The sequence below is a fragment of the Micromonospora sp. CPCC 205554 genome, from assembly GCF_036902745.1.
Taxonomy (GTDB): domain Bacteria; phylum Actinomycetota; class Actinomycetes; order Mycobacteriales; family Micromonosporaceae; genus Micromonospora; species Micromonospora tulbaghiae.
Genome location: NZ_JBAKHP010000035.1, coordinates 1 through 54915, shown reverse-complemented (window position 1 = coordinate 54915; position 54915 = coordinate 1). Strand labels below are relative to the sequence as shown.

The following is a 54915-nucleotide window of genomic DNA, read 5'->3' as shown; positions in this document are numbered from 1 at the left end:
CGGATACCGGTCCAAGGTGGGGTGTTTCGCGGCAGAATGCCTGCTGGGAGGTGTTGTCGAGGGGCGCCCACGAGCACGCAGTGCAACGAATTCGCATCGACGCCGCAACGAACGGGCAACGGTGTCCCTCCGGGGTCGCCGGCAAGCCCGATCAGTGCCGGAACTGCCCCCGGCCGGTGCGGGCCGGGCGGTATCTGCCAGGTACGCTGGCTGCGCTCGCCCGATTGTTGGGCCGGCACCCAACTGCGTACACAGTCAGGAGTGCCCAGTGCCTCGCGTCGTCGTCGACGTCATGCTCAAGCCCGAGATCCTCGATCCGCAGGGCCAGGCCGTCGCAAACGCGCTGCCCCGCCTCGGCGTCAGTGACGTCGCCTCGGTTCGGATCGGCAGGCGGATCGAGATCGAGTTCACCGGCGAACCGGACCTGGACCGGGCCCGGGAGATCGCCGACAAACTGCTGGCCAACCCGGTCATCGAGGACTTCACCGTCCGCGTGGTCACCGCCGACGAGACCGCGGGCGCGCAGTCGTGACCGCCCGGGTCGGTGTGGTCACCTTCCCCGGCTCCCTCGACGACGGGGACGCGGCCCGGGCCGTACGGATCGCCGGTGCCGAGGCGGTCCGGCTCTGGCACGGCGACCCGGACCTGCACGGGGTGGACGCGGTCGTCCTGCCCGGTGGCTTCTCCTACGGCGACTACCTGCGCTGCGGCGCCATCGCCCGGTTCGCCCCGGTGATGGAGACGATCGTCCAGGCCGCGCGTGGTGGCCTGCCGGTGCTCGGCATCTGCAACGGCTTCCAGATCCTCTGCGAGGCGCACCTGCTGCCCGGCGCGCTCACCCGCAACCAGCACCTGCACTTCCGCAACCGGGACCAGGTCCTGCGGATCGAGAGCACCGGCACCGCCTGGACGAACGCGTTCCAGCCGGGCCAGGAGGTGCTCATCCCGGTCAAGAACGGCGAGGGCTGCTACGTCGCCGACCCCGCGACGCTCGATCGGCTGGAGGGCGAGGGCCGCGTCGTCGCCCGCTACGTCGGCGGCAACCCCAACGGATCGCAGCGCGACATCGCCGCGATCACCAACGAGGCCGGCAACGTCGTCGGCATCATGCCGCACCCCGAGCACGCGGTGGAGGCGCTCACCGGCCCCTCCCTGGACGGCCTCGGCTTCTTCACCTCGGTGCTCAAGCATCTGGTGGGAGCGCCGGCGTGATGGTGGCCGGGAACATCGGTCGGCCCACCCGCCGCACCGGCGGCGAGCGCAGCAAGGAGACGTCATGACCACCCATCCGGACCCGGCCCTGCGCGAGCCGCAGGGCGTGGTGCCGCAGGCCGGCCCGACCGACGACTGGGCGCTGGGCGTGGACACCGTTCCCCGGGCCGCCGACTCGCCGGAGGAGCTTCAGCCGTACGCCGAGCTGGGCCTCCGCGACGACGAGTACGACCGGATCCGGCACATCCTCGGCCGCCGGCCCACCCAGGCCGAGCTGGCCATGTACTCGATCATGTGGAGCGAGCACTGCTCCTACAAGTCGAGCAAGGTGCACCTGCGCCAGTTCGGCGAGAAGGCGCCGCCGAGTGACCGGCTGCTCGCCGGCATCGGGGAGAACGCCGGCGTGGTCCGGGTCTCCGACGAACTGGCGGTGACCTTCAAGGTCGAGTCGCACAACCACCCCAGCTTCGTCGAGCCGTACCAGGGCGCGGCGACCGGCGTCGGCGGCATCGTCCGCGACATCCTCGCCATGGGCGCCCGCCCGGTCGCCGTGATGGACCCGCTGCGCTTCGGCGCGGCCGACCACCCGGACACCGCCCGCGTGCTGCCCGGCGTGGTCGCCGGCGTCGGCGGCTACGGCAACTGCCTCGGCCTGCCCAACATCGGCGGCGAGGTCGTCTTCGACCCCTGCTACCAGGGCAACCCCCTGGTCAACGCGCTCTGCCTGGGCGTGCTGCCGGTCGACCGGCTGCAGAAGAAGGACGCCACCGGCCCCGGCAACATCGTGGTGCTGATGGGCGCCAAGACCGGCCGCGACGGCATCGGCGGCGTGTCGGTGCTCGCCAGCGCCACCTTCGACGAGGGCAGCGAGCAGCGCCGCCCGTCCGTGCAGGTGGGCGACCCCTTCATGGAGAAGCTGCTCATCGAGGCGTGCCTGGAGCTGTACGACGCCGAACTGGTCGTCGGCATCCAGGACCTCGGCGGCGCCGGCCTGACCTGCGCGCTCACCGAGACCGCCGCCTCCGCCGGCACCGGCATGCGGGTCTGGCTGGAGCGGGTGCCGCTGCGCGAGCCGTCGATGGAGCCGCACGAGATCCTGGCCAGCGAGTCCCAGGAGCGGATGCTGCTCGTCGTCTCGCCGGACAAGCTCGACGCGGTGCTCAAGACCGCCGAGAAGTGGGGCGTCTGGGCCACCGCCATCGGCGAGGTCACCGCGCCGTCGGCGGACGGCCAGCCGGGCCGGCTGGTCATCACCTGGCGCGACCAGCTCGTGGTGGACGTGCCGCCGGGCTCGCTCGTCGACGACGGCCCGGTGTACGCCCGGCCGATGCGCGAGCCGGCCGACCTGATCCTGCTCCAGGCCGACCGCGCCGAGACGCTGCCCCGGCCGAGCACCCCGGAGGCGCTCCGGGAGACCGTGCTGCGCATGATCGCGTCGCCGAACCTGGCCGACAAGACCTGGGTCACCGAGCAGTACGACAGGTACGTGCTCGGCAACACCGTGCTCGCCCAGCCGGAGGACTCCGGCGTGATCCGGATCGACGAGCGCAGCGGCCTCGGTGTCGCGCTCTCCGTCGACGGCAACGGCCGGTACGCCCGCCTCGACCCTTACCACGGGACGAAGCTGGCGCTGGCCGAGGCGTACCGGAACGTGGCGGTGACCGGCGCGAAGCCGATCGCGGTGACCAACTGCCTGAACTTCGGCTCGCCGGAGGACCCGGGCGTCATGTGGCAGTTCGCCGAGGCCGTGCGCGGCCTGGCGGACGGCTGCCTGGAGCTGGGCATCCCGGTGACCGGCGGCAACGTCAGCTTCTACAACCAGACCGGCGCCGCGGCCATCCACCCGACCCCGGTGGTCGGCGTGCTCGGCGTGCTGGACGACGTCGCCGACCGGGTGCCGATGGGCTTCGTGCCGCGCCCGGCCGGCGACCACGACCAGTTGTTCCTGCTGGGCGAGACGCACGTCGAGCTGTCCGGCTCGGAGTGGGCGTGGGTGACCCACGAGCACCTGGGCGGCATCCCGCCGCAGGTCGACCTGGCCCGTGAGCGGCAGCTCGCCGAGCTGCTGGCCGAGGCGGCCCGGGTCGGGCACCTCAGCTCCGCGCACGACCTGTCCGACGGCGGCCTGGCGCAGAGCCTGGTCGAGTCGGCCCTGCGCCGCGGCGTGGGCGCCCGGGTCGTGGTGCCGGAGCACTTCGCCGGTGGCTCGATGCCGTTCGTCTTCCTGTTCAGCGAGTCCGCCGGCCGCGTGCTGGTGTCGGTGCCGCGCGGCCACGAGAAGGCGTTCACCGCCCTGTGCGCCGAGCGCGGCGTGCCGTGGGAGTTCATCGGCGTCACCGACCCGGCCTCCGGCGCGCTGGAGGTGCACGGCCAGTTCCGGATCGGTCTGGACGAGCTGCGCGAGGCGCACACCGGTACGCTCCCACGCCTGTTCGGTGCGGCCGAGGCGGCCCGGGTGGAGGTGGAGGCGACCCGTACCGGGACGACCACGGTGCTTCCGGCCACGGCCGAGCAGCCGGTCGGCGTGGACCCGGCCGCTGTCGACGCCGAGCCGATCGCCAAGGCCGGCCGGGACACCCAGCCGGCCGACGCCGAGGCGTCCGCACCCGCCGCCGCGGCGGAGCCCGAGGCGCCCGCTGCGGCGTCCGACGAGGCCGAGCCGGCCGACGGTACGGCGACAGTCGACGGAACCCCGGCCCAGGACGAGTCGGCGCCCGCCGACGGGTCCGACGGTCCGGCTCCCGGTGAGCCGGCGCCGGGTCAGCGCTGAGGCGCTGGCCTTGGCCGTCTTCGCCCAACCCGGCTCCGGTGCCCGGTTCGACTGGGGACTGACCGGGGCGGCGGAACTCGGCCGGGTCTGTGCCGCCCTGGTGGTGGTGGACGTGCTGTCGTTCACCACCGCCGTGGAGGTGGCGGTGAGCCAGGGCATGCGGGTGCACCCGTTCCCGTGGGGTGAGCAGGCCGCCGACTACGCCCGCCGGGTGGGGGCCGTGGCCGCTGTGGGCCGCCGGAAGATGACGGCGGAGCACCCGTGGTCGCTGTCCCCGGCGGCGCTGCGGGCCGCGCCGGTCGTCGCCGACCTGGTGCTGCCGTCACCGAACGGCTCGGCGATCAGCGCCGCCGCCAGCGCCACCGGAGTGCCGGTGGTCGCGGCGTGCCTGCGTAACGCACCCGCCGTCGGGCGCTGGCTCCGGGCCGAGGGGTACGGCTCGAAGGACGCGCCGGTGGGCGTGGTGGCGGCCGGGGAGCGCTGGCCCGACGGGTCACTCCGGCCGTGCGTGGAGGACCAGCTCGGTGCGGCCTGCGTGCTCGACGCGCTCGCCGGGGTGCCCGGCGGGCTCTCGGTGGAGGCCGCGATGGCGCTCGCCGCGCTGGCGAGCACGCCGGACGTGCCGGCGGCGGTCCGGGGATGCGTCTCCGGGCGGGAACTCGCCGAGGGCGGCTTCGCCGAGGACGTCACGGTCGCGACCGAGGTCGGCGTCTCCGACGTGGTGCCGGTGCTCCGCCAGGGCTACTTCGCCCCCGCCTGAGCACCGCCTCCGATCCCGTCCTGCGGGGCTTCGCTGACGACTGTGGCCGCCCGCTGTTCGCGGGCGGCCACAGTTCTCACGTCTGGTGCCTGTCAGTCGTCCAGCCAGTCGAGGCGTCGTCCGCCCTGGTCCGCCTGCCCGTCCGGGCGGGCGCGACCCGCCTGCGCCGGGTCGTTGGGGTAGCCGTTGTCGTAGCCACCCCCGCGCTGCTGCGGCGGCTCCTGGCCGTAACCGCCCTGCTGGCCGTAACCACCCTGGGGGGCCTGACCGTAGCCGTCGCCGTACCCGCCGCCCTGCTGGCCGTAGCCGCCGCCCTGCTGGTGACCGCCGTCGTAACCGCCACCGGCGTTGCCGTAGCCACCGGCCGGCGCCTCGCCGTAACCGCCCGGCTGACGACCACCGTCGTACCCGCCGGTCGCGCCGCTGTCGTACCCGCCGGCGCCCTTGTCGTAGCCACCCGCTGGCGCGTCGCCGTATCCGCCCTGCTGGCGGGTGCTGTCGTAGCCGCCGGCCGGGGCATCGCCGTAGCCACCTGCAGGGGCGTCGCCGTAGCCACCTGCTGGGGCGTCGCCGTAGCCGCCGGTCGGCGCGTCGCCGTAGCCGCCGCCCGCCGCGCGGCCGCCGCCGTAGGCCGGGGCGTCGCCGTACCCGCCGGTCGGGTTGTCGCCGTAGCCACCGCCCGCGGCGTTGCCGTAGGCACCGGTGGGCTCGCCGTATCCGCCCTGCTGACGGCCGTTGTCGTACCCGCCGGTCGCGCTGTTGTCGTAACCGCCCGACGCGGTGCCGTAGCCACCGGCCGCGCCGTAACCGTCGCTCTGCTCCGGGCCACGGCCGTACGAGGCCGAGCCGGGCTGGTCGTAGCCGCGGTCCTGCTCCGGCTGGTAGGTGCTGGTCGGGTACGGGTCGGCCGCCGGCGCGTACTGCGTGCTGTCACCGGTGTAGCGGCCGGTGGGCTCGTCGAAGCGCTCGTTGCCGTAGCCGGCGCCCTGGGCCGCGTAACCGGCCGCGCCCGCCGCCGCACCTGCCGCGTAGTCCGGGCTGCCGTAGCCGGCACCGGAGGAGGGGCCGTTGCCGTAGCCGCCGCCCGAGGAGGGCGCGTTGCCGTAGCCGCCCGCGCCGCCGTAGCCGCCCTGGCCCGGTGCGTCGTCGCCGTAGCCGTAGCCGCCCTGGCCGCCGCCGGCACCGTACGCCGGGCCGGGCGGGGCGCCGTACGGGTCCGGCGGAACGTCGTCCACGACCGGCCGCTGGAGCATGGTGGGGGCGTCGCTGATCGAGGGTCCGCCGACCATCGTCGCGGCCGGCCCGGCGCCCATGCCGTTCACCACCCGGGTCTGGTCGTCGGTGCCGTGGTAGGCGCCCCGGGCGCCCGGGACCGCACCGCCCGCGCCGGGACCACCCGGACCGGTCGGGCCACCCGGGCCGTCGCCGTCACCGTCGTCGCCCTCGTTCTTGCGGCGCATGTAGAGCAGCACGATGGTGCCTACGCCGACGGCGACGAACAGGCCGCCGAGCAGGATGAGCAGCCAGGAGCCGAAGCCGCCGGAGTCCTCGTTGGCGGCGGGCTGCTGCGCGGCGGGCGCCTCGGCCGACGGGGTGTCGGTCGCCTCCTCGTCGAGCGGCTCCTCGGACGGCGGGGCGGACTCACTCGCCGACGGGCTGGCGCTCGGGCTCGCCGACGCCTTCAGCTGGATGCTCAGCCGGACGCCGGTCACCGACTGGCCGGCGTTCGCGTTGATCGACCGGGCGACGGGCGAGGCCCCGTCGGTGGAGGCGCCGAGGTCGATCCGGCCGGGCGCGATCGGGTTGGACTCGGAGCCGCTGAAGCTGAAGTTGCCGTTGCCGCTGGTGTTGGTGCGGCGTTCCTTGCCCGCGCTGTCGCGGAGCATGACGAGGGCGCCCTCGATCGGATCGCCGTCGGCGTTCACCACCTTGCCGGACACCGTCTTGACGGTCTGCGGCTGGTCAGGCGTGGGCGGGGCAGCAGCCCGCACGGTGACCCGCAGCGGACGCTCGCTTCCGCCCACCTTGATCGTCGCCTGCCCATTACCTGCGGGTGCGTCAGGGGTCGCCGACAGAGTTAGCTGGACATCCTTTTCCTGCTCGCCGGGCCTGAAGCTGATCGGACCGCAGCCGCCGCAGTTGACGCCGTCGGGAAGGTTGACTACGTCGATGTCGGCGGACGTCTCATCGTTACCCAAACGGACCTTGACCACGACAGGGCTGCCTTGGCCGGCATTCACCGTCACGGAGTTGGTGGCGGTGACGATCTGTGCCGCGAGGGCGGGGGTTGCGGGGACGGTGAGCAGGGCGCCGAAGACCAGCGCTACGACCACACCGGCCCGCTGCTTCCAGGCACGTCGGTGTGTTGACACGTCCACCGCCTTCCGGGTCTGATCTCCCCGCCGGCCCGCTGAGCCGAGGTTGATCACTCACGGTACGAATAACGCCGTCGGCAACTATGCCTTGTCTGACCGGATCATCTCTACCCAGGGCCGCCGTCGGACGGCCTTCTGCCGGGTCGTATCGTCCCGTCGTGTCCTCTCCGCACGCTTATTCCGAAGCGGTACTCGCCGCCCTGGCGGCGCTGGACGAGGGGCGTACGCCCGAACGGCCGGTGCTCCGGGAGGCGGTCCGGACGCTCTTGGCTGCCCTCGCGGATCGCGCCCCCGGCCGATCGGTGGAGGTGCGCGTACCACCCTACGGTGCGGTCCAGTGCGTGAGTGGTCCACGACACACCCGCGGTACGCCGCCGAACGTGGTGGAGATGGATCCGGCGACCTGGCTGGCGGTCGCCACCGGGCGCCGGGGGTGGGCGGAAACGGTCACGGAGGGTCGCGTCCGGGTTTCCGGAAACCGGGCTGACCTCTCCCCGTACCTCCCGATTTGAGCGTGGGGCAGGGCAAACTCTGCTCACGCTGAGCGGAGGCTCCGTGACTGTCGGTGTCGACTGCTGGTCGCGTACACTGAGAGCCGACGACGGTCCCGGCCCATGCGTGCGGAGCTGACCCCCCGACTCCGCCAGGCCAGTCCAGACCCCACTGCGAGGGAGCGGCAGGTGCCCCGAGGCGATGGCCGGCTGAGCCACGACCTTGACCCCCAGCGACCCGGCCCACAGGACGCGTGCGGCGTCTTCGGCGTCTGGGCGCCGGGTGAAGAGGTCGCCAACCTCACCTACTTCGGGCTCTACGCCCTCCAGCACCGCGGTCAGGAGGCCGCGGGCATCGCGGTGAGTGACGGCTCCGGTGTCGTGGTCTACAAGGATCTCGGCCTGGTCGCCCAGGTGTTCGACGAGCCGACGCTGGCGAGCCTGCGCGGGCACGTCGCGATCGGGCACGCGCGCTACTCCACCACCGGCGGCTCGACCTGGGAGAACGCCCAGCCGACCATCCGCGCCACGACCGCCGGCACCACCATCGCGCTGGCGCACAACGGCAACCTGGTCAACACCGCCGAGTTGCAGCGCGAGGCCGCCGTGCGGGGGCTCGACTCCGACGGCTCGACGAACGACACCTCGCTGGTCACCATGCTGCTGGCGAGCCGGCCCGACCTGTCGGTCGAGGCGGCCGCGCTGGAGGTGCTGCCGCAGCTGCGCGGCGCGTTCAGCTTCGTCTTCATGGACGAGTCGACGCTCTACGCGGCGCGCGACGCCCACGGCGTACGCCCGCTGGTGCTCGGCCGGCTCGAACGCGGCTGGGTGGTGGCGAGCGAGACCGCCGCGCTGGACATCGTCGGCGCGAGCGTGGTCCGCGAGGTCGAGCCGGGCGAGCTGATCGCCATCGACGAGAACGGGCTGCGGTCCAGCCGGTTCGCCTCGCCCGAGCCCAAGGGCTGTCTCTTCGAGTACGTGTACATCGCCCGGCCGGACGCCACCATCGCCGGTCGCAACGTGCACGCCGCGCGGGTGCAGATCGGCCGCCAGCTCGCCAAGGAGCACCCGGTCGAGGCCGACCTGGTGATCCCGGTGCCGGAGTCCGGCACGCCGGCCGCGATCGGCTACGCCGAGGAATCAGGCATCACCTACGGCCAGGGCCTGATGAAGAACCCGTACGTCGGGCGCACGTTCATCCAGCCCTCGCAGACGCTGCGCGCGCTCGGCGTCCGGCTGAAGCTGAACCCGCTGCGCCAGAACGTCCGCGGCAAGCGCCTGGTCGTGGTGGACGACTCGATCGTGCGCGGCACCACCCAGCGGGCGATCGTCCGGCTGCTGCGCGAGGCGGGCGCGCTGGAGGTCCACGTCCGGATCTCCTCGCCGCCGGTGAGCTGGCCCTGTTTCTACGGCATCGACTTCGCCACCCGCGCCGAGCTGCTCGCGAACGGGCTCGACAACGACGGCATCCGGCGGTCCATCGGCGCCGACTCGCTCGGTTACGTATCGCTGCCCGGTCTCATCGCCGCGACCGAGCAGCCGAAGAGCCGGCTCTGCCGGGCGTGCTTCGATGGGGAGTACCCGATCGAACTGCCGGCCGGGAACCTGATCGGCAAGCACGTGCTCGAAGGAGTGGGACGCCGGGTCGCCGTCGAGGCGGCCGGGCCGACCGGTCCGCTCGTCGCCACACCGACCCACCACCCGTAGCACCACCGACGCGGGTCCGGCCGCTCCGGGCTCGCGGGAACCACAAAGGGGAGAACCGTGACGCACGTGTCCGAGCGCAGCGGCGCAGGATCCAGCCCGACGGGCGCCGGCGGCGACCGCCAGCCCTGGTCGGCGGGGTCCAGCCGGACGCAGCGCAAACGCTCGGTCTCGTACGCCGACGCCGGGGTGTCGATCGAGGCGGGCGACCGCGCTGTCGAGCTGCTCAAGTCCAAGGTCAAGGAGACCCGGCGCCCCGAGGTCATGGGTGACCTGGGCGGCTTCGCCGGCCTGTTCCGGCTGGACACGAAGAAGTACAAGAACCCGATCCTGGCGTCCTCGACCGATGGCGTGGGCACCAAGCTGGTGATCGCCCAGCAGCTCGACATCCACGACACGGTCGGCATCGACCTGGTCGCGATGGTCGTCGACGACCTGGTGGCCTGCGGCGCCGAGCCGCTGTTCCTGCTCGACTACATCGCCACCGGCGAGGTCGTGCCGGACAAGGTCGCCGAGATCGGCGCCGGCATCGCGGACGGCTGCCGGTACGCCGGCTGCGCGCTGCTGGGCGGCGAGACCGCCGAGCACCCGGGCGTGCTGCGCCCCGACGAGTACGACATCTCGGCCACCGGCGTCGGCGTGGTGGAGGAGAGCGAGATCCTCAGCCCGGACCGGGTCGAGGTGGGCGACGTGGTGATCGCGATGCGCTCGTCCGGCCTGCACTCCAACGGCTACTCCCTGGTCCGGCACGTGCTGCTCGGCGCCGGCCGGATGCGGCTGGACGTGGTGATCGACGACTTCGGCCGCCAGCGGACGCTGGGCGAGGAGCTGCTCACCCCGACCAAGATCTACGCCCAGGACTGCCTCAAGCTGATCGCCGAGGCCGAGGTGCGGGCGCTGGCCCACGTCACCGGCGGCGGCATCCCCGGCAACCTGGTCCGAGTGCTGCCCGAGCACGTCGACGCGGTGGTGAACCGTTCCACCTGGAAGCCTCAGCCGATCTTCGACCTGATCCAGTCCAAGGGCCGGATCGAGGACCCGGAGATGGAGGCGACGTTCAACATGGGCGTCGGCATGTTCGCGATCGTCTCCGCCGAGGACGCCGACCGCGCGCTGGCCACCCTGACCGGCCGGGGCGTGGACGCCTGGCAGGCCGGCGAGATCATCGAGGGGTCCGGCAACGTGCAGATGGTCGGACAGCACACCCGAGGCTGATCACCCTGCGCCGATCGGCCGGGCACTTTATCGGGGGTTCACCCGAGCGGTCGCCGCGGCCTAGCCTGGAGGTTCGGTTTTCAGGCAGGCGGGGGAGGTGCTGATGGCTGCGCGCACGCCCGAAGGGATGCGGGGCATCGCCGCCGTCCCGTCGTACGTGGTGATGCAGCCGACGACGTTGTGCAACCTCGACTGCGCCTACTGCTACCTCCCCTTCCGGGCGGTCGACAGGCGGATGCCGGTGGCCGTCGCCGAGGCGGTGGCGGCGTCGGTGAACCGGTGGGCGGTGGGCGGTCGCTTCTCCGTGGTCTGGCACGGCGGGGAGCCGCTCGCGGCCGGCCGGGAGCACCTGGCGGCGCTGCTGGCGCCGTTCGGGCCCGACGTCGAGCACCACGTGCAGACCAACGCCACGCTGATCGACGACGCCTGGTGCGCGTTCTTCGCCGAGCACCGGGTACGGGTCAGCGTCAGCGTGGACGGGCCGCGGGCGCGCAACGGCGAGCGGGTCACCCGGGGCGGGCGGCCCGCGTACGACCGGATCGTGGCGGGTGTGGCGGCGCTGCGCCGCCACGGCCTGCCGTTCTCGGCGCTCGCGGTGGTCTCGCGGCCGGAGCCGGGCCTGGCGACCGAGCTGTACGACTACTTCCTCGACCTGGGCTGCGACGTGCTCGGCGTCAACATCGAGGAGACCGAGGGCGTCAACACCCGGACGAACGCCCGCGACGAGGGCGCGGTCACCGGGTTCTGGGCGGAACTGGTGGCGGCGTGGCGCCGGGATCCCCGGATCCACCTGCGTGAGGTGGAGTGGTCGCTGCGGTACGCGGGAGCGGTTCTGGCCGGTACCGCCGACGACCTGCTGCCCCGGAGCCTCGACCCGATCCCGACGGTCGGGCACGACGGCTCGGTGGTGGTGCTCTCGCCGGAGCTGGCCGGCTTCACCGACCCTCGGTACGGCGACTTCGCCAGCGGAAACGTGCTCACCACGCCGCTGCGCGACATCCTCGCCGACGCGGCGGGCACACCGTGGGTGGACGAGTTCCTCAGCGGCGTGGAGGCGTGCCGGGCGTCCTGCGCGTACTTCGGGTTCTGCGGCGGTGGGCACGCCGCCAACCGTTACTTCGAGCTGGGGCGTTTCGACGGTACGGAGACCGAGCACTGCCGCAACAGCAAGATCCGCCTACTGGAGGGAGTGTTGGAGCATGCCCGAGACCATCAGTGACACCGACCGGGAGGCGGTCGCCGACCGGGTGCGGGAGGCCGCTGCGGGGCTTACCGCTCTGCTCCACGAGGCGGAGGCGGCGCGGCTGCTGCGGGCGGAGGTGTCGGGCGGGGACGGCGCCGACGCGGTCTGCGCGTGGAACCACTTCGAGAACATCCCGACGTTCTACAACTGGAACAACCGGCCGCGCTGAGGGGACGGTTCCGCGATCAGGGACCTGCCGGCGCGTCGGAGCGTGCGCCCCGGGGCGGCAGGTCCCTGATCGTCGGTCGTACGCCGGCTCAGCAGAGCACATGCGTGAGCACGCGGGGGTTACCGCGTGCTCAGATGTGACCGGAGGTCAGCGGGTCGGACGAGCCCAGGTGTCCGGGTCGTCGTCCGCGTGGTCCTCGTCATCGTCGTCGACATACTCTTTGTAGTCGTCGTCGAAGTTGTGCTCAGACTTTCCACTACCCGCCAGTTCGCGCTGCAAGGCGGTTAGGTCGGTGTTCGGGGAGTGGTACTTCAACTCCCGGGCCACCTTCGTCTGCTTGGCCTTAGCACGGCCGCGCCCCATGGCTCGACCCCCTCGCACAGAATGCGGGGCAGCCCGAAGGCGGGCCCCGATGACGTCAGGCATCTCTCGTGGCTCTTACGGTACATGGGGATGCCATCGTTCGGCACCTCGGGTCACCGTCGACCGGACCTGCGCGTCGCAGTGGTCCAGCCGTCACAAAGTGTACCGGGTAAGGGGTAAGCCCCGGGGCTGGCCGTGACACCGGACATACCGGTACGAACGAGCCCGAGAATCAGCTTAACGCGCACCGCCTCCGGGGGAGGAGCGTCGCCCCGCCCCCGGAGGTGAGCTTCACCGCAGATGGATCGTGCGCAGCCGGCCGACCTCGGCCATCCGCCGCTCGGCGAGCCGGTCCGCGGCGACGGCCGGCGGGACGCCCTCGTCGTCGGCGAGCCGGAGGATCTGCCGGGTGGTGTCGAAGATCCGGGTGGCGCGCAGCTTGGCGCGGTCGAAGTTGAAGCCCTCGATCTCGTCGGCCACCTGGATCACGCCACCGGCGTTCACCACGTAGTCCGGCGTGTAGAGGATGCCCCGGTCGGCGAGCACCTTCTCGATGCCCGGGTGGGCGAGCTGGTTGTTCGCCGCCCCGGTGACCACCTTCGCCCGCAGCACCGGCACGGTGTCGTCGTTCAGCGCGCCGCCGAGCGCGCACGGGGCGTACACGTCGATGTCGGAGGCCACCAGCGCCTCGGTGTCGTCGACCAGGGTGACCTGCGGGTGGGTGGTGCGCGCCCACTCCCGGGCGCGCGGGTTGACGTCGGTCGCCACGACCTCGGCGCCGTCGTCGAGCAGGTGGGCGGTCAGGTACTTGCCGACCTTGCCCAGCCCGGCCACGCCGACCCGGCGGCCGGCCAGCGTCGGGCTGCCCCAGACGTGCTCGGCGGCGGCCCGCATGCCCTGGAACACGCCCCAGGCGGTGAGGATCGAGGAGTCGCCCGCGCCCCCGTGCTCCACGCTGCGGCCGGTCACGTAGCGGGTCTCCCGGGCGATCACGTCCATGTCCGCCACGTAGGTGCCGACGTCGCAGGCGGTGTAGTAGCGGCCGTTGAGCGACTCGACGAAACGGCCGTACGCGCGCAGCAGCGCCTCGCTCTTGATCTGCTCGGGGTCACCCCAGATGACCGCCTTGCCGCCACCGAGGTCGAGGTTCGCCAGGGCGTTCTTGTAGGCCATGCCGCGCGAGAGGTCGAGCACGTCGGCGAGGGCCTCGGCCTCGCTGGCGTACGGGTAGAACCGGGTGCCGCCGAGCGCGGGGCCCAGCGCGGTGGAGTAGATCCCGATGATCGCCTTCAGGCCGGACTGCTTGTCCTGGCAGAACACGACCTGCTCATGCCCTGTGGAGACGGGGTCGTCGGTACTGGCGAATACGCCCATGGCTGACTCCTGTGTCGGTGTGCGCCCTTGTGGGGCGCGGAACCTGGTGGCACGCCGGCGGGATGCTGCCGGTGTCGTTGAGCCTAATATCGGCCCGAACCGTACTGTCGCGCATGTCACGCCACGGGCCCGAGGGCGGCGACGGGCGGTCCCGTCTCGTGGGAGGATCGCGCCGTGCCGTCGCTCTTCGCTTCATACCTGCGCGTGTACGAGCCGCTGACCGCCTTCGACCGGGACCGGCAGTCGTACTGGCGCCGGTACGTCAGCGAGGGCCGCGCCATCGCTCCGCTGGAGGGGCCGGTAAGGCAGCGGACCGCGGTGATCGAGGCGCTCGGCGCCGGCTGGACCCGGCTGCCCGACCTGCCCGACGAGGCGTACGTCCTGGAGTCCGACGACGCGCTGCTGGTCTGCCCGTGGAACCTGCGTATCCGGGTCGCCGAGGCGGCGCTGAGCGCCCGCGACGGCGTGCCCTCGGTGCTGGCCGACGCGTTCGTGCCGCCGGTGCTCGCCGGGCAGGCCAAGGCCGTGGTGGAGGACTGGCGCAGCGGCGCCCGGGTGCTGGAGCACGGGGTGCCCCGGGTGCACGAGCAGATCGCCACGTGGGGCGTGCCGCTGCGCTGGTTCGTGCTGTTCGAGGCCGGTGAGCGGCACCTGGTGACCGAGCCGGAACGGCGGGCGCTGCGCTACCGCACCGAGATCTCCAAGGCGCGCCGCCGGGCGTCCCGGGCGCTGTCGGTGCTGCGCAAGTCGATCGGCGAGGCGCCGATCACCGAGGCGGTCGAGGAGGCGGCCCGGTGGCTGGAGGAGTTCCACCCGCGCTCGGTGGTCGAGCTGGACTACGGCGGCCTGGTGCAACTGCTGCCGGACGAGACGCTCGAAGCCGACGACTCGACCGAGCTGGTGGCCACCGGACTGTCCGGACTGGGCCGGGGCGAGGCCGAGGAGGCGTCCGCCGCGTACGACAAGCTGGTCGCCCGCTGGCGCGCGGTGCAGCTGCTGGAGCGGTGCAACTGACGCCCGGTTTGCCCCGCTAAGTGGTCTTGGACACGAGAGTGTCTCGTAGCTGATGCGTCACGAACCGTGATCATGAGTCCGAATAAGGTACTTTCTGCGGCATAAAAGTCGTAAAAATCGGGCATGGTTCATCCGTCCGTCTAGGGACCTTCAGCCGTTCGGCCCATGTCGGACATCGGGGACTAGCCGGACCATGGGAGACGCGTCGGCCGGCGGGACCCCGGCCGATGTCTATACATGTGGAGGAGTGACCCCGATGGCATCGCGAACGCACGAACCTGAGCCGCTACTCACACCGGCCGAGGTGGCGTCGATGTTCCGTGTCGACCCGAAGACGGTGACCCGGTGGGCGAAGGCTGGCAAGCTCAGCGCCATCCGGACCCTGGGCGGCCACCGCCGCTACCGCGAGTCGGAGGTTCGGGCCCTGCTGCAGGGGCAGATCCCCCAGCAGCGCCAGGGAGACTGACGAACCGGCGTTCTCCGGCGTTCCGATCAGGGGCGGTGCCGTCGCGGCGCCGCCCTTAATCGCGTCCGGGCTCAGTCGTGTCGAGGGCCGCTCAGTCCAGCACGATCCGCAGCCCCACCGTGCCGCGCTCACCCCGGCGCAGCCGGCTGCCCAGCAGGCTCAGCCGCCCGATCAGCCGGTACTTCCGCTTGAGCAGCGTCCGTACCCGGTCCGTGCTGGCCGGATCGGCGATCGTCGCGTGGCCCGGCACCGCCTCACCGTGCGGCCGGCCGCGCACGTCGCACGGCGCCACGGTCACCCGGCCGTCGCGCCGGATGCGCTTCACCTTGCCGGAGTCGGCCACCGTCCACACCGCCAGCCCGTCGCCGTCGCGTACCGCCCACACCGGAGTCGGCACCGCCCGGCCGTCCTTGCGGAACGTGGTGAGCAGGACGTACTTCTCCGCAGCCAGGCGGTCCAGGTCGGTCACGCCGCCAAGGATACGGCGGTCACGGCCTCGTCGACCCCCGGATAGCGTTGCGGGCATGACCGGGGAACCCGAGATCGGCGACGTGTTCGGCGAGATGATCCGCGACGCGTACGCGGTCGCCACCGGGATCGGACCCCGCCCGATGGCCGGCGGTCGCCTGCCCCGCCCGGTCATCGAGATCATCGAGCGCGACGACGGGCTGATCAACGGCGCGCCCGCCGGGCACTACCTGGACCCGCCGCAGCGGTGGCAGCCGCACGACCACCGGGCCGTGGACCGGGTACGCGGGCACGTGCTCGACGTCGGCGTCGGCGCCGGCCGGATCGCGCTGCACCTTCAGGAGCGTGGCGTGCCGGTCACCGGGCTGGACACCTCGCTCGGCGCGCTGCGGGTCAGCCGCCACCGGGGCGTCCGCGACCTGGTGCACGGGACCGTCGACGAGCACGCCGCGGACGGGCCGCGCTACGACACGTTCCTGCTGCTCGGCAACAACCTGGGACTGTTCGAGGGGCGGGAACGCGCCCCGGCGATGCTGGCGGCGCTCGCCGCGCTCGCCCGGCCCGGCGCCCGGGTGATCGCCCACGGCACCGACCCGTACGGCACCACCGACCCGGTGCACACCGCCTACCACGAGCGCAACCGCCGGCGGGGCCGGCTCGGCGGGCAACTGCGGCTGCGGCTGCGCTACCGGATGCTCGGCACCCGGTGGTTCGACTACCTGGTCTGCTCGCCCGACGAGTTCGCCGAGCTGGTCCACGGCTCCCCGTGGCGACTGACCGACGTGGACGACACCGACCACCCCTACTACCTCGCCACGCTGAGCCTGCGGTGAGCGGGGAGCCGCCGGGATCCGGCGGCTCCGGCGCACCACTCAGACCTGGACGGTGGGGGTGGTCTGCTCCGGGGGCAACCCGCCGTCGCCGTCGACCACCTCGTCCGGCGTGCCGTCCTCGTCGATGTCCACCATGGTGATGTCCACCTTGCCGTCACCGTCGGTGTCGAACTGGAACAGGTCGGCCTTGCCGTCGCCGTCGGTGTCCACCACCCAGACGTCGGTCTTGCCGTCGTTGTTGGTGTCCGCACGGAGCAGGTCCACCCGCTCGTCGCCGCGGGTCTCGACCGTCTCGGTGCTCTCCGCGCTCTCCGGTGCCTGGCTCATCTCGTTCCTTCCTTCGGCGTTGACGGCCGTCCTTACCCCGTCCGCTCCGCCCCCACGCATGCCCGGCGGCCCGGCCATGCATAGGGTCGCATGCAGGAACGAGCGAGCGGACGGGCCCGGCGCCGGAGACCCCGCGCCCCCCGCCGCGGCGAGGGGACGTCGATGAGTGGTCGTTTTGTGGTCGTCGGGGCCGGCACCATGGGCCTCGGCATCGCGTACGTGGCGGCCGGCGCCGGGTACGCGGTCGAACTGGTCGAGGTCGACCCTGCCCGGGGCGCCGAGGCACTGCGCCGGCTCGGCGAGCTGTGGGACCGGGGCGTGCAGCGCGGCAAGCTGACCGAGGAGGCCGCCACCGCCAACCGTGAGCGCGTCACGCTGCGGGCCGGGCTCGCCGAGGTGGCCGAGGGCGCCGACGTGATCGTGGAGGCGGTGCCCGAGCGGCCCGACCTCAAGCGTGCCGTGCTGCGCGAGGCGGAGAGCCGCCGGCCCGCGCTGCTGGGCAGCAACACGTCCAGCATCCCGATCGCCGAACTGGCCGCCGGGCTGGACCGTCCCGCCGACTTCGTCGGGTTGCACTTCTTCAATCCGGTGTGGGCGATGGCGCTGCTCGAGGTCGTGGTCGGCCCGGCCACCGCGCCGCGGACCACCGAGGCGGCCGTCGCGCTCGCCGCCCGGCTGGGCAAGGACCCCGTCGTCGTACGCGACATGCCCGGCTTCGCCACCTCCCGGCTCGGCGTCACGCTCGGCCTGGAGGCGATCCGGATGGTGGCCGACGAGGTGGCGAGCCCGGCCGACATCGACAAGGCGATGGTGCTCGGCTACCGGCACCCGATCGGCCCGCTGGAGCTGACCGACCTGGTCGGGCTGGACGTGCGGCTCGACATCGCGCGCACGCTCCAGGCCGCGTACGGGGACCGCTTCGCGCCGCCGCCGCTGCTCGTCGAAATGGTCGCCGCCGGGAAGCTGGGCAAGAAGTCGGGTCAGGGCTTCTACACGTGGAAGGACGGCCAGAAGAAGTGAGCGCGAGGAGTGAGCTTGCGAGCCCCGCAGTCGCGAACGAAAGGCCGGCACAGTGAGCGGGCTGCGGATCGAGGAACTGCCGGACCGGCTCGTGGTGACGCTGGACCGGCCGGAGAAGCGCAACGCCATCGACGCCGACCTGGTCGGCGAGCTGCACGCGGTCTGCGCCGATCTGGAGGCGCGTCCCCGGCTGCTGCTGCTCACCGGCGGGACGGCGGGCATCTTCGCCGGGGGCGCCGACATCGCCCAGCTCCGCGAGCGGGGCCGGCTGGACGCGCTGGCCGCCATCAACCAGGGCGTCTTCGCCCGCATCCGGGCGCTGCCGATGCCCACAGTCGCCGCCGTCGACGGGCCGGCGCTGGGCGGCGGCGCCGAGCTGGCGTACGCCTGCGATCTCCGGGTGTGCACGGACCGCGCGGTGTTCGGCCAGCCCGAGGTGCGGCTGGGCATCCTGGCCGGTGCCGGCGCGACCTACCGGCTGCCGGCGTTGATCGGTGAGGCCCGGGCCAAGGAACTGCTGTTCACCGGCCGGCGGGTGGACGCCGAGGAGGCGCTGCGGATCGGGCTGGTGAACCGCGTGGTGGCCGACCCGGACGAGTTGCTGCCCACCGCGCACGGCCTGCTCGACGAGATGACCAAGGGTTCCGCGCTGGCGCTGCGGCTGACCAAGATGGCGGTGGACGCCCCGCCGGCCGCGCACCCGCAGCTCGACCTGCTCAGCCAGGCGGTGCTCTTCGAGGACGAGGAGAAGCACCGGCGGATGACCGAGTTCCTGGACCGGCGCCGGGCGCGCTGAGCCAGACGACGAGGGCCGCGCCGGTGTCCTCCGGTGCGGCCCCCTCGCGTCGGTGCGGCTCAGCGCTTGATGTCGACTCCCGCGTCGTCGAGCGCGGTGATCGCCGGAGCGGACTCGGCGAAGCCGATGAGCAGCAGCGCCTCCGGTCCGAACGCCTTGATCTCCTTGGCGATGCCGCTGAAGTCGACTGGCGTCTTCGGGTCGGCCGGCGGCTCGTATGTCAGCAGCTTGAGCCGGTCCGCGCCGATCCCGGCCTTCTCCAGCTCCGAGCGGACGTTCTCCTGGAGGCCCTCACCGTAGGAGTCCTTACGGGCCAGGATCGCGATCTTGCGGGGTCCGTCCCGGAGCATCACGTCGGCGAGCGCGCGACCCTGGAGGCTGTCCGGCGGGGCGGTACGGAAGTAGAGGCCCTTGTCGTCCACAGCGCTCAGCCCCGCGTCGGTGTTCGACGGGGAGAACAGGATCCGGCCGGCGGCCACCACGTCCGGCAGCACGGCCCGCGAGATGCCGGAGCCGCCCGCGCCGATGATGACCTGGACGCCCTCGCTGACGTGCGAGGCGACGGTGGCCTTGGCGACCTCCGGGTTGGTGCCGTCGTCACCCTCGATCCACTTCACCGGCTCACCGAGCACACCACCGGCGGCGTTGACCTCCCGGATCGCGAGCGCCGCGCCGGCCGCCAGCGGCGGGTTGGCCAGCGCCAGGTCACCGGTCTTCGGCAGCAGCCCGCCGAGGACCAGCGGGGCGTCCTTCGCCTTCCCGTCGCGCAGCTTGCGGCCACGCGGCGGCGTCTTGGTGCTCGCCCCGGACTCCTCACCGGCGCCGACGAACTCGGTCTTGCTGTCGTCGATCTTCTGGTTGTCGAAGTGCATGGTGCCGTAGCTCGCGGTCGCCGGCTCGCCGTTGTCGGTGAACCCGGCGCGGGTGAGCGACACGCCCCGGTACTCGATGTCCCGGCCCGCGCGGGCGAGCTGGAGGCAGGCCGCCACCTCGTCGCAGCGTTCGCCGCCGGTGGTCACCCCGACGATCTGCTTCGCGATCTCGGCCGGCGCCGTGGTGCCGGCGAGCTGGGCGGCCAGCGCGCTGATCACGACCGCGTCGTACGACTCGGCGGAGTAGAGGAAGTCACCCAGCTTCGGGTCTACGGCGAGTAGTCGTTCCTTGAAGCTCTCGGCCAGCGGAGTGAGGGGGGTGGTGCCCTTCATCCCGTTCACCAGGTCCGCCCGGTCCTTGAGTTCCGCGGCGTACGAATTGAGCATGTTGCCGTCGGTGCCGTAGAGGCGTACCTGGGTGGCAGGCGTTTCCTCCGGCTCGTCGCTCCCGCAGGCGCTCGTGGCGAGCAGGAGCGCCGCGCAGGCCATGGACAGGGCCGCGCGCGACGTGCGTGTTCTCAGCATGGTCGTCCTTCCTCCGGCGAAGGTCCGCTGCGCACCTTAGCGTGCTCGCGCGGCACGCGGGACTGTGGAGTCGGCTCCGTCGGCACCCCGACTGCGGGTATCACTCTGCGTGGTCGACGGGCCGTTTCCTGGTCACCGCTTGACCCCCGGCGATACTGTTCCGCGGGTGAACGACGAAGCACAGCAGACGCTCGACGACGCGACCGCCGTGCTCCGTTCCGCCCTCGCCGGTGACGGCGCCGGCGTGGTGGGCACGTTCGACGCGGTCGTGGACCGCTCCGGCCTCGCCGGGGCGTACGGAGTGGCGTGGTGCCTCGCCGCCACCATGCTCGGCGACGACACCCCGGGCGGCGGCGCCGCCCTCGACTTCCCCGGCATCGACCAGGCCGACTACGACACCCGCTGGGTGGCCCGCTTCGTCAGCGCGTGCGCCAACGACGACGCGGACACCGGCGAGGCGCTGTTCGGGGCGGCCGCGGCCGACGGGCTGCTGCCCGACTGCCTGCTCACCCTCGCCGGCTCGACCATCGCCACGCTGCGCAGCCGCTCGGACTGAGCCCGGCGCGCGGCCCGGCGCCCCGGCTGTGGTAGCTCTGGGTGCATGTCCGAGGCGATGCTCAGCAAGGTACGCAAGCTGCTCGCCCAGGCCGAGGACCCGGCCTGCACACCCGCCGAGGCGGCCGCCTTCATGGCCAAGGCCACCGAGCTGATCGCCCGCTACGGCGTCGACCGGGCGCTGCTCGCCGCCCGCGACCCGGCCGCCGACCCGGTCGGTGACCGGACCGTCGAGGTGGTCGCGCCGTACGCCCGGGACAAGGCCGGCCTGCTCGCGGCGGTCGCCGAACCGCTGCGCTGCCGATGCGTACGCCGCCGGCAGGGCAACGGCTTCGTCATGCACCTGTTCGGCTTCGCCAGCGACCTGGAACGGGTCGAGCTGCTGTTCACCTCGCTGCTGGTGCAGGCCGCACACGGGCTGGCGGGTGCCGTCGTACCGGCCGGGGATCACCCGGCGGCGTTCCGGCGTACCTGGCTGGCCGGGTTCGCGTACGTCGTCGCGGAACGACTGCGCGCGGCCGAGAACAAGGCGGTGGCAGAGGCGGGTGGACCCTCCACGGCACTGGTGCTCGCCGACCGCTCCGATCGCGTGCAGCGGCGGGTCGCCGAGGCGTACCCCCGGTTGCGCACCGCCCCGCGACGGCGGCTGGCGGGCGGTGGTTTCGGTTCCGGCGCGGACGCCGGCCGCCGGGCCGACCTGGGCGGCACCGGCGTGGCCGGCAGCGGCGCGGCGCCCGGCATCGCCGGCTGACCGATCTCAGACGGTGCGGGCGACCGTCGCCAGGTAGCGGCAGAGCAGTTCGTGCCAGCCGGCGGTCAGCGCCTCGCGGTAGCCCTCGGCCGCAGTGCCGTGCCGGTCGAAGTAGCGGTGCTCGACGTCCACCCGGGTCCGCTCCGGACCGTCGGCGTGGAACAGGACCTCCACCTCGCTGGCCCGCGCCGGATCCGGCACCGGCACCCGGTCCGGGCCGATCTGCCAGGTGAAGACCAGACGCCGCGGCGGATCCCAGGTCAGCACGCGGCCCCAGTCGTTGCGGAAGCCGTACGGGCCGATCTCGTAGAGCATGCCGCCGGCCCGCGGCTCGATGCCGATCGCGGCGAGCGCATCCGGGCCGGACCAGGTGTATTCACGCACCCACCAGTCGGCGAGCGCGCCGGTGAAGACGGCGTACGCCCGCTCGGCGGACGCCGGGACGAGCAGGCTGCTGCGGAGGGAGAAGCGGTCGGATTCCTGCCGGACCTCATCCGGATCGGCCATCTCCTGTCCCATAGGTCCGGACCATACCGGCTCATGTCTCGGTGTGCAGCTTCCGTACCGCCCGCTTCCGAACACTCGGAACTCCGGTTCCCGACAGCGGCATCCGGCGGGATCGGCGGCCCACGGGAGGCGCAGTTCGGCGCTTCCGGACGGCGCCGGTGGGGCTTCCGTGAGATGCCGGCGGCGCTTCCGTGCGGGCGCGGGCGGCGCTGTGTCGTCGATGGCCGGGGCGTGACGGATGCCGTACCGGAAAGCGGGTAAGCGCCGCCGACCGGACCGATGGGAGAGCGGGAAGCATGAGCGACAGCCGAGCCACCGAACCAGTGCCGGACCCCGGCGACGAGCGGCCCGCCACGCCGGCCGGCGCGGAGCCGGAGCCGGACGTCCTGCTCGACGTGCCGGAGCTGACCGTCGACGAGATCCGGCTCACCGTGGACGGGCTCGACGCCGACCTGTCGCTGCGCGCCCGGCTGGCCAACCTGCTCCAGCTCGACGCCGGAGTCCGGGTACACCTGGAGGGCGTCGAGCTGGACATCACCGGGGTGCGCGCCGAGGCGTTGCTCAAGGTGCGGCTGGAGAAGCTGGTGCAGATCCTGGACCGGGCGCTGACCACCATCGACCGAAACCCGCAGCTGATCGACGCGCTGGCCCGCTCGGCCGGGGTCGCCCTGGACGACGTGCACCGGCTCGCCGCGCCGGTGGTGGACCAGACCGGGCGTACGGTGGCCGCGGCCGGCGAGGTGGTCGAGCGCACCGCTCCGGCGGCGGTCGACCGGGCGGCGCCGGCGGCCGGTGAGGTGCTCGATCAGGCGGGTCCGGCGGTGTCCGGCCCGATCGAGGCACCCGAACCGCCCCAGCGCCCGGCGCGGACGGAGTCACCACCGGCGGCTGGTGGCGATCGCGAGAAGCCGTCACCGGCAGTCGGTGCCCGGCCGCCGGAACCGCCACCGTCGCCCAGTGGCGATCGGCCGAAGCCGTCACCGGCGTCCGGTGGCGATCGGCCGAAGCCGTCACCGGCGTCCGGTGGCGATCGGCCGACGGAGCCGCCGCCCGGTGCCGGGCCGGCGGAGTCGCCACCGGCGTCGGGTACCGGGCGGGAGAGCAAGGCGGAGTCCGAGCGGGCTGCCGGATCGGGGCCGGGCGCCGGGGCGGGCTCGTCGGCCGACCGTTCCGGCGAGAAGAAGCGCTCGGAGCGAACCGGCCAGCCGGCTAGCGCCGCCGCCGAGGCGGCGCAGCTGGCGGGACAGGCCGGACAGGCACTCCGGCAGGCCGGCCGAAGCGTCTGGGAGGCGATCCAGGGCAGCCCCACCCAGAACCGCCGCCCGCCCAAACCCTGACCCGCCCACCGCCCACCGCCCAGCCCTCGCCCAGCCCGCCCTCAGCCCGTTGATCAAGGAGTTTGTGTCCGGTTCACCCGCCCTGGACGACACAAACTCCTTGATCACCGGGGCCGGGGCCGGGGCCGGGGCGGGGCCGGGGGCGGGCGGGCGGGGAGAGAGCGTTACGCGGGTGGGAGGTTGTCCGGAGCGGCTGCGGTGGCGGCCTGTTGGTGGCGGCGCAGCAGCTCCTGGAGGGCGGCGATCTCGGAGTGCAGGGCCTGACGGCCCTCCCGGGTGATCCGGATCCACGTCCGTGGACGACGGCCGTGGTAACCCTTCTCCACCTCGATCAGGCGTGCCTCCTCCAGCACGGCGAGGTGCCGGGACAGGTTGCCCGCGGTGAGTTCGAGGGCCTCCCGGAGATAGGCCACCTCCACCCGCTCGCCTTCGGTGGCGATGGTCAGGATGCCGAGCCGGTGCCGTTGGTGGACCGTGTCGTCGAGGCCGTTCGTCGGGAATGGCCCGCTCGCTCGAGGATCGTCCACGGTGCTCACGACTACCGATTGTGCTGCTTCTTCGCGGCGGCGAGCGCCAGACCCCCGCCGATCAGCAGGATCGGTGCCGGGAGCATGGCGGCGAGCATGAAGCTGAACCGGGTCAGATCACCCGGTTGCAGGTCGGAGACCTGGAACCAGGTGTTCACGGCGACGAGCACGACTGAGTAGAGACCGACCACCGCCCACAGGCGCCGGCTGCGTTCCAGGCGGGCGAGAACCGCCAGACCCACGGCGATCACGAGGTGCGGCAACATGCCCCGGTTGGCGAGGCCGAGCAGCGGACCGGTCAGCCAATTGGTGCCGCCCTGCACCGGTCCGCTGGTGTTGAACAGCAGGAACTCCAGGACGATCGGAAGGGCGAGGCCGACGAGCGTGCCCGCGATGCCGGCGACGACGTACGCCCGGGTCGGGGTCTGGACGCCGGCTCGCCGGCCGTGCCAGCGGTACCAGGCCAGGCCGGCCAGGTAGCCGCCGACGAGCGCTGCCAGCCAGTACCAGCCCAGCGCGACCGACTTCTCCAGGAAGCCGCCGCCGAGACCGGTCAGGGCGGGGCCGTCGGACCCGGCGCGCAGCGCGGGTGGCTCCACCGACTCGACGTACAGCGGCGCGGCCGCCGCGATGAGCACCCCGAAGAGCAGGAGCGGAAGCCAGTACGCCTGACGGGCCGCCCGGGCCTGCCGGCGGAGTGTGGTCATCGAGGCGAGCAGTTCCTGAGCACTGTCCTCGCGTGGTGACTCGGACGGCATGGTTCCTCCCGGCAGCCGATGTGCTGTGACCCAAATAGGTTTGCATCCCAAACCTATCAACGCAAGGGCCCGGGACCGGTGTGCTTCAGTCGCGGCCGAGGTCGGCGAGCAGGGCTTCGACCCGGGTCCGGATCTCGTCGCGTACGCCTCGCACCACGTCCAGGGGCTGGCCGGCGGGGTCGGTGAGCTTCCAGTCCTCGTACCGTTTCCCGGGGAAGACCGGGCAGGCGTCGCCGCAGCCCATGGTGACGATGACGTGGCTGGCCTGCGCGGCGTCCCAGGTCAGGCGGGCGGGGGCCTGCCCGGTGAGGTCGATGCCCACCTCGCGCATGGCCTCGACCGCGACCGGGTTGATCCGGTCGGCGGGCTCGCTCCCGGCGGAGCGGACCTCGACGGCGTCGCCCGCCAGGTGGCGGAGCCACGCGGCGGCCATCTGGGAGCGGCCGGCGTTGTGCACGCAGACGAACAGGACGCTCGGCTTGTCGCTCATCGCGCTTCGGTCTCCCGGGTTAGGTGCGGTACGACCACGTCGTCCGCGGTGTCGGCGGCGTGCGGGTACCAGAGGGCGAGGGCGGCGACGGCGACCACACCACCGGCCAGTTGGGCGGCGACGAAGCCGGGCACCGAGGCGGGCGCGATGCCGGCGAACGTGTCGGTGACGGCCCGGCCGACGGTGACGGCGGGGTTGGCGAACGAGGTCGACGACGTGAACCAGTGGGCCGCGCCGATCCAGGCGCCGACGGCGGCCGGGGCGGCGGCGGTGCGGCCGGACGGGGCGAGCGCGAACACCAGGACCACCAGGCCCGCGGTGGCGACCACCTCGGCCAGCAGGAGGCGACTTCCTCCGCGTACGGTGCGGGACCAGGCCGCGGCCGGCAGGTCGAACATCAGGTGGGCGAGGACGGCTCCGGTGATCGCGCCGCCGACCTGCGCCACGGCGTACGCGACGAGGTCCGGCCCGGTGAGGCCGGTGCCGGCGCGACGGCCCAGCCACCAGTCGACGGCGGACACCACCGGGTTGAAGTGGGCGCCGGACACCGGGCCGAAGATCAGGATGAGCGCGCCGAGCGCGAGCGCGGTGGCGACCGCGTTCTCCAGCAGTTGCAGCCCGACGTCCGACGGGGAGAGCCGGGTGGCCGCGATGCCGGAGCCGACGACGGCGGTCACGAGTAGCGCGGCACCGGCGAACTCCGGTCCAGGAGTCCCGAGACCCGGCCACACCCGCCGAGCAGGATCACGGCCAGTACGAGGACCGGCGGCAGAGCCGTACGCAACGCACGCACACGCGACCCTTTCCGTACTCACCTGCCTCGTTCCGTCCGTCACTCAGCGGGCTCACCGTAGGCGCCGCCGCTGTTGCCGGGGTGCGTACCGCACACCCGTCAGGTACTCCGGGGTGGCGACCCGTGCCGGCCGTGGATCCGGCCCGTTCGACCGGGAGGCGCACCGCCGCGAGCCCTAGCGGGACCGGACCACGGCCGTGACCTCGACCTCGAGCACGGCGCCCGGCAGGAAGAGCTTGCTGATCTCGACAGTCGTGCTCGCCGGCGGCGGTGTGCCCGGGAAGAGCCGTCGTCGGACGGCCGCGTACGCCGGCAGGTCAGCCAGGTCCGTCATGAACGTGCGGATGTGCAGCACGTCGTCGAAGCTCGCGCCGTGCGCCGCCAGCACGCCGCCCACGATCTCGAAGATCCGTTCGGCCTGGGCGCCGGCATCTCCGGGGGCCACCACCGTGCCGTCGTCGTCGACGGCGACCTGACCGGCGAGCATCAGCAGCGCGCCGCCGCCGACGTCGATCCGGGCGACGTGCGCGAAGCGGTCGCCGAACGGGGCCGCGACGGATGCGGGGTTGTCCAGAGTGAGGCGCATCAGCATTCCTTCAGGAAGTCGGCTGAGACGAGGCAGGAGAGATCGGCGTCCTGGTCGGGTGCGGCCTGCATCAGGTCGAGGGCGGCCTCCAGCACGGGAGCCGGCACCGGGCGGCGCAGCGCCAGCCGCGCATCCTTCGCCGCCAACGCGACTGCGAACGAGGCGCCCGGCGCGGTGACCCGTCCGACCGCGCCGCCGAGGGCCCCACGGCCGAGCACGTCCAGGGCGGTCCGCCGGTCGACACCGAGCGCCGCGGCGACAGCCAGTGCGTCGTGCAGCGCGGCGACAGCCGTCACCAGGCCCGTGTTCGCGACGAGTTTGACGGCGGCGCCTGCGCCGATCGGCCCGCAGTGACGGACCGAACCGAGTTGTTCCAGCACCGGAACCGCCCTCTCCACGGTATCGGCGGGGCCGCCCACGAAGATCGTCAGCGTGCCGGTCCGGGCGGCGTCGACGCTGCCGCCGACGGGGGCGTCGAGGAGTGAGACGCCCGCCGGAAGCCGGCCGGCCACTGCTCGGACTTCGTCCGGCCCGATCGTCGACATCTGCACCACGACCGTCCCGGGCCGGAGCGCGGTGGCGGCGCCGTCCGGCCCGAACAGCACCGTCTCGACCGCGCCGGCGTGGGCGAGCATGACGACGACCACGTCGGCTCCGTCGACCGCGGCGGACGGGCTCGCGGCCACCGTCGCGCCGGCCACGGCCAGCGGCTCCGAACGCTCCGGGCTGCGGTTCCACACTCTGACCCGGTTGCCACCGCCCAGGAGGCGGCGCGCGATCGGCGTGCCCATGTGTCCTGTCCCGAGGACCGCGATGATCTTCACGCCGTAACGCTAGGCCGGCGAAAGCAATGCGACCAACGAATGTCTCGCATGCCTGCCATGCGTGATTACCATGCCTGCCATGGAGACTCAGCTGCTGGAGGTGTTCCGCACCGTCGCGCGGCACGGCTCGATCACGACCGCCGCCCGCGCCCTCAGCTTCACCCAGTCGGCTGTCTCCCGGCAGATCGCCGCGCTCGAGGCTGACATCGGCGCTCGGCTCTTCGACCGGCTGCCCCGCGGCGTCGCCCTCACCGAGGAGGGGCGAGAGCTGCTCCCGCACGCCGAGGCGGTCCTCGACCGGCTCGCCGCGGCCCGGCGCAACCTCGACGACCTGCGCGGACTCGGCCGAGGGCGGCTGCGTGTAGGTGCCTTCCCGACCGCTGTCGCCGCTCTCGTACCCCGGGCGATGGCGTCGTTCCGCTCGGCCTGCCCGGAGATCTCGCTGTCGCTGGTCGAGGGCGTGACGCCGCGGCTGCTGGAGCGCCTGCTCGCGGAGGAGGCGGATGTGGCAGTGGTCAGCACCTCGCCCACGGGCGAGCTGGACCGCGAACGATTCGACCTGCGGCATCTGCTCGACGAGCGGCTCCTGGTCGCGGTCGCGCGCGACCACCGGCTCGCGCGCCGCCGCTCGGTGCGCCTGGCGGACCTCGCCCAGGAGGCGTTCGTCGTGGGCTCGGCCACCGCGGAGAACAGCCTGCTCCGGGCAAGCCTGCCCAGCGGCTTCTCGCCGCGTATCGACATCGTCGCGGCCGAGTGGACCGGCAAGCTGGGATGCGTCGCCGCCGGGTTGGGGGTGGCTCTGGTTCCGGCCCTGGCGGTACGCGGCACCCCGCCGGACATCGCCCTGCTACGCCTGCATCCGGACGACGAGTCGGTACGGCGGATATTCGCGGCGACAGTGCGCGGCAGGACGCCGTCGCCGGCGGTCGTGCACTTCGTCGAGCATCTGCGGGCGGAGGCGGCCCACCTGGGGTGAAAAGCAGAACGCCGACCCGCGTCTCCGCTGGTCGGCGCTCCTGTAGCCCGGCGAAAGGCTATGTGGCCAGGGGCGGGGTCGAACCGCCGACCTTCCGATTTTCAGTCGGACGCTCGTACCAACTGAGCTACCTGGCCGTGGTGCTCGGCACATGCTACCGCACGGGCCGATACGCAGAACGCCGCGCATCGAGCTGCGCGGCGTCAGCGCTTGCGGTCCTGACGGGACTTGAACCCGCGACCTCCGCCTTGACAGGGCGGCGAGCACTCCAACTGCTCCACAGGACCTGGCTGGTGTTGCATCCGGCGCGAGCCGGACCGTGCCCCCAACGGGATTCGAACCCGTGCTACCGCCTTGAAAGGGCGGCGTCCTGGGCCGCTAGACGATGAGGGCGGCCCCGCCATCATTGCACACTCGCAACTTCAAGCGGACTTGCTCCCATCCGGCCCCGCCGGAGGCAGGAGAAGCATATGTCATGCCTGCGCGGACGGCCAAACCGGTATGGGCATGACCGTGGAGCCGGGAGAAACCGCAGGTCAGCGCGGTAGGGCGATGCCGAACCTCCGCTTCAGGTCCGGAATCAGGTGCCGGCAGGCGGCCATCGTCTGGGCCCGGTCGCCGCCCGCGTCGTGCATCAGCACGACCGAGCCGTGCCGGGTGGCGCCCTTCACCCGCTTGATGATCGTCTTCGCCGGTGGGTGGTCCCAGTCCTGGGGGTCCACGCTCCAGTGCAGCGGGCGCAGGCCCATCTGCTTGGCGATCGCGACCTCCTCGGCCGTCCAGCGGCCACCGGGCTGGCGGAACCAGGTGATCGGTGCCTTGGGTGTGGCGGCGTGAATGGCCTCGTTCGTCCGTTCCAGGTCGGATCGGATCTCGGCGGCGGAACGCCGGCCCAGGTTCACGTCGTGGTGCCAGCTGTGGTTGCAGAGCTGGTGCCCCTCCCGGACGATCCGGGCCACCAGTTCCGGGTAGCGCTTGGCCTGCTTGCCGACGACGCAGAAGGTGGCCTTCACCTGGGCCGCCCGGAGCTGCGCCAGGATCTGCGGGGTGTAGCGGGGATCCGGCCCGTCGTCGAAGGTGAGCGCCACGCCGTTGCTCCCGCTGGCCCGGTGCAGACCCGCCGGCAGCTTCTTCGGCACCGGGCGCAGCTTCGGCTTGGCGGGGGTGGTGTGGGTCGGTGAGGGCTTCGTCACCGGCGTCGGCGACGGCGACGGCGACGCCGAGGCCGACGGCGGTGCGGCGGCCTTTTCGGGTGACTTGCCGGCTTCGCCGCAGCCGGTGACGAGGAGCACCAGGCCCAGGGCGAGCGCCGACAGGGCGCGTGGACGCATTCGTCGCTCCCGGAGGGGTCGGGGTCAGACGGACTTTCCGACCGTAGTGGACGCCGACCCGGAACGGGAGAGGGGCTCAGCTCGTCGTCGACTGGTCCAGCGAGTCCCGTACCGCCACGGCCAGCGACAACGCCTCGGCCAGGTCCACCGGCCGGACCACCCCGGCCGGCAGCGAGTCGGCCCGCCAGCCGGGCCCGGCGGCGAGCACCAGCAGCGGCCGGCGCGGCACCGCCAGCAGCGCGGTGAGCTGGCACGGATCGGCCGTCGCGCGGATGTGCGACCAGAGCACCACCGCCGCCGGACCGGTCCGGTTGACGGCCTCGACCAGGGCCGGCACCGGTACGCGGGCACCGAGCATGCGATAACTCACACCGACCTCGGCCAACGCGGCGCCGAGCGCCTCCAGCGGCAGCGAGTGCTGCTCCTCGTCGGCGCAGGAGAGCAGGATCCGGGGCGGACCGCTGGTCGGGTGCGCCCGCGCCACTGTGGCGAACGCCTCGGAGACGCACCGGGACATGAGGTGTTCCACCTCGATCAGCCCGGAGGTGGCGGCGTGCCGCTCCCCGATGCCGGCGAGCACCGGCCGCAGCAGCCCCTCCCAGGTCGCCACCACCCCGTCGGTGGCGAGCGCGTCGGCGATGGTCCGGCCGATGGTCACCGAGTCCAGTCGCATGGCGGCACGGGCCAGCCCGCGCGCCGCGGGACCGGCCCGGCCGACCGGGATCGCGGTGCCGCCGCCGTCGCGTACCGTCGAGGCCCTCGCCTTGAGGCCGAGCCGCTCCGGAGGCAGCACGGCCGGCGCCTGCCGGGCCCAGCGGGCGGCCTCGGCGGGCGCGACCCCCTCGGTGGTCAGCCGGCGCATGATCTCCAGCCGGGCGAGGTCGGCCGGCGTGTAGCGCCGGTGGTGGCCCGGTACGTGCTCGCTGGGGCCGAGACCGTAGCGCTGGTGCCAGGTACGCAGCGTGGTGACCGCCACGCCGAGTCGGCGTGCGACGGCCCCCGCGCTCAGCGCCTCATCGGCCACCCGACCGCTCCGGTGCCTCGGTGGCCGGTACGCCCGGCCGGGACGCGTCGGCCGGGTGCAGCAGCCGGTTGACCACGCCGCCCAGCCACGGGGCGTACTCGCGGGGGTGGGCGTCCAGGTCGGCCACCACCGCGCCGGGGTCGACCCAGCGCAGGTCGGCCACCTCGTCCGGGTCGGGTCGCGTGACCAGGTCGGCCGGTACGTCGGCGCGCAGCACGTGGTCGTACTCGAACTCGACGCGCCCGGTGGCCGGGTCCTCGGCGTAGTAGAGGTAGACGCCCACCTCGGTGAGGTCGACCGGGTCGACGCCGAGTTCCTCGGCGAGCCGCCGGTTGGCGGCCTCGGCCGGCGACTGGCCGGGCAGCGGGTGGCCGCAGCAGGAGTTCGCCCAGCGCAGCGGGAACCGCGTCTTGACCGCGGCCCGCTGCTGCAACAGCACCCGCCCCTGCGGGTCGACGAGGAGCACCGAGAAGGCGCGGTGCAGCCGCCCGGGTGGCTGGTGCGCGGCGGCCACGGTGGTCTCGCCGACCACCCGGCCGTCGTCGTCGACCAGCTCGACCAGGTGGGTCTCCCGCTCGCTCACGACATCGCCCCGGTGATCCGGGCGGCGGCGAGCTTGCCGCTGATCAGCACCATCGGCACGCCCACGCCCGGCTGGGTACCGGAGCCGACGAAGACCACGTTCTCCAGCGTCCGGTGCAGGTTGGAGGGTCGGAACGGGCCGGTCTGGAAGAGGCTGTGCGCGGCGGCGAACGGGGTGCCGGCGGCCATGCCCTGCGCGGCCCAGTCGGCCGGGGTGACGGCCTCCATCACCTCGATGCCGTCGCCGAAGCCGACGTATCCGCGCTCCTCTAGCGTGGTCACGAGCTGCTCGGCGTACCGCTGGGTGAGGTCGCCCGTCCAGTCGAACGGCGCGCGTTCGAGGTTCGGCACCGGTGCGAGCACGTAGTAGGTGTGCTTCCCGGCCGGCGCCACCGACGGGTCGGTGCGGCTCGGGTTCGTCACCAGCAGCGACGGGTCGGTCATCAGCTCGCCTCGCCGGATCACCTCGTCGAACGTCCCCTTCCAGGAACGCCCGAAGTGGATGTTGTGGTGGGCGATCTTGCCATAGCCCTGCGTCGAACCGATGTGCAGCACCACGCAGGACGGCGAGTAGGTCAGCTTGCGCTGCCGGCTGGGCGGCAGCAGGTCCTGGTAGGCGACCGGCAGGTCCGGGTTGAGCACCACCGTGTCGGCGGGGACGAAGTCGCCGTCCGCGGTGACGACGCCGGTGGCGCGGCCGTTGGCGGTCTCCACCCGGGTCACCGTGGTGCCGTACCGGATCTGCACGCCGTGCTTCTCCGCCGCGCCGGCCATGCCGCGCGAGACCGCGTGGATGCCGCCGCGCGGGAAGCACACCCCGGCCACCGAGTCGAGGTACGCGATGACCGTGTAGATCGCCAGCGCGTCGTGCGGGGACAGGCCCGCGTACATGGCCTGGAAGGAGAAGATCCGCTGGGTGCGCGGGTCGCGGAAGAACTGGTTGATCTTCGTCTGGAGCCGCCGGAAGGCGCCGTTGGCGAACAGCTTCAGCAGGTTGCCGGTGAGCAGGTCGGTCGGTGCGTCAAGGTTGCGCTCGATGAAGTCGGCCCGTTCCCACTGCCACAGGTTGCGGGCGTAGTCGACGAAACGCAGGTAGCCGTCGGCCTCCCGGGGGCCGCAGACGCGGGCGATCTCGGCGGCCATCCGGGTGGTGTCGGTGATGACGTCGAGCGTCGACCCGTCCGGGTAGTAGGCGCGGTACGCCGGGTCGAGCGGGGTCAGGTCGAGCCAGTCGGTCAGCTCCTCACCCACCGCGCCGAGCGCCTCGGCGATCAGGTCGGGCATGGTGAGGACCGTCGGGCCGGTGTCGAACTCGTACCCGTCGACGCTGAGCCGCCCGGCGCGCCCGCCCGGCACCGGCTCGCGTTCGAGCACCGTCACCTGCCGGCCGCTGCCGGCCAGGTGCAGCGCGCAGGCCAGCCCCCCCAGCCCGGCGCCGACCACGACCACCCGGTCGGTCCGTCCCTTGACGGTACGCATTCCGGCCCCCTTGCTCACGAAGTTGCTCATCATGCCCGCCGCGCCGTGGCGGCGGTGGCGAGGCCGGTCAGCGCGGTGCGCGCCGTCTCGTCGATCGGTGCGGTGCCGAGCGCGGCGAGCGCCTCGGTCACCCGGTCGGAGATCATCCGCTCCACCCGGGCCGTGGCCCCGGTGTCCCGGACCACGTCGGCCAGCCGGTCCACCTCGCGTGCCGAGGTGACCGAGCCGGCCCGCTCCAGGGCGCGGCGCTGCGCCGGGTCGGCGAGCTGCCGGGCCAGCATCAGCAGTGCGGTCGGCTTGCCGGTTCGCAGGTCGTCCCCGGCCGGCTTGCCGGTGGTCTCCGGGTCGCCGTAGACGCCCAGCAGGTCGTCGCGGAGCTGGAACGCCTCGCCGACGGCCAGCCCGTACCGGGTGTACGCGGCGATGAGCGGGTCGTCCGCGTCTGCGCCGGCCAGGCAGGCGCCGAACAGCAGCGGGCGCTGGACGGTGTAGCTGGCGGTCTTGTACCGGGCCACCCGCAGCGCCCGGTCGACGGTCCAGTTCGCCGAGTCGTTCTCGCCGAGCACGTCGAGGAACTGCCCGGCGACCGTCTCGATTCGCATCTGGTCGTAGCAGCGGCGCACGTCGAGCAGCCGGTCCGCCGGGACCGCCGCGTGTGCCATGAGCCGGTCGGCCCACACCATGCAGAGGTCGCCGATGAGGACGGCGACGGCTTCGCCGTACCGGTCGGGGTCGCCCGTGTGTCCGGCGGCCCGGTGGCGGGCGGCGGCGGCCCGGTGCGCGGTGGGCAGCCCGCGCCGGGTGTCGGAGGCGTCCATCACGTCGTCGTGCACCAGCGCGAACGTGTGCAGCAGTTCGAGCGCGGAGAGGGCCGGGAGCACGGAGCACAGGGGTTCCTCCCCGCCGACCAAACCCCGCCAGCCCCAGTACGCGAACGTGGGGCGGACCCGTTTGCCGCCGGCCAGCACGCAGTCGCGCGCCGTCGCGGCGAAACCACCCATCGCTGCGTCGATCTCGGTGAGCGATTCGACCTCCGCGGCCAGGAACGCCGCGAGCGTCTCATCGACCCCTTTGATCAGGTCTTTCGTGAACGCGGCCAGTACGCCGCGGACCGGATCGTCCGTCGCCCCGGGCTGAGCCGGCGCGACGCGGAGCGCATTACCCGCAACTGCGTCGTTGGCCATGTGGGCGAGCGTACCCTAGGGTTACGAGTTGCGTCGATTGCTGCGTCGAAAGAGGAGGGCCGATGGACACGGATCTGACCGCTGCCTATGACCGTTGCCGCGAGCTGCACCGGCGTCACGGCCGTACCTACTATCTCGCCACCCGGCTGCTTCCCGCCTGGAAACGGCGGCATGTACACGCTTTGTATGGATTCACCAGGTACGCGGACGAGATCGTCGACCGCACCGAGGACCTGCCGCCGGCCGAGCGCGCCGCCCGGCTGCGCGAGTGGTCGGACCGATTCGTCGCCGGGCTGCACGGCGCGTCGGTCGACGACCCCCTGCTGCCGGCGGTGCTGCACACCATCGCCGTGTTCGACCTGGACCGCGACGACTTCGCGTCGTTCCTGCGCAGCATGGCGATGGATCTGACGGTCATGTCGTACCCGACCTACGACGACCTGCTCGACTACATGGAGGGCTCGGCCGCGGTCATCGGCACCATGATGCTGCCGATCCTCGGCAGCTCCGACCCGGCTGCCGCCCGCGAGCCCGCCCGTCAGCTCGGCTTCGCGTTCCAGCTCACCAACTTCATCCGGGACGTCTCCGAGGACCTCGACCGGGGCCGGACCTACCTGCCCGACGAGGACATGGCCAAGTTCGACCTCACCCGCGACGACCTGCTCGCCGCCAAGGCCGCCGGCCGCACCACGCCGCGCATCCGCGAGCTGATCGAGTACGAGGTGACCCGGGCCCAGGCCCACTACGTCGCCGCCGCACCGGGCATCCCGCTGCTCGACCCGGCCTCGCAGGCGTGCATGCGCACCGCGTACGCGCTCTACGGCGGCATCCTCGACGAGGTGGCCGCGCAGGACTACGACGTCTTCGTCCGCCGTGCCCTGGTGCCGCGGCGGCGCCGGATGGCGGTGGCCGCGCGGGCGCTGCTCACCCCGTCGGGCACGCCGGTGCGGGTGCCCGGCCCGGCCCTGGAACCGGCCCTGGCCGGATGACCGGCCGGACGGCGGTGGTGCTGTTCACCCGCGACCTGCGGGTGCACGACCATCCGGCGCTCGCCGCCGCCTGCTCCGCGTTCGACCGGGTGGTGCCGCTCTACGTGCTCGACCCGGCGTTGCAGAGGCTCTCGCCCAACCGCACCCGCTTCCTGCACCAGAGCCTGGCCGACCTGCGCGAGGCGCTGCGCAGACGCGGCGGCGACCTGGTGGTCAGGCGCGGCGATCCGGTGGCCGAGACGGTGGCGCTGGCACGGAAGGTGGGCGCCGAGGGCATCGGGCTCTCCGCCGACGTGAGCCGGTACGCGCACCGCCGGGAACGCCGCCTGCGTGCCGAGTGCGACCGGCACCGGATGTTCCTGCGCGTGTTCCCCGGCCTCACGATCGTCGAGCCCGGTGCGCTGCGCCCCGGCGGCGGCGACCACTACCGCGTCTTCAGCCCCTACTTCCGGGCCTGGCAGGGCGTGCGGTGGCGGGACGAGCTGGCCGCGCCGAAGCGGGTCCGGCTGCCCGACGGCGTCGACCCGGGCCGGCTGCCCGACCCGCCGAAGGGCGACAGCCCGGATGCCGCCGTCGGCGGCGAGACCGTCGCCAGGCGCCGGCTCACCGCCTGGCTGCCCACCCTCGACGAGTACGACGACATCCACGACGACATGGCCGGCGACGAGACCTCGCGGCTCAGCCCGTACCTGCGCTTCGGGTGCGTGTCGCCGCTGGCGGTGGCGAACCGGGCGGGTGACCGGGACGGGCCCTTCGTCCGGCAGCTCTGCTGGCGCGACTTCTACCACCAGGTGGTCGCCGGGTTCCCCGACCTGTCCACGGTCGCCTACCGGCGCGGCGCCCGCGAGGACTGGCGCGACGACCCGCACGCGTTCGACGCCTGGGCCGAGGGGCGGACCGGCATGCCGATCGTGGACGCCGGCATGCGCCAGTTGCGCGCCGAGGGCTGGATGCACAACCGGGCCCGCCTGATCACCGCCGGCTACCTGACCAAGCACCTCGGGCTGGACTGGCGGCCCGGCCTGGAGGTCTTCTTCCGGTGGCTGCTCGACGGCGACCGGGTCAACAACTCGGGCAACTGGCAGTGGGTGGCCGGCACCGGCAACGACACCCGGCCGTACCGCGGCTTCAACCCGGTACGGCAGGCCGAGCGCTACGACCCCGACGGCGGGTACGTGCGGCGCTGGGTGCCGGAGCTGGCGTCGGTGACGGGTAAGGCGGTCCACCAGCCGTGGCGGCTGCCCGAAGAGGTACGCCGCACACTCGACTACCCGCCGCCGCTGGAGGTGCCCGGCACCGACCCGGTCTGGCTCCGCTGACCGCTGCTCGCCGCCCCGCCGCCCGCCGGGGTCACTTTCAGTGACTCCCCTGCCCTCCGGGGCCTGCCACCTCCGGTCCCCTTTGCTCTGCAGCCATATCCGCATCGGTTGCGGAAAGTGACTGCCGCAGCCTTGCGCGGGTTTCGGACCTGCGAGGAAATCCCTGCTCAAGGCGGTGTTGCGCCAATGGCTGCAGAGCAAAGCCGGAAAACGGAAGACACTGCTGCCCGGCCGGCCGAATGCGCTGCGTGACGACGCCTCGCAATCACAGCGGGTGACCGATGATCACAGGCAGGAGTGCAACGCCTCCACCAGGTCCTCCACGCGGTCGTGGTCGGCCAGGCGGGCTGTCGCGTACGCGAAGGTGTAGCCGCGCTCCGGGTCGGCCCAGGCGCTGCTGCCGCCGATCCCGCCCATGCCCCAACTGGCGTCCGGCTCCCACTGCATGCCGAGCGTCCAGTCCACCGGCCGGTCCAGCAGCAGGTCCGGACCGGAATACTGCACCCGCGTCGCCTCCGCGACCAGCTCCGGGCTGAACAGCCGTACCCCGTCCAGGGTGCCGCCGGCGAGCAGCCCCGCGTACAGCCGGGCGAGCCCGGCGGCGGTGGCGTGCAGGTTCACCGCCGGGATCTCGGCGGCCCGCCACAGGTCACTGTTCACCATCGCGACGTCCAGCCCGCCCGGGGGGTTGTCCAGCGCCCGCGCCCGCAACGAGCCCGGCTCGCCGCGCATCCGGTCCGGCCAGGCCGGATCGCCGTACGACAGGTCGGCGCACCGCCGCCGGTCCGCCTCGCCCAGCCCGAAGGCCAGGTCCAGGCGCCACGGACCGGCGACCTCCTCGGCCAGGAACCGGCCCACCGGCCGCCCGTCCACCCGGCGGACCAGCTCGCCCACCAGGTGCCCGTACGTCCAGGCGTGCTCGCCCGCGACGGCGCCCGGCGTCCACTCGGGCTCGGCGGCGGCCAGATCGGCGCAGAGCAGGTCCCAGTCGGCGACGGCGGTGGCGGGCCGGGACACCGGGAAGGCGGGCAGCCCGGCGGTGTGGGCGAGCACCTGCCGCACCGTGGCCGGGGCGCGGAACCCCGGCCAGTACGCCGAGACCGGCGCGTCCAGGTCGACCCGGCCCCGGTCGACGAGCAGCAGCAGGCAGAGCGCGACCACCGGCTTGCCGACCGAGTAGACGTCGACGAGCGAGTCCGGTCGCCACGGCCGGTCCGCCCCGGCGGCCGGTACGACAGCGCCGGGCGGGACCGCGGAGGTGGTGCCGCCGACCAGGTCGACCACCGGTACGCCGTCGTGCCACACGGAAAGCGACGCGCCGGTCTCCCGGCCGGTGGTGAACAGGTCGTGGAAGCAGTCCCGGACCGGGGTGAAGCGCGCGTGCATGCGGCCACGGTAGGTGGTCGCGTTCGTTACCGGCGCGGGAATTCCGGGCCGGTGCGGTGGCCGGTGTCCCGAAGGTGCGGAATGCTTGCGGAATGGCGGAGCCGGAACTGGTGGACGTGGTCGTGGTCGGGCTCGGCGTCGGCGGCGAGGAAGTGGCCGGGCGGCTCGCCGAGGCCGGCCTCACCGTGGTCGGCATCGAACGCGACCTGGTCGGTGGCGAGTGCCCCTACTGGGGGTGTGTGCCGAGCAAGATGATGATCCGGGCGGCGAACGCGCTGGCCGAGGCGCACCGGGTCAACGAGCTGGCCGGGTCCGCCCAGGTGCGGCCCGACTGGGCGCCGGTGGCGAAGCGGATCCGGGCCGAGGCCACCGACACCTGGGACGACAAGGTGGCCGTGGACCGGTTCACCGGCAAGGGCGGCCGGTTCGTCCGGGGCAGCGGGCGGCTCGACGGCCCGAACCGGGTACGCGTCGGCGACCAGGTGTTCCAGGCCCGCTACGGCGTGGTGCTCGGCACCGGTACCCGGCCCTCGGTCCCGCCGATCGACGGGCTGGCCGACACGCCGTACTGGACGAACCACCAGGCCGTCGAGGTGGAGGAACTGCCGGGGTCGCTGCTGGTGCTCGGCGGCGGCGCCATCGGGCTGGAACTCGCCCAGGTCTTCGCCCGGTTCGGCGTCCGGGTGACGGTCGTCGAGGCGGCCGACCGGGTGCTGGCCGTCGAGGAGCCCGAGGCGTCCGCGCTCGCCGCCGACGCGCTGCGCGCCGACGGGGTGGAGATCCACACCGGGGTCAAGGCCGGCCGGGTCGGCCACGACGGCGACGCGTTCACCGTGCACGCCGACGGCGCCGAGTTCACCGGCGAGAAGCTGCTCGTGGTGACCGGCCGCAAGGCGCACCTGGAGGAACTGGGCCTGGACACGGTCGGGGTGGACGCCGGGCAGCGCTACCTGCCGGTGAACGACCGGATGCACGTCACCGACGGGATCTGGGCGGTCGGCGACCTCACCGGCGAGGGCGCGTTCACCCACATCGCCATGTACCAGGCCGGCATCGTGGTGGCGGACCTGCTCGACCACATGCGGCGTACCAAGGGAGGCCCGGACGCCAGCGGCACCGCGAGTGTGGTCGGCGGCGCGGCCGGGGTGGTCAGCTCGGTCGGCGGCGCGATGAGCGCGGGCGGGTCGACTGTCGCACCGGGCAGCGTCCCGGTCGCCGACTACCGGGCGCTGCCCCGGGTCACGTTCACCGACCCCGAGGTCGGTGCGGTCGGCCTCACCGAGCAGCAGGCCCGGGAGCGCGGCGTCAACGTCCAGGTCGGGTACGCCGACCTCACCTCGTCGGCCCGGGGCTGGATCCACAAGACCGGCAACGCCGGGTTCATCAAGCTGATCGCCGACGCCGACCAGGGCGTCCTCGTCGGCGCCACCTCGGCCGGACCGGCCGGCGGCGAGGTGCTCTCCGCCCTCGTCGTGGCGGTGCACGCGGCGGTGCCGATCAGCCAGCTCCGGCACATGATCTACGCGTACCCGACGTTCCACCGGGCCATCGAGGACGCGTTGCGCGCGCTGAAGTGACGCCTCAGCCGGCCGGCGCGCCGTGCCGGCCGGCCCCGTCGGCGAACCGGCCGGCGCCGCGTACCCCGTCCACCGCGAGCGACTCCAGGCCGTAGGCCAGCTCGGCCGCCATCGCCTCCGGCTCGGGCAGCCCCGCGCCGGCCAGCACCGCCGCCCGGTCGTTGCGCAGGCACGTCTGCGGGGACCGGGCGAGCCCGGCGGCCAGCTCCTCGGCCGCCGCGCGGGCCTCACCCGGCGCGACCAGCCGGTTGACCAGACCCATCGCGTACGCCTCGTCGGCGCGCACCGGACGGCCGGTGAGGATCAGGTCCATCGCGCGGCTCTCGCCGATCAGCCGGGGCAGCCGGACCGTCCCGCCGTCGATCAGCGGTACGCCCCAGCGTCGGCAGAACACGCCGAGCGTCGCGTCCGACTCGGCGACCCGCAGATCGCACCAGAGCGCCAGCTCCAGCCCGCCCGCCACCGCGTACCCGGAGATCGCGGCGATCACCGGCTTGGACAGCCGCATCCGGGTGGGCCCCATCGGCCCGTCGCCGTCGGGCTCGACCCGGTTGCCGCGCGGCGTGCCGACGGCCTTGAGGTCGGCGCCCGAGCAGAACGTGCCGCCCGCTCCCCAGAGCACGGCGACCGCCGCGTCCGGGTCGGCGTCGAACGCGCGGAACGCGTCGGCCAGGGCTCGTGCGGTCGGCCCGTCCACGGCGTTGCGGGCCTCGGGCCGGTCCAGGATCACAGTGGTCACGGCACCGGCGTGCTCGACGCGTACCCCCATGGGCTCAGCATGCCCGCGACGCATCTGCGAGGGAATTCCGGGGCGTCCGGTTTGGGGGCTCTCCTGCCGGGAAGTCGGAACAGGTGCGCGAACTACTGACGAAGATCGAACAGGCCACCGGTCTCGACCGGGTGGGTGACCGGTTGCAGCGTGCCGTCCAGGGCACGCTGCGCTCGCAACGGGTACGCGACGCGCTGCACGGGGTGTGGCTCGGCCATCCGCTGCACCCCGCGATGGTGCAGGTGCCGGTCGGCGCCTGGATCTCCGCCGCCGTGGTGGACCTGCTGCCCGGCCAGCGCCGGGCCGCCACCGCACTGGTGGGTCTCGGTACGGTCAGCGCGCTGCCCGCGGCGGTCGCCGGGCTCAACGACTGGGCCACGCTCACCCGCGACCAGCGCCGGATCGGTCTGGTGCACGCCGCCGCCAACACCGTCGGCCTGGCGCTGTACGCCGGCTCGCTGGCGGCCCGGCTCAACGGGCGGCACGGCCTCGGCCGGACGTTGTCCTACCTGGGGCTGTCCGCCGCGAGCGGTGGGGCGTACCTGGGTGGGCACCTCGCGTACAAGCAGGGCGCCCAGGCCAGCCAGAGCGTCTCCGAGATGCACCTGATCAGCGACGGGTGGCACCGGGTCGGCGACCTGAGCAGCCTGCCCCGGCACGAGCTGGTCACCAAGAAGATCGACGACGTCTCGGTGATCCTCTACCGGGACGGCGACGACGTCAGCGTCATGCTGGAGCGCTGCCCCCACCAGAGCGGCCCGCTCGGCGAGGGCACCGTGGAGCAGATCGACGGCCACGCCTGCGTGGTCTGCCCCTGGCACGGCAGCGCGTTCCGGCTCGACGGCGGCGAGGTGGTGCACGGCCCGGCCGCCAACGACCAGGTCGTGCTGCCCAGCCGCGTGGTGTCCGGCCGGGTCGAGGCCCGGCTGCCCTGAGTCAGTCCCGCCGGTGCCGTCCGCTCGACAGCGCGCGGGCGGGCACCGGCCGCTTGCGCAGCCCGAGCAGCGCGCCGATCTGCGCGCCCACGATGCTCGCCACGGCCAGCACCGCCGAGATGGCGAGCGGACGGTTGATGCCCTCCTCGGCGGTGGCCCGGGACGCGCCCGCCGACATGGCCGGCGGCTGACCGACGGGCGCCTCCACGGTGGGCGTCGCGTCCCGCGGCGTGGGCTTGGGCTTCGCCTTCGGGGTGGTCGAGGAGGCACCGCCGCCACCGGGCTTGACCGGTGCCGTCTCGGCCGGCTTGGTGACCACGATCCGTCCGGTGGCGTGCCGCCGGGCACCCGAATCCGTCGCGCCGTCCGGCAGCGTGATGAGCTGACCCGGGCGGATCCGGTCCGGGTCGGCGAGCCGGTTCAGCCGGGCCAGCTCCTTGTATCTGTCGAAGTCGTCCAGGTAACGGTCGGCCACCTCGCCCAGGTAGTCGCCCTTCGCGACCCGGTACACGGCCGGGTCGTCCGTCTTCGACGCGACCGGGGCCGACGGGGTGGCCTGGCTCGCGGTCACGGCCGGCGAGGTGACGGCGGCGACCGCCGGTTGCGGGGCGGTCAGTGCGGCGGCGCTCGCCGCGGCCGGGCTCGCGACCAGGATCAGCGCGACCGAACCGACGAGCGCGGCTGCCGCCTTCTGCTGGCGGTGCATGCCGGGCAGCTTCGGCGCCGGCCGGCGTACCGCCGCCGCGAGCAGCTCCACCACGACGGAGAACGCGAACGTGGCCCAGCCGAACCAGCCCACCACCGCCAGCGCGCGCAGGAACAGTTGACCGTCGTCGCGGCTGGTCAACGCCGTGCCGACCTCGGCCAGCGTGGGCAGGTGATCCGGCAGCGGGTTGCCGGCGAACGCCAGCAGCGCGACCGGCCCGCCGGCCAGCACGCCGACGAGCACGACGAGGGCGCCGAGGCCGGTGAGAACCTGGCCGGCGCGGCGGACGGGGGAGCGTCGGGGTGCGCCCATGGCGGCCTTCCCTTCCTACGGTGGTCCGGTGAGCGCCCGAGCGGTGGCCTCACCGGTGACGGTGGCGGTCTTCTGTGCGCCGAACAGACTCAGCAGGTCCCGGCTGTAGGTGATCTGCACGCTCACCCGGATCTGGGTCTCGGTGCCGACCACGGGGAAGTCGACCTCGTGGTCCTGGACGCCGCCCGCGGCGTCCAGGTAGGCGGCGACCGCGGCGCGGGCGGCGACCTGGTCGATCCGCTTCGGGCCGCCCTCGATGGCCCGCGCCCGGTCGATCATCTGGCCGCCGGCGCGGGCCGCCTCGGCGGCCAGGTTGTCCGCGCGCTGGAGCGTGCGCAGTTGACCGGCGCCGTCGTAGGCGAGGCCGATGATCGCGAGTACGCCGGTCATCGCCACGGCCAGGAACAGGCTCACCCGGCCGTTCTCCGCCTCGCGCCGCCCGGTCATCCGCGGCTCCGATAGGTGTCCAGCGGCGAGGTGAATCTCGCCGAGACGGTCTTGCCGCCCGGCACGCCGGGCAGGCCGGGCGCGCTCAGGTCGTCGAAGGAGACGGTGCAGGTCACCGTGACAGTCACGGTCGCCGGCACGCCTGCGGCGCTCTGGTACGCGGCGGCGAAGCTCGTCGTCGTCCCGGCCACCGAGCCCGCGAGATCGATCTGGGGTGGGCCCGTGCAGTTCAGCCCCGCCCAGCCGAGCTGGTCATGGGCCGCCTCCTCGGCGGCCTCCGCACCGTCGTCGGCGTTGCGGGCCAGCGAGGCGGCCCGGGCGGCGTCGTGGGCGGCCGACTCCACCGCCTCGTCCGCGACGGCGGTCCGCCCGGCCACGCCGGCCAGCACCATCAGCCCGATGAAGGCGGGCGCGAGCACCGCCACCTCGATCGAGACGGAACCCCGGTCCCGCCGCGGCCCGGCGCTCATCCGGTGGTCCAGCGTTCGGCCGGGCCGTGCGCGGTCTGCGTGACCTCGAACGAGACGCCCGGGATGACCGACAGGGAGCGTCCCTGCACCGTGCAGGTGACGCCGGTGGCGCTCTCGACGCAGGTCGGGCCGGTCTGCTCCCAGCCGACCAGCCAGTCCCCGGACTGTTGCAGGAAGCTGATCGCCCGCTGCCGTCCGGCGTCCGGCCCGGCGTCGATCGTGCGCTGGGCGTTCACGGCGGTCTGCGCGGCGTTCAGCGCGGTGGACCGGGCCACGAACCAGACGGCGACCTGGATCGAGCCGAACAGCATCACCAGGATCACCGGCATCACCACGGCCAGCTCGACCGGGTTGGCGCCCCGCTCACCCTCGGCCAGGCGGGCGCGCAGGGCAGCGGCGATCCGCCCCGGACCGGGCGGACCGGCGGGCCGGCCGGCAGACGCCGGCCGGCTCCGGACCGTACGGGCGGGGCGCGGCATCACGGGGCCTGCGGCGCCGTGTTGTTCGGGATGGCGTTCATCCAGTTGTTCGCCTTGGCCAGGGCGAGCCCGGTGACCGCCATGGCCACCGCGACCAGGCCGAAGATGATCACCGCGGTCGGCACCGGACTGTCGCCGCGCTCGGAGTCCCGGCGCAGCTCGGCGAGGCGGGTGCTCACCGCCACGTACAGGTAGGCGTAGAGGTGCATGGTCGTCTCCTTCTCGGGTGGGTTCACAGGCGGGCGAGGAACGGATAGACGGCGAAGCCGAGCAGGACGAACACCAGCAGTGAGCCGGGGATGTCCAACTTGCTGGTGACCCCCTCGGCCCGGGCCAGGTTGTCGGTGCGGATCTGGTCGCGCAGCGAGTCGGCGCGGGACCGCAACGTCTCGTGCACCTGGGCGCCCTCGCTGCCGGAGGAGCGCATGATGGCGCCCACGTCACCCAGCTCCGGGATGCCGATCCGCTCGGCCAGCTCCTGCAACTCGTCCCAGGGCGAGTGCATCTGGAGCTGGGCGAGCCGCAGCGCCTCCCGGATCCGGTCGAAGACCCAGCCGTCGCAGACAGCCGCCGCGCGCTCCAGCGACTGCACCGGGCCGTGCGCGGCGGACAGTTGCAACGCCACCAGGTCGAGGTAGGTGCAGACCGCCTGCCGGAACTCGTCCCGGGCGGCGTCCGCCTTGGCCAGGACCGCGCGGTGCGCGAGCAGTCCGGCGCCGAGCGCCAGGCCCAGGCTGGCCACCACCGGTACGGCCACCGGCAGCGCCACCCCGCCGACGAAGAGCACCGCCGAGGCGACCGCCGGGGCGGCGAACCCGACGAGCGCTGAGAGCAGCACGGACAGGGCGTACTGCTCGGGGGTGCGGTCGAGCAGGGCGAGCTGCCGGTGCGGCGGGCGCAGCCAGCGGGCGAACCCGCCGAGCCAGTCCGGCCCGGCGCCGGCGGCCGGGGCCTGGCCGGGCGGCTGGTGCAGCCGGCGCAGCGCCGGGCCGAGCGCCGGGGTGGCCGGCAGCGCCTCGCGGACGACCAGGAACAGCCCGAGCCCGACCGCGCACCCGCCGAGCACCGCGATCGCCATCTGCCAGTTGAGGACGCTCACGGTGCCCGCCTTTCGTTCGCGACTGCGGGGCTCGCAAGCTCGCTCCTCGCGCTCACGCGATCGCCTCCTCCGGGTCGGGCGCCGGCAGGAACCGCGCGGGCCGGGGCGGCTGGCTCATCGAGCGCACCCAGACCAGCAGCCCGACGAACGCCGCGCCGAGCACCGCCATCACGAGCTGACCCGTCACCGTCCCGTACGGACGGATGTAGTCGCTGTTCACCAGCCCGTACGCGAGCGTCGCCAGCGTCATGCCGGTGAGGAAGCGGACCGCGAACCGGGGCTGGGTGCGTTTCGCCTCGACCTCGCGCCGGGTCGCCACCTCGGCCGAGGCGGCGGTGGCGATCGACCCGAGCACGTCGCCGAGGCGCTCGCCCCGGTCGGTGAGGTGCAGGATCAGCGCGGCCACCACCTGGTCGGCGACCGGGTCGGCGATCTCGTCGGCGAAGGCGAGCAGCGCGGAGCGGGCCAGCCAGCCGGCCTGGAGGCGGGCGGCGAGCGTGCGTACCTCCTCCTGGATCTCCTCCGGCGCGGTGGCGATGGTGCCGATGATCGCCTGCTGGAGTCCCTGGCCGGTGGCGGAGATGTCCTTGAGCCGGCGGGTCCACTCGCCTACGGCTTCGACCCGGGCGATGGCCCGCTGCTCGGCCCGGCCGACCGCGAACAGCCACGGCACGCCCGGCACCGCGAGCGCCACCAGCAGGCCGACCACCGGCAGTCCGGTGAGCAGGAACGCCGCCGCCCCGGCGACCACCGCGGCGCCGAGCAGGAGCTGGTAGCGGCGCTGGTCGGCGCGGCTCGCGCCGGAACCGGTCCAGAGGCGGCTCAGGCCCGGCCCGGTACCGGGTGCCGGACCGGGCGGGCGGCGGGTGCCGACGAGCGCGACGACTGTCAGCACCAGCCCGGCCACGCAGGCCGCGCCGGAGACCAGGGCGATCAGTTCGATCTGCGTCACGCCGGGCCTCCGCTCGGCCGCGCGCCGAGGCGGGTGTGCCGGGGCCGCCGCCACGCGCCCACACCGGTTTCGACGAACCGGGTGAGCAGGCGGGCGTCGTAGCCGACGCGCAGCAACTGGTCGCGGATGCGTTCGGGCAGGTGGCGAGGGACCGCACGGCCGTCCGGACCAGGGCCGAAGACGGTCGTCGTGGTGATCCGGTTGCCCTCGCCGACGCCGATGACCTCCTCGACGTGCGAGACGAACCGGTGCTTGCGCCCGCCGATCGCGGTCTCGTCCTCGACCGTGACGTAGACGATCAGGTCGAGCGCGTTGCCGGCCATCCGGCGGGCCTGGTCGACCGTCATCTCCCGGCCGTGCGACAGCGCCAGCTCGATGATGCGTTCGCTCACCCCCGAGGGGGTGCGCGCGTGGATGGTGCACATCGACCCGCGGCTCGTGGTCATCGCCTGGAGCATCGGCACGATCTCCCGGGACCGCACCTCGCCGACGATGATCCGCAGCACGCCCATGCGCAGCGACACCGGGATCAGGTCGGCGATGCTGACCTCACCCGCCGGCCGCCCGTCCGCGCCGCGCTCGCCGTGCCCCTCCCGGGACTCGAAGCTCATCACCGCACGGTGTTTGTGCCCGCGCCGGGCCGGCAGGAGTTCCCGGCTCTCCTCCAACAGCACGTACGGCTCGTCGGCCGGGATCTCGTCCATCAGCGCGCGGATCACAGTGGTCTTCCCGGCCCCGGCGAGCCCGGCGACCATGATGTTCAGCCCGGCCCGCATGGACGCGCGGAGGAAGTCGCGCAGCAGCGGGTCGATCATCTCGTCCAGGTCGGGCCGGCCGCCCGCGATGTCCTCCAGGCTGACCTCGAGCGTGTTGTGCTTGCGGATCACCGCGTACGGGCGGTGGCTGACCAGGAACACCGCGGCGAGCCGGCTGCCGTCCGGTAGTTGCAGGTCGAGCGTGGGCTTCGACGTGGACAGCGACCGCTCGGTGGCCCCGGCCCGGCGGGCCGCCGCCTGAAGGATCTCCACCAGCTCGTCGTCGGTCTCGGCGATCGGCTCGGCCCAGTCGACGCCGCCGCCGTGCCGGGTGATGCGCACCTGGTCGCAGCCGAGGATGTGCACCTCCTCGATGCTGTCGTCGACGAGCAGCGTCTGGAGGCGGCCCAGCCCGACGAGTTCGGCGGTGACCTGGTCGAGCAGCACCCGTTCCGCGTCGGCGGCCATCGGCGTGCCGGCCCGGCGTACCGAGTCGGCGTACGCGGACACCACGGCGACCGCCAGCCGGGCGCGCTCGACCTCCTCGGCGTCGGCGTCGAACTCGCGTCCGCGCTGCCACTGGGTGAGCCGTTCGCTCAGCTCCCGGCGCAGCTCGCGGACCACCGCGAAGTCGACGCGGGGGCGTGGCGGTGGGGCCGCCGGCGCGGCGGGCACCGGGCCGGGGACGTGGTGCCGCCCGTTCGGCGGGGCCAGCGGCGGGACCGTCGAGACGACGCCCGGCTGCTGCGCGCGCGGGTCGTGGGAGACCGGCTCAAACCGCACCGGACACCCCCGGCACGCTCGGCGCGGTCACCGCGCGCGGTGTGGTCGCCCCGGGCCAGGCCAGCCGGGCGCGACGCCGGTCCAGCAGCGCCCGTACCGGTACCTCCAGGGCGCCGGCCGCGCGCATCAGCGGCCGGTTCGCCCGTACGGTGCCGCCGTGGGCGAGCACCTCGGCGGTACGCGGGTCGTGCGGCAGGCGGGCGATCACCGGCAGCCGCAGCGCCTTGCTGATCTCGCTGGTGCCGTGCCCGTCCCCGATCACGAGCAGGCGCAGCGTGCCGGGCGGTACGCGGTGCTCGGTGAGATCCCGCTCGATCGCGCGGGCGGTGGCCCGGGTGGCGGAGAGGTCGGGCAGGTGTGCGCGTGTGACCAGCAGCACCACCGCGGCGGCCCGCAGCAGCGGCCACGGTGGACCGCCGACCGCCAGCCGGCCGCAGTCGACCAGCACGTCGTACGGCGGTTCGCCCCGTTCCAGCCCGGTGAAGTAGTCGGCGAAGCGCTGCCAGAGCGGGATCACGCTGCCGGCCTGGGCCGGGTCCACCACCCCTGGCAGCAGCAGCCGTTCGCGGCGGGGCGCGTCCAGGTCGACCAGCTGGGACCAGAACGCGTGTTCCAGGCTGCCGTCGCGCAGCTCACCCACCGCCAGCTCGCCGATGCCGCGCGGGCCGTCCAGCGCCCCGCCGAGGTACCCGGCGAGGATCGAGCCGCCCGCCGGGTCGCACTCGGCCAGCACGAGCCGCCGGTGCCAGCTCAGCGCGGCGGCGAGCGCGGCGGTGGTGACACCCGGTGATCCCTTCGCCGAGACCAGGGCGATGATCGCCATCAGGCCGCCTCGGTGAGCACGAGCGCGATCCGGTCGTCGGCGGCGAGCGCCACGACGGCCGGCACGTCCCGTACGGCCAGCGCCAGGTAGACCACCACGTCACCGTTCTGCGGCGCGGCGGTGTCGATCACGGTGCCCTCGAACCGGGTGCCGCCGCCACGGGACGCGTCGGAGCCGCCGCCGGTCGCGTTCGAGGGCGTGCTGACCAGCAGCACCTTGTCGCCGGGGTGCAGCTTGCGGGCCGGCACCTGCTCGGGTTCGAGCCCCAGCGCGATCTGCTGCTGCCCGGCGCCGAGCAGCGGGGCCTCGGTGAGCTGGGCCGGGGTGAGCAGCGTGCCCGGGGTGAGCCGGACGGCCGCCCGCAGCCCGAGGACCTCGTCCATCCGGTCGGCGGACACCGGCTGGAGTTCCCGCCCGCCGGAGACGCGTACCGGCACCAGGTCGTCGGCGGTGAGCTGCTGTCCCACGTCGACCGGCCGGGCCACGGCCAGGTACGTGCCGGTGGAGCGGACCGAGGTGACCGCGAACGCCGCGCCCAGCCCGCCGAGCGCGATCAGCAGGACCGCCAGGCCGAGCAGGCCGGGGCGGACGCGTCGCTGCCGGACCACCTTCGGCGGCGCGACCGGTGCCTCCACCGGGGTTCCGTTGCGGGCTGCCACGACGCTCATCGGGTCACCACCTGAAGCTCGTTGATCTGTACCGGGACGACGCCGCTGGACCGGCTCTGGGCGATGACGCCGCTCTCGCCGCCGCCGGACCACTCGACGGTCCAGAACGTCGTGGCGCTCACCTCGTAGGTGCCGGCCTTCGGATAGCCCTGGTCGAGGCCGCAGTCCGGCGAGGTGGAGCCGGCCCTCGGCCCGTTCGCCCGGTACGGCGTGCCCGGCCCGTCGCAGGTGACGTCGATGTCGTCGGACATGTGCCAGACGATCCGGTCCACCTTCGCGGTGATCTCCACGGTCAGCCCCCGGTCGGAGGCGGACGCGGACAGCGGCCCGAAGTAGGCCTCGCCCGGGCTGGCCCACATCCAGACGGGCAGCCCGACGAGGCCGGGGCCCTGGCTGCGCCGGGGCGCCACGGCGGCCCGGGGCGGGAGCAGCGAGATCGAGGCCAGCGCGCGGCGGGCGAGTTCCTCCGGGTCCGGCGGCGCGCCGTAGCCGGGCGGCGGGGCGTCGAGAAGCGCTCGACGGATGCTGCCGAGGTCGCCGCCGTTGCAGGTGAGCTGGTACCACTGTTGGCCGGGAGGCGCCTGGCCCTGCGGCTCCTCGAGCTTGTAGTAGCAGCCGTCGGCGTTGTTGAACCAGCCGAGAACCGGGTGGTAGCAGGCGATGGCCCGGCCGTTCCACTGGCACTTGGGCGTGCCGCCGCCGTTGCCGCCTCCGCCGCCGTTGTCCCCGCCGCCGCCCGGTCCGCCTGGTCCACCGGGGATGCCGGGGTCGTCGTCCCAGACGTCGCAGTCGGTCTGTTCCGGCGGGCAGGAGCCGCCCGGGTCGGCGGCGCGGGCGGGTGCGCCGGTGAGCGTCAGCAGCGCGGCCAGGCCGGCGGCGAGCAGCAGCCGGCGGGGCGTCCCGGCCCGGGTCGGACGGGCCGGGACACCCCTTCCTCCCCAGGTCAGCACGGCTGGTCCTGGTGCGCGGCGCCGCCGTTGACCAGCCATCGGCCGTCCGGGAAACGGACCGCTGTGGCGGTGGCCAGGTAGCGCCCGCCACGGGTGCCGGGTACGGCCTTGCGGTTCTTGGCGTAGACGAGCCGGTATCCGCTCGCGTCCAGGCAGTCCTGGATCTCGACGGTGGGCGGGCGGGCGGCCAGGTCGACCGACACGACCTCGGGGTCGGAGAGCAGTTTCCCGGTACGCATCGCGCCGTGCTCCTTCGCGTCGAGAATCGCCATTCGCACCCGGGTCAGCAGCGGATCAGCCAGAAAACGGGTCAGAGCGGGATGGGACGGATCGCTGCGCGCACTGGCTGCCCGGGACGCGTCGAGATAGCCGGAATAGGCGGCCAGGGCCGCTTTTCCGGCGGCGTCCTCCTCGGCGCTGGAATGGGCGGCGGGTGCGGCGGCACGACCGGTCAGCGGACGGGTGGCCGCCTCCGGCTCGGTGCCGCAGCCGGCCGAGCCGACCACCAGCACAACGCTGAGCAGGACGATTTCCCATCGGCGGGATTGCCGTGTGCGCAACGCCGATCCCTCCTCGGTGCCGGCCCGGGGCGATCACGCCGACCCGCTCCGGGCATGCGGAAGCGCGCCCGGAACTGTCACTCCGGGCCCCCGTCGCCGCCACTTGTATTGATCTGTACTGATCGATGCGGATTTTGTGCCCTGGTGCCTCCGACGCCAATTGATCGGGGGTTGCGTCGTACCCAAGGGGCGAGCATAGGCTCACGTCCGCCGATGCAACAGAGGTAATTCACGTGAACACGGTGAGTGAAGACGGGAGGTGGTGGCCGGTGTGTGTCGCCACGATGACGAGTGGGCCTCGGCGGGGCTCCGGGCCGGCGGGCGTGTGCTCACCCGTACGCGCCGCGGTGGTCGCGACGGACCGCCGGTATGGGTGGGGAGCGTGCCGCTCGTCCGATCCGTCCCGCCGGTTCGCCGGGGTTCACGCCGTGGCTCGCCCCGGCCGCCGCCGCGTCGCATCAGACGCCCCGGCACGCCTCGGTCGTCGCATCCGCGCGAAGGAGAAATCACTCTGCGTGCTCCACGGTGGAACGCACGGCGACCGGACGGGGGATCCGGCATGACGGCTGAACGGGTACGGCGTACCGGACCGGTGGCCGATGCCCGCCGTCCGAGTACCCGGCTGGTCGCCGCCCTGACGGTCGTACCCCTGCTCCGGCTGGCGGTGGCGCGCTACGCCGTACCGCCGGGGTCTCCGGACCGGACGGGGTGCGACGGCTGCGGCGCCCCGATCGCGCTGGACCGGCCGCTGCCGGCGCTCGGCCCCGCCGCCCGCTGCCCGGCCTGCCGGGCCCGGGTCGGCGCGGCGCCGGCAGTGGTGGAGGTGGCGCTGCTGCTCGCGGTGGCGGTGCCGGTGTTCACCGGCGGCGCGCCCGCCGCGCGCCTGGCACTGGCGTGGTGGCTGGTCTGGGCGGTGCCGATGACGATCGTGGACGCGCTGGCGCACCGCCTGCCCGACCGGCTCACCTGGCCGGCGGCGGCCGGTACGTGGGCGCTGCTCGGGGTGGCCGCGCTGACCGGCCCGGGCACGGACCCGTGGATCCGCGCGGTCCTGGCCGGGCTGGTGCTCGGCGGCGGGTTCGCCGCCACCACGCTGCTGCTCGGGCGGCGCGGCTTCGGCCTCGGCGACGCCAAGCTGGCGCTCGGCGCGGGCGCGCTGCTCGGCTGGTACGGCTGGCCGGTGCTGGTGGCCGGGCTGGTGCTCGCGGTGACCCTCGCCGGACTGGCCGGGGTGGTGCTGCTCGCCGCCCGGCGGGTCCGCTGGTCCGGGCACCTGCCGTTCGGGCCGTTCCTGGTGCTCGGCACCGCCGCCGCGCTGGTGCTCGTCACCGTGTGATCGGCCACCCGCAGGTGCGGGCGGGCGCCGCCACGGGTATCGGAGTCCCAGCCACCTCCCAGCCGGGTCTGGTTCGGTGGCGGTCCAGGCTTCGGACTCGGGAGGACACGTGCCGCACGGCGACGACGGTTGGCGGATCCGGCGCACCAGCGCGGACCTGGACCGGCTGGGCGAGACCGAGTCCGTCTTCGCGCTCGCCAACGGCTGGGTGGGCTGGCGCGGGACGCTCGACGAGGGCGAGCCCTGCGGCATGCCCGGCAGCTACCTCAACGGGTTCCACGAGCAGCACGAGCTGACCTACCCGGAGAGCGGGTACGCGTTCCCGGAACGCAGCGACACCGTGATCAGCGCGCCGAACGCCGCCCTGATCCGGCTCTGGGTCGACGACGAGCCGCTGGACCTGCGGACCGGCACGATCCGGCGGCACCACCAGGAGCTGGACCTGCGCGCCGGAGTGGTACGCCGGGAGACCGAGTGGGTCTCGCCGGGCGGCCGGGGCGTACGCATCCGCAGCACCCGCCTGGTCTCGCTGACCCGGCGCCCGGTCGCCGCCGTCGACTGGGCGGTCGAGCCGCTGGACGAGCCGGTCCGGCTGCGGGTCGGCGCCGACCTGCTCGCCAACCAGCGGGTGCCGGAACGCGCCGACGACCCCCGGGCCGCCTCGGTGATCCACGACCCGCTCACCGGCGAGATCCGTCGCGACGACGGCCTCGACGGTGTGCTCGTGCACCGGACCGGGCGCAGCGGCCAGCGGGTCGCCGTCGCCGTCGCGCACCGGGTCGAGGCGCCCGACGAGATCACCACCGACACCGAACTGACAGCCGACCGGTTCCGGCTGGCGCTGTCCGGCCCGGTACGCCCCGGCGAGCGCATCCGGGTCACCCGGTTCGCCGCCTACGAGTGCGCCGACGTCGACGGCACCCCGGCCGATGAACTGGCCGACCTGGTCGTCGCGGAGGCGGACACCGCCCGGGCCGACGGGTTCGACACCCTGCTGGCCGAGCAGCGCGCCGCGCTCGACGCGGCATGGGCCACCGCCGACGTCGAGCTGGACGGCGACCCGGAGCTGCAACTCGCGGTGCGGTTCTCGGTGTTCCACCTGCTCCAGTCCGGCCGCGCCGACGGCGACCGGACCATCCCGGCCAAGGGGCTGACCGGCAACGGCTACGACGGGCACGTGCTCTGGGACACCGAGGGCTACGTGCTGCCGGTGCTGACGTACCTGGCGCCGGAACTGGCCCGCTCGGCGCTGCGCTGGCGGCACGCCCACCTGCCCGAGGCCCGTGAGCGCGCGGCCGAGCTGCGCCTGACCGGCGCCACGTACCCGTGGCGGACGCTCAGCGGCCGGGAGTGCTCCGGCTACTGGCCGGCCGGCAGCGCGGGCCTGCACGTCAACGCGGACATCGCCGACGCGGTGCTGCGGTACGTGGCGGCCACCGGTGACACCGCGTTCCTCGCCGAGTGCGGCGCCGAGGTGCTGATCGAGACCGCCCGGCTGTGGCACGGATACGGCCACTTCGACGACGGCGGCGCGTTCCACCTGACCGGCGTCACCGGCCCGGACGAGTACTCCGCGCTGGTCGACGACAACGTCTTCACCAACCTGATGGCCCGGCGCAACCTGCGCGGCGCCGCCGACGCTGCGGCACAGTGCCCGGAGGTGGCCGCGCGGCTCGGCGTCGACGCCGCCGAGGTGGCCGGGTGGCGGGCCGCCGCCGACGCGATGTTCGTCCCGTACGACGGCAAGCGCGGCGTGCACGAGCAGTCGGCCGGATTCACCGCGCAGCCGGAGTGGGACTTCGCCGGCACCGGCGAGGACGACTACCCGCTGCTGCTGCACTTCCCCTACCTGGAGCTGTACCGCAAGCAGGTGGTCAAGCAGGCCGACCTGGTGCTGGCCATGCTGCGCTGCCCGGGGGAGTTCACCGCCGAGGAGAAGACGCGCAACGTCGCCTACTACGAGGCGCGGACCGTCCGGGACTCGTCGCTGTCGGCGTCCGCGCAGGCGATCCTCGCCGCCGAGGTCGGGCACCTCGACCTGGCGTACGACCTGTTCGCCGAGACGGCGTTCCAGGACCTCGCCGACCTGGGCGACAAGACCGCCGACGGGCTGCACCTGGCGTCCCTGGCCGGCGCCTGGCTGGTGGTGGCGCAGGGCTTCGGCGGGCTGCGCGACGACCGGGGCGTGCTCGCGTTCGAGCCGCGCCTACCCGGGCCGATCACCCGGCTGGTGTTCCACCTGCGCCGGCACGGGCACCGGCTGCGGGTCACGCTCACCGGGCGGGAGGCCCGCTACGAGCTGCCGGACGCCGGGCCTGGTGACGCGGTGGAGCTGTGGCACCACGGCGAACAGCTCCGGGTCACCGGCGACGGGCCGGTCACCCGGCCGATGCCGCCGGTGCCCGATCCCGGCCCCGAGCCGCAGGCCCCACCCGGCCGCCGTCCGGAACGGCGCGCTCAGGAGGCGGCCGGCGGCGACGACTGAACCGGCAGTCCGGACATCCGGGCGACGACCTCCTCCAGCGCCTCGAACGCGTACGCCCAGTTGTGGCACTTGAAGCTCCGCAGCCCGGTGATCGGGGTGCGGCAGTCGGCACAGTGGACACCGGGGATCGCGTCCGGCACCTCGGTGTTCACGTACTTGCGCTCGCCGAGGATCACCCGCGCGATCATCGTGTGGTCGTGCACGCCGTGCAGCGCGGACGAGACGATGTCGTACCAGGTGACCCGCCGCCCGCACTTCGGGCAGTCCGGCTCGTCGCCACTGACCCACAGCGGCGCGCCGATGCTGCGCGCGGGCATGTTCAGCAGCTTCTCCAGCCGTCGCACGTCCGCCTCCGGGGTGGTCCACCGGTGCCGCCCGGGCAGTGACGCGGGCGAGTCGTAGACGGCGCGGAACACCACCGGCTCGACCTCCACTGTCTCCCGTCCACCTGTCATCGGAACCTCCTTGCGCCGGTGTGTCCCACCGTCGTACCAGGTGAAGACCGGGATCGGCCGGATCGTCGACACGACGGGTCAGCGGTGTGTCGCCCAGAGTGCTAGACATCGAGGGGTGACGGAGGCTGAGAACCGACCCAATGTCGCCCGGATGTACGACTACTACCTCGGCGGCTGCCACAACTTCGCCGCCGACCGGGCCGCCGCCGAGGAGATCCTGAAGATCTTCCCGGACACCGGCGTCGCCGCGCAGAGCAACCGCGCGTTCCTGCGCCGGGTCGTGCGCTGGGCGGCCGAGCAGGGCGTACGCCAGTTCCTCGACATCGGCGCCGGCCTGCCGACCCAGGGCAACGTGCACGAGGTGGTCCGCGCGATCCGCCCCGACGCCCGGGTGGTCTACGTCGACCACGACGAGGTGGCGGTCGCGTACGCCCGGCGGTTGCTGCCCGTGGACGGCCGCACCGTCGTGCTCCAGGGCGACCTGCGGCGCCCCGACGAGCTGCTGGCCGACCCGACGCTGCGGGCCACCATCGACCTGAGCGAGCCGGTCGCGGTGCTGCTGCTCGCGGTGCTGCATTTCGTGCCGGACGCAGACGACCCGTACGCGGCGGTGGCGAAGCTGCGTGACGCCACGGTGCCGGGCAGTGTGCTCGCGCTGTCCCACCTCACCCTGGACGGACTGCCGGCGCTGCCCACCGAGCAGGGCACGGCGATCTACCGTCGCAGCAGCTCCCCGCTGGTGCCCCGCAGCCGCGACGAGGTGGCCCGGTTCCTCGACGGGTACGAGCTGGTCGAACCGGGCCTGGTGAAGGTGGCGGACTGGCGGCCCGACGGGGAACCGCAGGCCGCGGTGTCGCACGGCTACGGCGGGGTGGGCGTCCGCCGCTGACCGCAGTCGACGCTCCTATGACGCGTCAAGTGGCTGGGGTGGGGTTTCGAGGCGTCGGTAGAGGTCTCGG

At 73.6% G+C, this 54915-nt stretch carries 58 protein-coding genes and 3 tRNA genes; 25 read left to right on the top strand and 36 right to left on the bottom strand.

Features of this window, described 5'->3' with window-relative positions:
- Positions 1-268: 268 nt before the first annotated feature.
- From purS to V6U82_RS28255, 4 genes are all read left to right on the top strand, one after another.
- Entirely contained in the window at positions 269-532 is a 264-nt protein-coding gene (gene purS, locus V6U82_RS28270) for a phosphoribosylformylglycinamidine synthase subunit PurS (RefSeq protein ID WP_013473439.1), read from the top strand.
- Entirely contained in the window at positions 529-1212 is a 684-nt protein-coding gene (purQ, locus tag V6U82_RS28265; protein WP_018785472.1) for a phosphoribosylformylglycinamidine synthase subunit PurQ, read from the top strand. Before purS ends, purQ begins: the two co-directional genes overlap by 4 nt.
- Positions 1213-1276: 64 nt before the next feature.
- On the top strand, positions 1277-3982 hold the full coding sequence (gene purL / locus V6U82_RS28260) for a phosphoribosylformylglycinamidine synthase subunit PurL (protein ID WP_334466491.1): 2706 nt from the start codon (positions 1277-1279) through the stop codon (positions 3980-3982).
- Between the two features lie 10 nt (positions 3983-3992).
- Positions 3993-4742, top strand: coding sequence for a 2-phosphosulfolactate phosphatase (locus tag V6U82_RS28255; RefSeq protein WP_334466488.1), 750 nt, complete (start codon positions 3993-3995; stop codon positions 4740-4742).
- Between the two features lie 92 nt (positions 4743-4834).
- On the opposite strand, the gene V6U82_RS28250 is transcribed toward V6U82_RS28255, so the two are convergent.
- Positions 4835-7114: a carboxypeptidase-like regulatory domain-containing protein gene (locus tag V6U82_RS28250; RefSeq protein WP_334466485.1), complete on the bottom strand. Its 2280-nt coding sequence runs from the start codon at positions 7112-7114 to the stop codon at positions 4835-4837.
- Between the two features lie 161 nt (positions 7115-7275).
- On the opposite strand from V6U82_RS28250, the gene V6U82_RS28245 reads away from it, so the two are divergent.
- The 5 genes from V6U82_RS28245 (at position 7276) to amcA (ending at position 11939) form a co-directional block, all read left to right on the top strand.
- Positions 7276-7629 carry a sterol carrier family protein gene (locus V6U82_RS28245; RefSeq protein ID WP_128137042.1) on the top strand — a complete coding sequence of 118 codons (354 nt, stop codon included), beginning with the start codon at positions 7276-7278 and terminating at the stop codon, positions 7627-7629.
- Between the two features lie 168 nt (positions 7630-7797).
- Complete coding sequence (purF, locus tag V6U82_RS28240) at positions 7798-9315, top strand: amidophosphoribosyltransferase (protein ID WP_334466481.1); 1518 nt, start codon at positions 7798-7800, stop codon at positions 9313-9315.
- 57 nt (positions 9316-9372) lie between these two features.
- Entirely contained in the window at positions 9373-10527 is a 1155-nt protein-coding gene (gene purM / locus V6U82_RS28235) for a phosphoribosylformylglycinamidine cyclo-ligase (protein ID WP_135242749.1), read from the top strand.
- A gap of 127 nt (positions 10528-10654) precedes the next feature.
- Positions 10655-11746 carry a cyclophane-forming radical SAM peptide maturase AmcB gene (amcB, locus tag V6U82_RS28230; protein WP_334466505.1) on the top strand — a complete coding sequence of 364 codons (1092 nt, stop codon included), beginning with the start codon at positions 10655-10657 and terminating at the stop codon, positions 11744-11746.
- The gene (amcA, locus tag V6U82_RS28225) at positions 11727-11939 is read left to right on the top strand and encodes a multiple cyclophane-containing RiPP AmcA (protein WP_128137044.1); all 213 of its coding nucleotides are present in this window, start codon (positions 11727-11729) and stop codon (positions 11937-11939) included. Before amcB ends, amcA begins: the two co-directional genes overlap by 20 nt.
- 147 nt (positions 11940-12086) lie before the next feature.
- On the opposite strand, the gene V6U82_RS28220 is transcribed toward amcA, so the two are convergent.
- Together V6U82_RS28220 and V6U82_RS28215 are read right to left on the bottom strand one after the other, a co-directional pair.
- Complete coding sequence (locus tag V6U82_RS28220; RefSeq protein ID WP_013283429.1) at positions 12087-12302, bottom strand: DUF3073 domain-containing protein; 216 nt, start codon at positions 12300-12302, stop codon at positions 12087-12089.
- Positions 12303-12593: 291 nt separating this feature from the next.
- A complete protein-coding gene (locus V6U82_RS28215) occupies positions 12594-13676 on the bottom strand; it encodes a Leu/Phe/Val dehydrogenase (RefSeq protein ID WP_128137045.1) in 1083 nt (360 codons plus the stop codon).
- Between the two features lie 174 nt (positions 13677-13850).
- Here V6U82_RS28215 and V6U82_RS28210 point away from each other — a divergent pair, with 174 nt between their 5' ends.
- Positions 13851-14690: a hypothetical protein gene (locus V6U82_RS28210; RefSeq protein WP_013283431.1), complete on the top strand. Its 840-nt coding sequence runs from the start codon at positions 13851-13853 to the stop codon at positions 14688-14690.
- A 256-nt stretch (positions 14691-14946) separates the two neighbouring features.
- The gene (locus V6U82_RS28205) at positions 14947-15156 is read left to right on the top strand and encodes a BldC family transcriptional regulator (RefSeq protein WP_007073996.1); all 210 of its coding nucleotides are present in this window, start codon (positions 14947-14949) and stop codon (positions 15154-15156) included.
- A gap of 91 nt (positions 15157-15247) precedes the next feature.
- Here the strand turns inward: V6U82_RS28205 and V6U82_RS28200 are convergent, their stop codons facing one another.
- Positions 15248-15625: a PPOX class F420-dependent oxidoreductase gene (locus tag V6U82_RS28200; protein ID WP_128137046.1), complete on the bottom strand. Its 378-nt coding sequence runs from the start codon at positions 15623-15625 to the stop codon at positions 15248-15250.
- A 55-nt stretch (positions 15626-15680) separates the two neighbouring features.
- Between V6U82_RS28200 and V6U82_RS28195 the strand changes: the two genes are divergently transcribed.
- The gene (locus V6U82_RS28195; RefSeq protein ID WP_128137047.1) at positions 15681-16457 is read left to right on the top strand and encodes a class I SAM-dependent methyltransferase; all 777 of its coding nucleotides are present in this window, start codon (positions 15681-15683) and stop codon (positions 16455-16457) included.
- Positions 16458-16496: 39 nt separating this feature from the next.
- On the opposite strand, the gene V6U82_RS28190 is transcribed toward V6U82_RS28195, so the two are convergent.
- Positions 16497-16784, bottom strand: a complete 288-nt coding sequence (locus tag V6U82_RS28190) for a hypothetical protein (protein ID WP_013283434.1) — start codon at positions 16782-16784, stop codon at positions 16497-16499.
- Between the two features lie 162 nt (positions 16785-16946).
- Between V6U82_RS28190 and V6U82_RS28185 the strand changes: the two genes are divergently transcribed.
- Complete coding sequence (locus tag V6U82_RS28185; RefSeq protein WP_334466464.1) at positions 16947-17804, top strand: 3-hydroxyacyl-CoA dehydrogenase family protein; 858 nt, start codon at positions 16947-16949, stop codon at positions 17802-17804.
- Between the two features lie 52 nt (positions 17805-17856).
- Positions 17857-18600 carry an enoyl-CoA hydratase/isomerase family protein gene (locus V6U82_RS28180; RefSeq protein WP_128137049.1) on the top strand — a complete coding sequence of 248 codons (744 nt, stop codon included), beginning with the start codon at positions 17857-17859 and terminating at the stop codon, positions 18598-18600.
- A 59-nt stretch (positions 18601-18659) separates the two neighbouring features.
- On the opposite strand, the gene V6U82_RS28175 is transcribed toward V6U82_RS28180, so the two are convergent.
- The gene (locus V6U82_RS28175) at positions 18660-19997 is read right to left on the bottom strand and encodes an ABC transporter substrate-binding protein (protein WP_128137050.1); all 1338 of its coding nucleotides are present in this window, start codon (positions 19995-19997) and stop codon (positions 18660-18662) included.
- 166 nt (positions 19998-20163) lie between these two features.
- Here V6U82_RS28175 and V6U82_RS28170 point away from each other — a divergent pair, with 166 nt between their 5' ends.
- Positions 20164-20553: a hypothetical protein gene (locus tag V6U82_RS28170; RefSeq protein WP_013283438.1), complete on the top strand. Its 390-nt coding sequence runs from the start codon at positions 20164-20166 to the stop codon at positions 20551-20553.
- Positions 20554-20598: 45 nt separating this feature from the next.
- Positions 20599-21303, top strand: coding sequence for a DUF2786 domain-containing protein (locus V6U82_RS28165; protein ID WP_334466460.1), 705 nt, complete (start codon positions 20599-20601; stop codon positions 21301-21303).
- 6 nt (positions 21304-21309) lie between these two features.
- Here the strand turns inward: V6U82_RS28165 and V6U82_RS28160 are convergent, their stop codons facing one another.
- The gene (locus tag V6U82_RS28160) at positions 21310-21822 is read right to left on the bottom strand and encodes an SRPBCC family protein (protein WP_181726824.1); all 513 of its coding nucleotides are present in this window, start codon (positions 21820-21822) and stop codon (positions 21310-21312) included.
- A gap of 284 nt (positions 21823-22106) precedes the next feature.
- Here V6U82_RS28160 and V6U82_RS28155 point away from each other — a divergent pair, with 284 nt between their 5' ends.
- Positions 22107-23147, top strand: coding sequence for a hypothetical protein (locus tag V6U82_RS28155; RefSeq protein WP_334466456.1), 1041 nt, complete (start codon positions 22107-22109; stop codon positions 23145-23147).
- A 164-nt stretch (positions 23148-23311) separates the two neighbouring features.
- Here V6U82_RS28155 and V6U82_RS28150 read toward each other — a convergent pair whose 3' ends face one another.
- The 6 genes from V6U82_RS28150 to V6U82_RS28125 form a co-directional block, all read right to left on the bottom strand.
- Complete coding sequence (locus V6U82_RS28150; RefSeq protein ID WP_334466455.1) at positions 23312-23683, bottom strand: winged helix-turn-helix domain-containing protein; 372 nt, start codon at positions 23681-23683, stop codon at positions 23312-23314.
- A 2-nt stretch (positions 23684-23685) separates the two neighbouring features.
- Entirely contained in the window at positions 23686-24432 is a 747-nt protein-coding gene (locus V6U82_RS28145) for a hypothetical protein (RefSeq protein ID WP_334466454.1), read from the bottom strand.
- Between the two features lie 85 nt (positions 24433-24517).
- On the bottom strand, positions 24518-24922 hold the full coding sequence (locus V6U82_RS28140; RefSeq protein WP_334466452.1) for an arsenate reductase ArsC: 405 nt from the start codon (positions 24920-24922) through the stop codon (positions 24518-24520).
- The gene (locus tag V6U82_RS28135) at positions 24919-25599 is read right to left on the bottom strand and encodes an aquaporin (protein WP_334466449.1); all 681 of its coding nucleotides are present in this window, start codon (positions 25597-25599) and stop codon (positions 24919-24921) included. Before V6U82_RS28135 ends, V6U82_RS28140 begins: the two co-directional genes overlap by 4 nt.
- 291 nt (positions 25600-25890) lie before the next feature.
- Positions 25891-26301, bottom strand: coding sequence for a RidA family protein (locus tag V6U82_RS28130; RefSeq protein ID WP_181726514.1), 411 nt, complete (start codon positions 26299-26301; stop codon positions 25891-25893).
- Positions 26301-27125, bottom strand: coding sequence for an NAD(P)-dependent oxidoreductase (locus V6U82_RS28125; RefSeq protein WP_334466445.1), 825 nt, complete (start codon positions 27123-27125; stop codon positions 26301-26303). Before V6U82_RS28125 ends, V6U82_RS28130 begins: the two co-directional genes overlap by 1 nt.
- Positions 27126-27204: 79 nt before the next feature.
- Here V6U82_RS28125 and V6U82_RS28120 point away from each other — a divergent pair, with 79 nt between their 5' ends.
- Positions 27205-28101 (top strand): LysR family transcriptional regulator, encoded by an 897-nt coding sequence (locus tag V6U82_RS28120; RefSeq protein WP_334466442.1) that lies wholly within the window; start codon positions 27205-27207, stop codon positions 28099-28101.
- 63 nt (positions 28102-28164) lie between these two features.
- Here V6U82_RS28120 and V6U82_RS28115 read toward each other — a convergent pair.
- The 8 genes from V6U82_RS28115 to V6U82_RS28080 all read right to left on the bottom strand — a co-directional run bounded on the left by V6U82_RS28115 (position 28165) and on the right by V6U82_RS28080 (position 33701).
- A tRNA-Phe gene (locus tag V6U82_RS28115) sits at positions 28165-28238 on the bottom strand.
- Between the two features lie 76 nt (positions 28239-28314).
- Positions 28315-28388: transfer RNA gene (locus tag V6U82_RS28110), tRNA-Asp, on the bottom strand.
- Positions 28389-28421: 33 nt separating this feature from the next.
- Positions 28422-28494: transfer RNA gene (locus V6U82_RS28105), tRNA-Glu, on the bottom strand.
- 143 nt (positions 28495-28637) lie between these two features.
- Positions 28638-29432, bottom strand: coding sequence for a polysaccharide deacetylase family protein (locus V6U82_RS28100; protein WP_334466439.1), 795 nt, complete (start codon positions 29430-29432; stop codon positions 28638-28640).
- 76 nt (positions 29433-29508) lie between these two features.
- Positions 29509-30456, bottom strand: a complete 948-nt coding sequence (locus V6U82_RS28095) for a MerR family transcriptional regulator (RefSeq protein WP_334466436.1) — start codon at positions 30454-30456, stop codon at positions 29509-29511.
- Positions 30446-31039, bottom strand: a complete 594-nt coding sequence (gene idi, locus V6U82_RS28090) for an isopentenyl-diphosphate Delta-isomerase (RefSeq protein ID WP_128136592.1) — start codon at positions 31037-31039, stop codon at positions 30446-30448. Before idi ends, V6U82_RS28095 begins: the two co-directional genes overlap by 11 nt.
- Complete coding sequence (gene crtI, locus V6U82_RS28085) at positions 31036-32517, bottom strand: phytoene desaturase family protein (RefSeq protein ID WP_181726515.1); 1482 nt, start codon at positions 32515-32517, stop codon at positions 31036-31038. Before crtI ends, idi begins: the two co-directional genes overlap by 4 nt.
- A 29-nt stretch (positions 32518-32546) precedes the next feature.
- Positions 32547-33701, bottom strand: coding sequence for a polyprenyl synthetase family protein (locus V6U82_RS28080; protein WP_334466432.1), 1155 nt, complete (start codon positions 33699-33701; stop codon positions 32547-32549).
- A 62-nt stretch (positions 33702-33763) separates the two neighbouring features.
- Here V6U82_RS28080 and V6U82_RS28075 point away from each other — a divergent pair, with 62 nt between their 5' ends.
- Both V6U82_RS28075 and V6U82_RS28070 read left to right on the top strand, forming a co-directional pair.
- On the top strand, positions 33764-34690 hold the full coding sequence (locus tag V6U82_RS28075) for a phytoene/squalene synthase family protein (RefSeq protein WP_128136589.1): 927 nt from the start codon (positions 33764-33766) through the stop codon (positions 34688-34690).
- Positions 34687-36009 (top strand): cryptochrome/photolyase family protein, encoded by a 1323-nt coding sequence (locus V6U82_RS28070; protein WP_334466428.1) that lies wholly within the window; start codon positions 34687-34689, stop codon positions 36007-36009. The genes V6U82_RS28075 and V6U82_RS28070 overlap by 4 nt, the downstream gene beginning before the upstream one ends.
- A gap of 285 nt (positions 36010-36294) precedes the next feature.
- Here V6U82_RS28070 and V6U82_RS28065 read toward each other — a convergent pair whose 3' ends face one another.
- On the bottom strand, positions 36295-37395 hold the full coding sequence (locus tag V6U82_RS28065; protein WP_334466425.1) for a serine hydrolase domain-containing protein: 1101 nt from the start codon (positions 37393-37395) through the stop codon (positions 36295-36297).
- Positions 37396-37487: 92 nt separating this feature from the next.
- On the opposite strand from V6U82_RS28065, the gene V6U82_RS28060 reads away from it, so the two are divergent.
- On the top strand, positions 37488-38972 hold the full coding sequence (locus tag V6U82_RS28060) for a dihydrolipoyl dehydrogenase family protein (protein WP_334466423.1): 1485 nt from the start codon (positions 37488-37490) through the stop codon (positions 38970-38972).
- 4 nt (positions 38973-38976) lie between these two features.
- On the opposite strand, the gene V6U82_RS28055 is transcribed toward V6U82_RS28060, so the two are convergent.
- Positions 38977-39741, bottom strand: a complete 765-nt coding sequence (locus V6U82_RS28055) for a crotonase/enoyl-CoA hydratase family protein (RefSeq protein ID WP_334466420.1) — start codon at positions 39739-39741, stop codon at positions 38977-38979.
- A gap of 83 nt (positions 39742-39824) precedes the next feature.
- On the opposite strand from V6U82_RS28055, the gene V6U82_RS28050 reads away from it, so the two are divergent.
- On the top strand, positions 39825-40676 hold the full coding sequence (locus V6U82_RS28050; RefSeq protein ID WP_334466417.1) for a Rieske 2Fe-2S domain-containing protein: 852 nt from the start codon (positions 39825-39827) through the stop codon (positions 40674-40676).
- Position 40677: 1 nt separating this feature from the next.
- Here the strand turns inward: V6U82_RS28050 and V6U82_RS28045 are convergent, their stop codons facing one another.
- The 12 genes from V6U82_RS28045 to V6U82_RS27990 all read right to left on the bottom strand — a co-directional run bounded on the left by V6U82_RS28045 (position 40678) and on the right by V6U82_RS27990 (position 49680).
- Positions 40678-41694 (bottom strand): LysM peptidoglycan-binding domain-containing protein, encoded by a 1017-nt coding sequence (locus tag V6U82_RS28045; protein WP_128136584.1) that lies wholly within the window; start codon positions 41692-41694, stop codon positions 40678-40680.
- Positions 41695-41709: 15 nt separating this feature from the next.
- Entirely contained in the window at positions 41710-42141 is a 432-nt protein-coding gene (locus V6U82_RS28040) for a pilus assembly protein TadG-related protein (RefSeq protein WP_128136583.1), read from the bottom strand.
- Positions 42138-42611, bottom strand: a complete 474-nt coding sequence (locus tag V6U82_RS28035; protein WP_128136582.1) for a TadE/TadG family type IV pilus assembly protein — start codon at positions 42609-42611, stop codon at positions 42138-42140. Before V6U82_RS28035 ends, V6U82_RS28040 begins: the two co-directional genes overlap by 4 nt.
- Positions 42608-43090 carry a TadE family protein gene (locus tag V6U82_RS28030; protein WP_334466411.1) on the bottom strand — a complete coding sequence of 161 codons (483 nt, stop codon included), beginning with the start codon at positions 43088-43090 and terminating at the stop codon, positions 42608-42610. The genes V6U82_RS28035 and V6U82_RS28030 overlap by 4 nt, the downstream gene beginning before the upstream one ends.
- Positions 43090-43299, bottom strand: a complete 210-nt coding sequence (locus V6U82_RS28025; protein ID WP_013283462.1) for a hypothetical protein — start codon at positions 43297-43299, stop codon at positions 43090-43092. The genes V6U82_RS28030 and V6U82_RS28025 overlap by 1 nt, the downstream gene beginning before the upstream one ends.
- A gap of 23 nt (positions 43300-43322) precedes the next feature.
- The gene (locus tag V6U82_RS28020; protein WP_334466502.1) at positions 43323-44168 is read right to left on the bottom strand and encodes a type II secretion system F family protein; all 846 of its coding nucleotides are present in this window, start codon (positions 44166-44168) and stop codon (positions 43323-43325) included.
- A gap of 73 nt (positions 44169-44241) precedes the next feature.
- Positions 44242-45195 carry a type II secretion system F family protein gene (locus V6U82_RS28015; RefSeq protein ID WP_442933476.1) on the bottom strand — a complete coding sequence of 318 codons (954 nt, stop codon included), beginning with the start codon at positions 45193-45195 and terminating at the stop codon, positions 44242-44244.
- Positions 45138-46679 carry a CpaF family protein gene (locus V6U82_RS28010; protein WP_334466406.1) on the bottom strand — a complete coding sequence of 514 codons (1542 nt, stop codon included), beginning with the start codon at positions 46677-46679 and terminating at the stop codon, positions 45138-45140. The genes V6U82_RS28015 and V6U82_RS28010 overlap by 58 nt, the downstream gene beginning before the upstream one ends.
- Complete coding sequence (locus tag V6U82_RS28005) at positions 46669-47502, bottom strand: ParA family protein (protein WP_334466402.1); 834 nt, start codon at positions 47500-47502, stop codon at positions 46669-46671. The genes V6U82_RS28010 and V6U82_RS28005 overlap by 11 nt, the downstream gene beginning before the upstream one ends.
- Positions 47502-48170, bottom strand: coding sequence for an SAF domain-containing protein (locus V6U82_RS28000; protein ID WP_128137032.1), 669 nt, complete (start codon positions 48168-48170; stop codon positions 47502-47504). The genes V6U82_RS28005 and V6U82_RS28000 overlap by 1 nt, the downstream gene beginning before the upstream one ends.
- Positions 48167-49120, bottom strand: coding sequence for a hypothetical protein (locus tag V6U82_RS27995; RefSeq protein ID WP_334466397.1), 954 nt, complete (start codon positions 49118-49120; stop codon positions 48167-48169). The genes V6U82_RS28000 and V6U82_RS27995 overlap by 4 nt, the downstream gene beginning before the upstream one ends.
- Positions 49114-49680 carry a hypothetical protein gene (locus V6U82_RS27990; RefSeq protein WP_334466394.1) on the bottom strand — a complete coding sequence of 189 codons (567 nt, stop codon included), beginning with the start codon at positions 49678-49680 and terminating at the stop codon, positions 49114-49116. Before V6U82_RS27990 ends, V6U82_RS27995 begins: the two co-directional genes overlap by 7 nt.
- 559 nt (positions 49681-50239) lie before the next feature.
- On the opposite strand from V6U82_RS27990, the gene V6U82_RS27985 reads away from it, so the two are divergent.
- Both V6U82_RS27985 and V6U82_RS27980 read left to right on the top strand, forming a co-directional pair.
- Positions 50240-51016 (top strand): prepilin peptidase, encoded by a 777-nt coding sequence (locus V6U82_RS27985; RefSeq protein ID WP_334466391.1) that lies wholly within the window; start codon positions 50240-50242, stop codon positions 51014-51016.
- A gap of 109 nt (positions 51017-51125) precedes the next feature.
- On the top strand, positions 51126-53501 hold the full coding sequence (locus V6U82_RS27980; protein WP_334466388.1) for a glycoside hydrolase family 65 protein: 2376 nt from the start codon (positions 51126-51128) through the stop codon (positions 53499-53501).
- Here V6U82_RS27980 and V6U82_RS27975 read toward each other — a convergent pair.
- Positions 53474-53956: a hypothetical protein gene (locus V6U82_RS27975; RefSeq protein WP_128138496.1), complete on the bottom strand. Its 483-nt coding sequence runs from the start codon at positions 53954-53956 to the stop codon at positions 53474-53476. The two genes, V6U82_RS27980 and V6U82_RS27975, sit on opposite strands and share 28 nt — an antisense overlap.
- 115 nt (positions 53957-54071) lie before the next feature.
- On the opposite strand from V6U82_RS27975, the gene V6U82_RS27970 reads away from it, so the two are divergent.
- Entirely contained in the window at positions 54072-54845 is a 774-nt protein-coding gene (locus V6U82_RS27970; RefSeq protein ID WP_334466384.1) for an SAM-dependent methyltransferase, read from the top strand.
- Positions 54846-54915: the final 70 nt, after the last annotated feature.

Bases quoted from the DNA above. Each gene is read 5' to 3' on its own strand.
- V6U82_RS28035 (WP_128136582.1), bottom strand. From the start codon at position 42,611: ATGAGCGCCGGGCCGCGGCGGGACCGGGGTTCCGTCTCGATCGAGGTG.
- purL (WP_334466491.1), top strand. From the start codon at position 1,277: ATGACCACCCATCCGGACCCGGCCCTGCGCGAGCCGCAGGGCGTGGTG.
- V6U82_RS27975 (WP_128138496.1), bottom strand. From the start codon at position 53,956: ATGACAGGTGGACGGGAGACAGTGGAGGTCGAGCCGGTGGTGTTCCGC.
- V6U82_RS28175 (WP_128137050.1), bottom strand. From the start codon at position 19,997: ATGCTGAGAACACGCACGTCGCGCGCGGCCCTGTCCATGGCCTGCGCG.
- V6U82_RS28220 (WP_013283429.1), bottom strand. From the start codon at position 12,302: ATGGGGCGCGGCCGTGCTAAGGCCAAGCAGACGAAGGTGGCCCGGGAG.
- V6U82_RS28190 (WP_013283434.1), bottom strand. From the start codon at position 16,784: ATGAGCCAGGCACCGGAGAGCGCGGAGAGCACCGAGACGGTCGAGACC.
- crtI (WP_181726515.1), bottom strand. From the start codon at position 32,517: ATGCGTACCGTCAAGGGACGGACCGACCGGGTGGTCGTGGTCGGCGCC.
- V6U82_RS28185 (WP_334466464.1), top strand. From the start codon at position 16,947: ATGAGTGGTCGTTTTGTGGTCGTCGGGGCCGGCACCATGGGCCTCGGC.
- V6U82_RS28165 (WP_334466460.1), top strand. From the start codon at position 20,599: ATGTCCGAGGCGATGCTCAGCAAGGTACGCAAGCTGCTCGCCCAGGCC.
- V6U82_RS28020 (WP_334466502.1), bottom strand. From the start codon at position 44,168: ATGGCGATCGCGGTGCTCGGCGGGTGCGCGGTCGGGCTCGGGCTGTTC.
- V6U82_RS28160 (WP_181726824.1), bottom strand. From the start codon at position 21,822: ATGGGACAGGAGATGGCCGATCCGGATGAGGTCCGGCAGGAATCCGAC.
- V6U82_RS28145 (WP_334466454.1), bottom strand. From the start codon at position 24,432: ATGCCGTCCGAGTCACCACGCGAGGACAGTGCTCAGGAACTGCTCGCC.
- V6U82_RS28155 (WP_334466456.1), top strand. From the start codon at position 22,107: ATGAGCGACAGCCGAGCCACCGAACCAGTGCCGGACCCCGGCGACGAG.
- V6U82_RS28065 (WP_334466425.1), bottom strand. From the start codon at position 37,395: ATGCACGCGCGCTTCACCCCGGTCCGGGACTGCTTCCACGACCTGTTC.
- V6U82_RS28005 (WP_334466402.1), bottom strand. From the start codon at position 47,502: ATGGCGATCATCGCCCTGGTCTCGGCGAAGGGATCACCGGGTGTCACC.
- V6U82_RS28205 (WP_007073996.1), top strand. From the start codon at position 14,947: ATGGCATCGCGAACGCACGAACCTGAGCCGCTACTCACACCGGCCGAG.
- V6U82_RS28060 (WP_334466423.1), top strand. From the start codon at position 37,488: ATGGCGGAGCCGGAACTGGTGGACGTGGTCGTGGTCGGGCTCGGCGTC.
- V6U82_RS28045 (WP_128136584.1), bottom strand. From the start codon at position 41,694: ATGGGCGCACCCCGACGCTCCCCCGTCCGCCGCGCCGGCCAGGTTCTC.
- V6U82_RS28075 (WP_128136589.1), top strand. From the start codon at position 33,764: ATGGACACGGATCTGACCGCTGCCTATGACCGTTGCCGCGAGCTGCAC.
- V6U82_RS28080 (WP_334466432.1), bottom strand. From the start codon at position 33,701: ATGGCCAACGACGCAGTTGCGGGTAATGCGCTCCGCGTCGCGCCGGCT.
- V6U82_RS28055 (WP_334466420.1), bottom strand. From the start codon at position 39,741: ATGGGGGTACGCGTCGAGCACGCCGGTGCCGTGACCACTGTGATCCTG.
- V6U82_RS28120 (WP_334466442.1), top strand. From the start codon at position 27,205: ATGGAGACTCAGCTGCTGGAGGTGTTCCGCACCGTCGCGCGGCACGGC.
- V6U82_RS28025 (WP_013283462.1), bottom strand. From the start codon at position 43,299: ATGCACCTCTACGCCTACCTGTACGTGGCGGTGAGCACCCGCCTCGCC.
- V6U82_RS28130 (WP_181726514.1), bottom strand. From the start codon at position 26,301: ATGCGCCTCACTCTGGACAACCCCGCATCCGTCGCGGCCCCGTTCGGC.
- V6U82_RS28100 (WP_334466439.1), bottom strand. From the start codon at position 29,432: ATGCGTCCACGCGCCCTGTCGGCGCTCGCCCTGGGCCTGGTGCTCCTC.
- V6U82_RS28215 (WP_128137045.1), bottom strand. From the start codon at position 13,676: ATGGGCGTATTCGCCAGTACCGACGACCCCGTCTCCACAGGGCATGAG.
- V6U82_RS28140 (WP_334466452.1), bottom strand. From the start codon at position 24,922: ATGAGCGACAAGCCGAGCGTCCTGTTCGTCTGCGTGCACAACGCCGGC.
- V6U82_RS28070 (WP_334466428.1), top strand. From the start codon at position 34,687: ATGACCGGCCGGACGGCGGTGGTGCTGTTCACCCGCGACCTGCGGGTG.
- V6U82_RS28040 (WP_128136583.1), bottom strand. From the start codon at position 42,141: ATGACCGGGCGGCGCGAGGCGGAGAACGGCCGGGTGAGCCTGTTCCTG.
- V6U82_RS28000 (WP_128137032.1), bottom strand. From the start codon at position 48,170: ATGAGCGTCGTGGCAGCCCGCAACGGAACCCCGGTGGAGGCACCGGTC.
- V6U82_RS28195 (WP_128137047.1), top strand. From the start codon at position 15,681: ATGACCGGGGAACCCGAGATCGGCGACGTGTTCGGCGAGATGATCCGC.
- amcA (WP_128137044.1), top strand. From the start codon at position 11,727: ATGCCCGAGACCATCAGTGACACCGACCGGGAGGCGGTCGCCGACCGG.
- amcB (WP_334466505.1), top strand. From the start codon at position 10,655: ATGCGGGGCATCGCCGCCGTCCCGTCGTACGTGGTGATGCAGCCGACG.
- V6U82_RS27985 (WP_334466391.1), top strand. From the start codon at position 50,240: ATGACGGCTGAACGGGTACGGCGTACCGGACCGGTGGCCGATGCCCGC.
- V6U82_RS28030 (WP_334466411.1), bottom strand. From the start codon at position 43,090: ATGCCGCGCCCCGCCCGTACGGTCCGGAGCCGGCCGGCGTCTGCCGGC.